This is a genomic window from Achromobacter mucicolens, from assembly GCF_902859725.1.
In the GTDB taxonomy this organism is placed as follows: Bacteria; Pseudomonadota; Gammaproteobacteria; order Burkholderiales; family Burkholderiaceae_B; genus Achromobacter; species Achromobacter mucicolens.
Genome location: NZ_CADIJP010000014.1, coordinates 1 through 54,593, shown reverse-complemented (window position 1 = coordinate 54,593; position 54,593 = coordinate 1). Strand labels below are relative to the sequence as shown.

The following is a 54,593-nucleotide window of genomic DNA, read 5'->3' as shown; positions in this document are numbered from 1 at the left end:
GTCTACGTGGGCTTTTATGACCGGCGCGGCCCTGACGGCAAGCTGTGGCCGGGCCTGAAAAGCTTTGCGGACGTGGCGGCCCGGCTGCGCGATGCCGAGCGGTCGCTCGCACAGGGCGAGACGCTGATCGGCTGGGGCTTCGACCCCATCTTCTTTGGCGGCGACCGCATGAGCATCCATGACCTGGATGCGGTGTCGGCCGAGCGCCCCGTTGTCGTGATGCACGCCAGCATGCACCTGATGAACGTCAATTCGCCCATGTTGGCGCGCGCCGGCATCGACCGCGATACCGATATCGAAGGCGTGACCCGGCTGGCGGACGGGCGGCCCAGCGGCGAACTCTGCGAGTTTGCGGCCATGTTTCCCGTCATGCGGCTGATCGGCAGCCCGTTCCGCACGGTGGGGCTGACCGAAGAAGGGCTGCGGATGTTCGGCAAGGTGGCGCAGTGGGCGGGCGTGACCACCGCGACGGACCTGGTCAACGAGCTGAACGACGAAGGATTGGCGACGTTGGCGCGGGTGACGGCGGAATCCGGCTATCCCGTGCGCATCGTGCCCGCAGCGTCGGCGCTGACCTACGCGGGCAACGCGGCCGGCTGCCTGGAAAAGCTGGCGGCGGCCCGTCGCCTGAACCACGCCAAGCTGCATCTGGGCATGGTCAAGCTTGTGGTGGACGGATCCATTCAGGGTTTTACGGCGCGGGTGCGCTGGCCCGGCTATTACAACGGCGCGCCCAACGGCATCTGGGTCATCGCGCCGTCGGAGCTGGACGCGATGGTGCAGACTTATCACGACGCCGGCGCGCAACTGCACATCCACACCAACGGCGACGAGGCCACGCAGCTGGCCATCGAGGCCGTGGACCGCGCGCTTCGTCGCACCCCGCAGCGCGACCACCGCCACACGCTGCAGCACTGCCAGATGGCCGACGCGGCCCAGTTCCGGCAGATGGCCAGCCTGGGCATGTGCGTGAATCTCTTTGCCAACCACATCTACTACTGGGGCGATGCCCACTACGCGCTGACGATGGGCCCGGACCGCGCCAACCGCATGGACGCTTGCGCGTCGGCGGCGCGGGCGGGCGTGCCCTACGCCATCCATTCCGACGCGCCCATCACGCCTCTCGGGCCGCTCTTTACGGCCTGGTGCGCCGTGAACCGGCAGACGGCCTCGGGCCGCGTGCTGGGCGAGTCCGAGCGCATCGGCGTCGACGCGGCCCTGCATGCCATCACGCTGGGCGCGGCGTACACCTTGCACATGGATCATCTGGTCGGTTCCATCGAAGTCGGCAAATACGCGGACTTCTGCGTGCTTGCCGACGACCCGTCCGCCGCCGCGCCGCAGTCGCTGAAGGACCTGAAGGTGCTGGGCACGGTCATCGGCGGGCGTCCGCTGCCGCTGGAGGCGTGACATGGCGCGCATTCCGTTGACGGTGGTCGGCGGCTTCCTGGGCGCGGGAAAGACCACCTTGCTCAATCATGTGCTGACCGCCAGTCCGCGCCGCGCGGCAGTGCTGGTCAACGACTTCGGTCCGGTGGACATCGACGCCAGCCTCGTCGCAGGGCGCGCCGACAACGTCATCCGGCTTTCCAATGGCTGCGTCTGCTGCTCGATGGCAGGCGGACTGGACGATGCGCTCGCCCGTGTGCTGGCGCTTGATCCGTTGCCCGAGTGGATCGTCATCGAGGCGAGCGGCGTGTCCGACCCGGGACGCATTGCGCAGGTCGGCATGGCCGATCCCCTGTTGCAGCTGGAAGCCGTGGTGGTGCTGGCCGATGCAGGCGCGATCCGCGACGTGGCGGCCGATCCGCTGCTGGCCGACACGGTGCTGCGGCAGTTGCGCGCGGCCGATCTGCTGGTGCTGAACAAGACGGACCTGGCGGCGCCGGCTGATCTGGCGGCGGTGCATGACTGGCTGCGCGAGGCGAGCGGCGGGGCGCCTGCGGTGCAGACGCGCGAGGGAAAGTTGGACCTGCGGCTGCTTGGGGGCGGGGATGGCGCGGCGGCGGCCAGGCACGCGGATGACGAGGCCCACGCCTGCGGACACGGCGAGGGGCAGACCGCCACCGCTGATTGCGGCCACGGCGACGCCGTCGGCACCGGACACAACAACCGGCGCGATGCGCCGCCCGATCCCGACCATCCGTTCCACAGCTGGCTGTGGCGCGCACCCGCGCTTGTCGATGCCGACATGCTGGCCGAGCGACTGAAGCAGCTGCCGCGCCACGTGCTGCGGGCCAAGGGGTGGGTGTGCACCGGCCGGCATGGCTGGGTGCTGGTGCAGTTTGCGGGACGGCGCGTGCGCTTTGACACGCAGGCGCGCCTGCCGGCTGGGCAGCGCGAGCCGTCGCTGGTGGTGATCGGCATGCGCGGCGTCACGGACATGCCGGCGATCGCGGCGCGGCTGGACGGGGCGGCGCTGCCTGGCGCCGACGGCGCGCCGGAACCGTCGTGGGCCGAGCCGCTGCGCTAGTTCTGGTGCAAGCGATTCCCCGGGTCTGGTCCTACCCCCGTGCATGGCCCGCACGTACCTTGATGGTTCAGCGTGGACGCATCTCGCGCCGCGCCAGAGAAGGAGGGTAGGCAATGCAAAAGTCCGTCACCGTGGAAATGCTGGCCGAGTTTGCGGCCGCCTGGAACCGGCACGATATCGACGCCTTGATGTCGTTCATGAGCGAAGACTGCGTGTTCGAGACCGTGGGCGGCCCGGAGCAATACGGCAGCCGTCACGCGGGTCCGGAGGCGGTGCGCGCGGCCTTTGCCGCGGCCTGGAAGAACTTTCCGGACGCGCAATGGGAGAACGGACGGCACTGGGTGGCCGGCGACCGCGGCGTGTCCGAGTCCACGTTTTGCGGCACGGCGGCGGACGGCTCGCGGGTGGAGGCCGACATGGTCGACGTGTTCACCTTCAAGGACGGCAAGATCCAGGTGAAGAACGCCTTTCGCAAGCAGCGTCCGGCCTTGCCGGCAAAGGCCTAGATTCCGTCATGGATACGCAAATGTCGGCCGGAATTTCCCGCCCGGCGCCCGCGTTCGGCGCCGCCCTCAACGCCTACAACCCGGCCTACGATCCGTTGGTGTCCCCGCCCGGCCAGGGCCAGGACTATGCGCCGACCTACTGGGTGGCCACGGCCGGCGCCCCGCCCGAGGACGATGGTCCCATCAACGGCGACGTGGACGCCGACGTGGTGATCGTCGGCTCGGGCTTCACAGGACTGTCGGCCGCGCTGGCGCTGGCGCGCGATTTCGGCGTGAAGGCGGTCGTGCTGGAAGCCAACCGCGCGGTCTGGGGCTGCACCAGCCGCAATGGCGGACAGGGCCAGAACGCGTCCGGACGCTTGTACCGCTCGCAGTGGATCGAACGCTGGGGACTGGACACCGCCAAGCGCCTGGATGCCGAGATTCGCGAAGGATTCGAGTACTGGAAGAGCCTGGTGGCGCAGGTGGATTGCGATGCGCAACCCGGCGGGCATCTGTACACGGCGCATCGCCAGAAAAAGATGGCCTTCCTGCAGAACGAAGCGCGCGTGATGCGCGACGTCTTTGGCTACGACACGAAGATGCTTAGCCGCGCCGAATTGCGCGAACGCTACGTGGACGATCGCGAGGCCGTGGGCGCCATGCACGAGCCCGATGGTGTCGGCGTGCACCCGCTCAAGCTTGCTTACGGCTATCTGCGGCAGGCGCGGGCGCTGGGCGTGCGCATCCATCCGTCCAGCCCCGTGCTGGGCTGGCGCGTGGAAAACGGCGTGTACCGGCTGCAGACCCCCGGCGGCACGGTGCGCGCCCGCCGCGTGGCGTTCGCCACCGGCGGCTACACCGCGCAGGGCGTCAACCGGCTGCTGGACAATCGCATCATGCCGGTGCTGTCCAACTCCATGGTCACGCGCGAGCTCTCGCCGGCCGAACGCGAGGCGGCGGGACTGAAGAGCACGGTGTTCATCACCGACACGCGCACGCTGCGCTTTTACTACCGCCTGCTGCCCGACGGCCGCATGCAGATCGGCAGCCGTAGCGCGCTGCGCGGCGCGGACGCCGAGAACCCCCGGCACCTGGCGCTGCTGCGCGAAGGCCTGGCGCGCAAATTCCCTGCGCTGCGCGGCGTGGACGTGGCCTACTCGTGGTGGGGCTGGGTCGACGTCAGCCACGACATGATGCCGCGCGTGACACAACCCGATCCCGCGCAGCAGGTGTATTACGCCTTCGGCTACGGCGGCAATGGCGTGGCCTTCTCGGCCCACGCCGGCAGGCGGCTGGCGCAACGCATGATGGGCAAGGACGGCATTGCCTGGAACCTGCCGATCTACGACACGCCGTTGCCAGGCCACCTGTTCGCGCCGTTCCGCCGCATCGGACAGGGGTTGTTGTACCGGTGGTACTACCTGCGCGACGAACTGCTCTAACGGTGTGAAGGCGTCACACACCGTCAAGCACCACGTCCTGCGCCGCGCGGCGCTGTGCGTCGACCACCTTGGCCAGCCGGGCGATGCCCGGCTCGATGTGTTCGGGACGGATCGACGTGAACCCCACGCGCAGGAAGTTGCGGGGCGCGTTTGCGCCGTCCATGAAGAACACGTCGCCCGGCTCGACCACCACGCCTTCGGCCAGCGCGGCTTCGGACAGCGCCACGGCATTGAGCCACGGAGGTCCCTGCAGCCAGCACGACGACGATCCGGTGATGGGGATGACCGTGAAGTCCGGCAGGTGCCGCGCCAGCGCCTGCGCCAGCTCGGCCCCACGCTTCTGGTAAGCCTGCGACTGGCGCCGCAGCAGCGAATGGTGGTGCCCCAGCGAGATGAACAGCGAGAACGCGCGCTGGATATACGCCGACGGGTGGCGCAGCATCAGGCGGCGCAGCGCGCGCAGCTCGGCCGCCAGCTCGCGCGGCGCGACGATGTAGCCGATGCGCAACCCCGGCGCGAACGATTTGGCAAGGCTTCCCACATAGATCACACGCCCGTCGCGGTCCAGGCTCTTTAACGCGGGGATCGCGCCTTCGCCCCAGCGGCTTTCGCTTTCGAAGTCGTCTTCGATGATGAGGCTGTCGGCCTGCCGCGCCAGCGCCAGGAGGGCCGCGCGACGCTCCATCGACAGCGTGACGGTGGTGGGGCACTGATGGCCGGGCGTGACGAACAGGTAGTCGCATCCCAGTAGCTGCGTGCCGGTGCGCAGACCCTGTTCGTCCACGGGCAGCGGCAGCAGGTGGCGGGTGTGGCTGGCAAAGATATTGCGCGCGTCCGGATAGCCTGGGTCTTCCATGCCGACCACCGTGTCTTCGTTCACCAGCAGGTCGGCAAGCAGATAAAGCGCGTGCTGCGCGCCAACCGTGATGACGATCTCTTCGGCGTCCGCCCACACGCCGCGGCGCGGCAGCACCTGCGTGCGGATCTGTTCGATGAGCGCAGGGTCGTCGTGCGTGATGAGGTCCGGCGCCCAACTACGGATGTCCAGCACCGACAGCGCCTTGATGCAGCACTCGCGCCATTCGGCGGTGGGGAAAAGGTCCTGGTCGAACTGCCCGTAGACAAAAGGATAGGGCTGCTTCTGCCAATCACGCGGCTTGGTGATGTTGCGCTGCCGCGTGGGGCGAAAACGCAGGCGTTCGTCCCAGCGCACGCCGCCGGCATGGGCGGGTTGCGCGGGCGTGGCGTCGGCGGCGGGGCCCGAGTGGCCCTCCATGACGGTATCGCTGACGAAATGGCCGCTGCGTTCGCGCGAGACCAGATAGCCTTCGCACACCAGCTGCTGGTACGCAAACACGACGGTGTTGCGCGCGATGCGCAACTGGTCGGCCAGGTAGCGGCTGGACGGCACGGGCATGCCGGGCGGCAGGTGGCCGCTGAGGATCGCCGACACCAGCATCTGGCGCACGCGCCCCTGCAGGCTGAGGTTGGGCGCGCTGGCTTTTTCGAACAGGCGTTCCCACAACACAGGCTTGAGCATCGAGGCCTGGCTGGACATGGCTGGCTCCTTTTGACTCTCGGCACGGCCGGGCGCGGCGCTGCGGCGCCCGGTGGGTCCGAGTCTCAGAATAAAGGAGCCGGATGGGGGAAGGAATGCGGGATTGCCCTGTCAGATGCGTCCCTTCCACGGGATGGCGAAGCGTTCAAGGTAGCGCACCAGCAGGTCGAATGCGAATGCGAAAAGGCCGATGACGATGATGCCCATGATGACCGTGTCGCTGGCCAGGAACTGCGCGGCGTTCAGCACCATGAAGCCCAGGCCCCGGTCGGCCGCCACCATCTCGGCGGCCACCAGCGTCGTCCAGCCCACCCCGATGCCGATGCGCATGCCGGTAAAGATCTCGGGCATCGCCGCCTTCAGGATCACGTGCCAGACGATCTGGCGGCTGGTCCCGCCCATGGCGTAGGCCGCGTGAATCTGTTCGATGGACACCGAGCGCACACCGGCTCGCGCGGCGATCGCCATGGGCGCGAAGATCGCAAGGTAGATCAAGAGGATCTTCGGAAACTCGCCGATGCCGAACCAGATGATGATGAGCGGCAGGTAAGCCAGCGGCGGCAGCGGTCGGTAGAACTCGATGGGCGGATCGAAGACGCCGCGCGCGTACCGGTTCACGCCCATCAGGATGCCGACCGGGATCGCGGTGACGCAGGCCAGGAAGAACGCGCCGAACACGCGGCACAGGCTGGCGAGCGCATGCTCGGTCAGCGTGGAGTTGGCCACGCCCTCGGTCATGGCAAAGACGAACTTGTCGTACACGGCGATGGGCGAGGGCAGGAACAGCGGCCGCACCCAGCCTGCGCTGGTCACCAGGAACCACAGCGCGAGCAGCGCCAGGCTGGTCAGGAGACTGATGTGCCCGCTGTAGCCTGCGCCCGGCGCCCCGTAGACCTTGCCCGGCGCGGCGGGCGTGTGGCCGGTGCGCCGCTTAGGCATGGAGGGCGTGCGGGGCGGCGGCGCGCTCGTCCCCGTAGATGATGCCGAGGACTTGTTCGCGCATGGCGATGAAGTCGGGACTGGATTTGATGCCACGGCCATCGCGGGTCTCCAGGTAGCGCCGGTTGAACGCCGGCTCGAACGTGTGCGTGATCCGGCCCGGGCGCGGCGACATGACGATCAGCCGCGATCCCAGGAAGAGCGCTTCTTCCACGCTGTGGGTGATGAAGAAAAACATCTTGTTGGTCTGCCGCCAGATGTCCAGCAGCAGTTCCTGGATGGTTTCCCGGGTCAGCGCGTCCAGCGCGGCCATGGGCTCGTCCATCAGCAGCATGGCGGGGTTGCAGGTCAGCGCGCGCGCAATCCCCACGCGCTGCTGCATGCCGCCCGACAGTTGGTAGATCATGTGGCGGTGAAAGTCCTGCAGGCCCACCAGTTCCAGGTTTCGGCGGGCGCGGGCGCGGCGGGTTTCCTTGTCCACGCCTTGCAGCTTCAGGCCAAATTCGGTGTTTTCCAGCACGTTCAGCCAGGGCAGCAGTGCGTGCTTCTGGAACACCACGCCGCGGTCTGCGCCCGGGCCGACGATGGGCTTGCCCCCCAGCGTGATCTCGCCCTCGGTCGGCGACAGGAATCCCGCCAGCAGGCTGAGCAAGGTGGTCTTGCCGCAGCCCGACGCGCCGAGTGCGACGACGAATTCGCCCGGCTGGATGGTCAGGTTGACGTCGTGCAGCGCGATCACCGGGCCGCTGTCGTGCAGGCCGGGGTAGGTGACGCTGACGCCTTCGGCGCACAGGCGCTGCGCGGCGGATGTGGACTGCTGCATGGTCATGCTGCTCCCCCTGGTCGTTGTGGCCGGGCCGGCGGCTGCCGGGTCCGCCCTGTCGCGGCAGCCGGCGCCGGGGTGGCGCCGGCCGGGCGGGGTGATTACTTGGCCGCCGCCTTCGCGTACTGGTCGGTGACGAACGGACTGTAGTCGTCCAGCGCCTTGTCGATCTGCTTCTGGTCCTTCAGGAACTTAGCGCTGGCCGCGAAGGCGCGCGCCGCGCCCGAGTCCTTGCCGCCGCCGAGCCAGGTCTTGGACGCCTGCTCTTCCACGGTCGGGAACACCAGAAGGCCCAGCGCCTCGACGATGTCTTCCGGCTTGCCGCCGATGAGCTTGACGATGCCCTTGACCTGCGGCGAGTCGGCCGTCCACTTGGCGCTGTTGGCACGGTAGTCGGCATACGACTTGGCCAGCACGCCGGTAAAGGCAGCCATGAACTTCGGATTCTTCTGCGCCCAGGCCTTGTCCACGACGATGCCGTCGAACGTCGGCACGCTGGCCGCGCCGATCTGTTCGGAGTCGGCGATGATCTTGCCGGTCTTTGCGATCTCGGTCAGGGCGGGCGGCCACACGTAGGCGGCGTCGATGTCGCCACGCTGCCAGGCGGCCACGATCTGCGGCGGCTGCATGTTCAGGATGCGCACGTCGCGGGGCGGCACCTTCCAGACCTGCTCAAGCCCGACCAGCAGGTGAAAGTGCGACGTCGACACGAACGGCGTGGCGACACGCTTGCCTTTCAGGTCGGCCGTGCTGTTGATACCGGAACCGTTGCGCGCCACCAGCGCTTCGGATTTGCCGATGTTGTCCAGGATCCAGAAGAGCTGCATGTCCACGCCGCGCGTGGCGGCCGAGGTGATGCCCGTGGAACCCAGCACGCCCACCGGCACGTTGCCCGAGGCCAGCGCGGTCGAGATGTCGCCGCCCGAGGTGAACTGGCGCCAGTCCACCTGGTAGCCGGCCTCCTTGAGGGCCTTGTCGAAACTGCCGTCCGCGATCGAGGACAGGAAAGGCCCGACGATGAGCTGATAGCCCACCACGAGTTTGGTCTGCGCGTAGGCGGGCGCAGCCAGTAGCGCGGCGGCCAGGCCGGCCAGGGTGCAGCGGCGAATCAGGCGGTATATCGCGTTCATGGAGATCTCCGGGAGAGAACGGCCGCGCCCCGGCGCGACCGGCTTGCTGGTGCCAGTTTGCCCGGATGGGACCAGAACGCTAGGGCCAGATGTCCGGATCAGTAGGAGCCAAAAGCGGCCGGGCCCGCCGGCTGCGCCGGCAATGCCCGAATGGGCATCGTCGTCGCAGCGGGCGGGCCCGCGATATGCGCCAAAAGGATGAGATCGCCGTTCAGCGAATCAGGCTGAGAAACTCCGCACGCGTGGACGGGTTTTCATGGAACTCGCCCAGCATCACCGAGGTAATCATGGACGAATTCTGCTTTTCGACGCCGCGCATCATCATGCACATGTGCTGGGCCTCGATGACGACGGCCACGCCGGCCGCGCCGGTGACGCTTTGCACGGCTTCAGCCACCTGGCGGCTGAGGTTTTCCTGGATCTGCAGGCGGCGCGCATACATTTCGACGATGCGCGCGACCTTGGACAGGCCCAGGACCTTGCCGGCCGGCAGGTAGGCGACGTGCGCCTTGCCGATGAAGGGCAGCATGTGGTGTTCGCACAGCGAGTACAGCTCGATGTTCTTGACCAGGACGATTTCGCGCGTGTCCGAGGTGAACAAGGCGCCGTTGACGATCTCTTCCAGGTTCTGGTCGTAGCCCCGGCACAGGTGACGCATGGCCTTGGCCGCGCGGGCGGGCGTGTCGGCCAGCCCCTCGCGGGACGGATCTTCCCCTAGTGCTTCGAGAATGGCGGTGTAGTGCTTTTCCAATGACATGGGGACTCCTGGCGGCGCGCCCTCTGGCGCGCGGTGATGCGTGGTTGATGCAGGGCGGCATCGGGGATGCGTTCGTGCCGCAAGTCTACCTCAGCGGCCAAGTCGGAATGCGCACTTGCCCGCGGCGCGTGGGGGTATTTGCGGCATTCAGACGCCTCGGTTTTCCACTGCGTACTTGATGAGTTCGGCCTGGCCGTCGATGCCCAGCTTGCGCTTGATATTCAGGCGGTGCGTTTCGACCGTGCGTACGGACAAGCCCAGCATCAGGGCGATCTGCTTGTTGGCATGGCCGTCCGCGATGTGCCGCAGCACGTCGCGCTCGCGTTGCGTGAGCAGCGTCGCCAGCGCGCTGGCTTGCGACAGCCGCACCGCCGCCGCGGCGCTGAAGTAGCTGCGGCCGGCCATGACGGCATCGATGGCGGCGATGATCTCCTGCGCCGGTTCGTCCTTGAGCAGGTAGCCGCGGGCGCCGGCCTTCACGGCCTGCACCATGTATTCGGGGTTGTCGTGCATGGACAGCACCAGCACCGCAATCTGCGGATAGCGCTCGTGCAGGAACGCCGTCAATTCCAGGCCGCCGACCCCGGGCATGTTCAGGTCCATCAGCGCCAGATGGGGCAGGGTGCCGCCCTGCGGGTCTTCGGCCATGCAGGCGGCCAGGAAGGCCTGGGCGGCGGCGGCGTTGCCCGCTTCGCCCACCACCCGCAGCTGCGGCACGGTTTCCAGGCGCAGGCGCAGGCCGTCTCGCACCAGGGGATGGTCGTCGATCAGCAGCAGGCGGATAGCGTCGGATTTGTCGATCATGCTTGGCGTGGGGTCGAAAGCGGGGAGCCGGCGGGCGGCAGGGGAAGCCAGGCCTGCAAGGTCGTGCCTTGCGCGGTGGAATGAAAGGTCAGGGTGCCGGACAGCGCGCTCATGCGTTCGCGCATGTTGCGCAGGCCGATGCCGCGATGGGGGTCCTGCTGGACGGCGGCATCGTCAAAGCCGCAGCCGTCGTCGCTGATGGTCAGGCGCAGGTCGCGCGCCGAGTACGCCAGCGTCAGGTCCGCGCGCGTGGCTCCCGCGTGCCGTATCACGTTGGTCAGCGCCTCTTGCGTCACGCGAAACAGCGCGGTCGCGTAGGCGTCGGGCAGCTTCACCGGCTGCCCGACGGTATGCAGGTCCACGGTCAGCGGCGGCGCGCCATCCTCGGCGCGGATGGCGAATTCCCGGCCCAGGTGCTCCAGCGCCGCGGGCAGGCCCATGTCGTCCAGCAGGGTGGGGCGCAGGTTGTGCGAGATGCGGCGGACTTCGCCGACCGCCGTGTTCAGCCGGTCCAGCGCGCCGCCCAGCGGCGTGTCGATGTGCGCAAGCACGCGGGGATCGTCCGGGTGCGACTGCCGCAGGCGTTCGCGGGCGGCCTCCAGCGACAGCTTGACCGACACCAGCACCTGGCTGATGCCGTCGTGCAGCTCGCGCGACAGGCGCGCGCGCTCGTCTTCCTGCGAACGCACGATCTGGCGGGCCATCAGGCGCAGCTTGGCGTCGGACTGGCGATGGTCGCTGATGTTGAGCGCCAGGCCGCAAGCCGCCACCCCCAGGATCGACACGGCGGCGATGCCCGCCACCCACGCAAACATGTCCCGGATATTGGCCTGCGCCGCGGCGTCGATCCGCACTAGCGCATGCTGCACGTCATCCAGATAGATGCCCGTGCCCAGCATCCAGCCCCAGCGCTCCAGCACCACGACATAGCCCAGCTTTTCGACGGTCTGGGTGGTGGACGGCTTTTCCCAGAGGTAATGCACCACCTCGCCCTGCTGTCCGCCGCGCCGCGCTGCCGTCAACAGGTTCTGGATGACCGGCTGACCCTGGGTGTCCCGCAGGTTCCAGAGGTCTTGCCCGACCAGTTCCGGCTGCCGCGGATGCATCAGATTCCTGCCGTTCAGGTCGTAGACGAAGAAGTAGCCGTCGTGCCCGAACTCCATCTGCGCCAGGAGTTCAAGCGCGCGCTGGCGCGTGGCGGCGTCGTCGCCCGCGGCCTGCAGCGGCGCGATAGCGCTGTAGGCCAGGTTCACGTAGTGGCGCAGTTCGCCTTCCTTGCTGGCAAGCCAGGCGGTTTCGACCACCTGCTTTTCGCGCTGCGCCAATTGCAGTCCCTGCACGTAGACGGCGACCGTGATGGCGGCGACGGCCACCAGCAGCGGCACTGCCGCGAGCAGCAAGATTTTGAGACGCAGCTTCATAAGGATTTGTATCAGCCCGGCACGGCTTTGTTGCGACGCATCAACCGAGGGGCGCCGAGGCAGGAACGCGGAAAGTTCGGGGGATTTTACGATTTCCACGGAAATTTGCTGCGGCGCATCGCGTAGTAACACGTAGCCCGCTTGCGTAGTTCCGCGCTTGTTGGGCCGCTGGCGGCACGGCAATACTGGCGCCCGCGTCGACCGGACGCAAGCGTGGACGCGTGCGTCCGCCACCCCACAACAATGAGTCTGCCTTCCGCGGGACGAAAAAAGCGTTTCACGCCAAGAGCATGGCGGGAGGCAAGAGGAGCACTTATGCACACCAGCAGTAAGGGACTGGGTCAGCACCTGGTCTGGCTGGCGGTTGCGGTACTGGGCGCGTTTGCGCTGGGCACCGTGGCGCTGGCCAGAGGGGAGACCATCAACGCGCTATGGGTGGTGATCGCCGCCGTCTGCGTCTATCTCATCGCCTACCGTTACTACAGCCGCTTCATCGCGCGCAAGGTCTTCCAGCTTGACCCCACGCGCATGACCCCGGCCTGGAAGTACAACGACGGCCTGGACTACGTGCCCACCAACAAGCACGTGCTGTTCGGCCACCACTTTGCCGCCATCGCCGGCGCGGGTCCCCTGGTCGGACCGGTGCTGGCCGCGCAGATGGGCTATCTGCCCGGCATGCTGTGGATCCTGGCCGGCGTCGTGTTCGCCGGCGCGGTGCAGGACTTCACGATCCTCTTCATCTCCACCCGCCGCGACGGCCGCTCGCTGGGCGACCTGGTCAAGTCCGAATTGGGCAAGATCCCTGGCGTGATCGCGCTGTTCGGCGCGTTCATGATCATGGTCATCATCCTGGCCGTGCTGGCGCTGATCGTCGTGAAGGCGCTGACGCATTCGCCGTGGGGCACCTTCACGGTGGCCGCGACGATTCCCATCGCGCTCTTCATGGGCGTCTACCTGCGCTACATCCGCCCGGGCAAGATCGGCGAGGTGTCCATCATCGGTTTCCTGGGCCTGATGGCGGCCATCACGTTCGGACAGGACGTGGCCGCGCATCCGGTCATCGGCCCGATGTTCGACTTCGACGGCAAGGGCCTGACCTGGATCCTGATCGTCTACGGCTTCATTGCCTCTGTGCTGCCCGTGTGGCTGCTGCTGGCGCCCCGTGACTACCTGTCGACCTTCCTGAAGATCGGCACCATCGTGGGTCTGGCGATCGGCATCGTGGTCGTGGCCCCCGAACTGAAGATGCCCGCGCTGACCCAGTTCGTCGATGGCACCGGTCCGGTGTGGTCGGGCAACCTGTTCCCGTTCCTTTTCATCACCATCGCCTGCGGTGCGGTGTCCGGTTTTCACGCCTTGATCTCCTCGGGCACCACGCCCAAGCTGATCGAAAATGAAACCCAGGCCCGCTACATCGGTTACGGCGGCATGCTGATGGAATCCTTCGTGGCCATCATGGCGCTGGTGGCGGCATGCGTCATCGAACCGGGCATCTACTACGCGATGAACAGTCCGGCGGCCGTGATCGGCACGACGCCGGAGCAGGTCGCGCAGGTGGTGTCGAGCTGGGGCTTCATGATCACGCCGGCCGATCTGGTGCAGACGGCCAAGGACGTGGGCGAAAGCACGATCATCTCGCGCGCCGGCGGCGCCCCGACGCTGGCTGTGGGCATGGCCCATATTCTGCATCAGGCGCTGGGCGGTCCGGGCATGATGGCGTTCTGGTATCACTTCGCCATCCTGTTCGAGGCGCTGTTCATCCTGACCGCCGTGGACGCCGGCACCCGTGCAGGCCGCTTCATGCTGCAGGATCTGCTGGGCACGTTCGCCCCGTCGCTCAAGCGCACGGATTCGCTGCCGGCCAACCTGATCGCCACGGGCCTGTGCGTGGCGGCGTGGGGCTACTTCCTGTATCAGGGCGTGGTCGATCCGCTGGGCGGCATCAACACGCTGTGGCCGCTCTTCGGCATCGCCAACCAGATGCTGGCCGCGATTGCGCTGACGCTGGGTACGGTCGTCCTGTTCAAGATGAAGCGCGACCGCTATGCGTGGGTGACGGTCCTGCCGACGCTCTGGCTGCTGGCTTGCACGCTGACCGCCGGTCTGCAAAAGCTGTTCCACTCGGACCCGCGCGTAAGCTTCCTGGCCCACGCCGACAAGTACAACGCGGCGATCGCCGAAGGCAAGGTGCTGGCACCGGCGAAGTCGCTGGGCGAGATGTCGCGCGTGGTGATGAACGACTACATCAACGCAGGCCTGTGCGCGATCTTCATCTTCGTGGTGGTGAGCATCGTGGTGTTCGGCTTGAAGTCGGTGCAGCGCGCCCGCAATGAAAACAAGCCGACGTCCCGCGAAACGCCGTACGAGGCGCTGCCCGCAGCCGTCGGCGCCGACTGACCGCAACCCAGGAGAAGCCGCATGCTGTTCAGCAACATGACTTCGGCGGCCGGCGCAGCCGGCCGTTACCTGGGGCAAACGCTCCGGCTGATGGTCGGCGTGCCGGATTACGAGACGTATGTCGAGCATATGCGGCGCACGCATCCTGAGCAGGAGCCGATGAGCTACGAGGATTTCTTCCGGGAGCGCCAGGAGGCGCGATACGGGGGGAAGAAGCGGATTGGGTGCTGCTGATTGGGTGGATGGAAGGCCTTGCTGATGCAGGGCCTTTTTTTGTGTGTCTTTGCTGTCTTTGGCTGGGGTGCGTTTTTCTTAGGTGGTCGGTACTTCATAGGCGGCAGGATCTTCGCGGGGGGCACGATCTTCGTAGGTCGCCCGACGCCGCGGTCACCGTGGGCACGATCGCCCACGATTGCGGTCCGGAGCCTTCGCTCCGGACTTGCCTAGGCGGCCCCCCCCTTCGTCATCTTCGTCCGCCTTCGGCTCCCTTCAGATTCCCTCGGGCGCATCGACGGCGCTCGCACCCACGGTGCCCGCGACGCCGTGCTGCGAGGGTCTTTGGTATGTGGCGCTGTAAGACCTGTGGTCAGGGAAGGGGATCTGCGGGGCCGCCGAATTGCTGCCGCCCGGGCGGCGGCAATCGGCATCGGAGCCGTGGGACGTCGTGGCAGTGTGCGCTTGCGCGCTGGCGGAGGGTGGTTTGCTGATGGGCGCTCCAACGCGGGGGGGGCGGTGATGGGCGGCGCGCGTCCACGGACAGTGTCAGCCTGCCGACCTGTACGCGCGCCGCCCATCGGACACTGGAGTTGACCTGACGATTAGTGGCGAGCGGATAGTATGGGCGCTTGATATCTGAACCATAAGCAGCCATGCGCGAAGCGTGATTGCTGATGGTGTCTTGCACGCCTGAATGCAATTGGTATGTCGCGATCTTGCCTGGGTGTCGGCCACCTGAATCAGGCTTACGAATGTGCCAGTAGTCGCTGCCGCCGGTGTCTGACACCCTTGGGAGGTGAACTTGGCATGAAGCGCATCTCACCAGGGTGTCAGACACCTTGAAGAAGAAGCCGCCACACGCGAAGCGTCATCACCTCGACGCAAGACGCCGCGTAAGCCCACGAAGGCCGCCCGCGCGGCCGCCCGGGGGCGGGCCCCGCAAGATCTCTCTCTCCCACCCAACTGTGTGCAAGAACCTCAAGAACCCGAATCCCCCCGCCGCCCGAGAAGATTCAACTGCAAAGCCCGGTGTGGCGTGGGCCTGGGGTGGGCGGGGCGTTTAGATGCGCCCGACGGAATCCGAAGGCAGCCGCCGGAGGCGGCAACGAGGATGAGGATGGGGCAGTCCGGAGCGAAGGCTCCGGACCGCAATCGGAGCCCCGCCCGCCCCAGGCCCACGCCGCGCCGGGCGTCTCAAGAACCCCGCCCGACCACCAGCACCAGCACCAGCACCAGCACCAGCCACCGTTAGTCACCAGCATCAGCCAACCCACAATTCAACGCCCATCTCAGGCACTTTTGCGCTCATCCTCAATCCGGCCCGCATCGCTGCCCTCAAGCGGCAACCCTTCGTCGACCCAGCCGGTGATGCCGCCAGTCATCACCTTCACGGGACGGCCCAACTGCGCCAATCGCAATGCGCCTCGCGTGGCTCCGTTGCAGTGTGGACCCGCGCAGTACGTGACAAAGAGCGTGTCGGCCGGATAGTTGACCAGCTTCGATTCGACGATCTTGCCGTGCGGCAGGTTCAGCGCGCCCGGGACATGGCTTTGGGCGAATAGCGCCGGGCTGCGCACGTCCAGCAGCACGAAGCCCGGGGTGCCCGAGGCGAGGGCGCCTGCCACGTCGGAGCAATCGGTCTCGAATTGCAGCGATGCGTGAAAGTGGGCGAGGGCGGTTGCGCTGTCGGCGGCGGGGATGGCGGTGACGGCGTTGGTCGTGGGCATGGCGGAACTCTGAAAAGGAGGATTCGAGGAAAGAGGCATCTGGAAGCATGATCCAGAAGCCCCATTCTGGCGTCGCGCCGCCTTGCCGATAAGTGGCGTAAATGACATTTACCGGTAACATTACGCCATGAGCAAACACCTCGTTGTCGCGCTGGCTTACGACCGGCTCTGTACCTTCGAATTCGGCTGCGTGACCGAGTTGTTCGCGCTCGAGCGTCCAGAGCTTGATGTCGATTGGTATCGTTTCGCCGTGTGCGCCAGCGAGCCTGGCCCGCTACGCGCCGCAGGCGGCATTACCGTTGCCGCGCCCTACACCCTCAAGTTGCTTGATCGTGCCGACACCATCGTCGTGCCCGGTTGGCGTGATGCCGACGAATTGCCGCCCGCGCCATTGCTCAAGAAGCTTCGCGCGGCGTATCAGCGTGGGGCAAGGCTCTGTTCGATCTGTTCCGGCGTTTTTGTTCTGGCCGCCGCCGGCGTGCTCGACGGGAAAACCGTGACCACGCACTGGCGATACGCTGCCAAGCTGCAGCAGCGTTACCCGCAGGTGCGTGTTCAACCCGATGCGCTGTATGTGGATGACGGACAGATCATCACGTCGGCCGGTTCCGCGGCCGGGCTGGATATGTTGCTTCACCTGGTGCGACGCGACTACGGTGGCGCGGTGGCCAATCGGGTCGCGCAGCGGCTCGTGGTGGCGCCGCACCGCGAAGGAGGGCAGGCGCAGTTCGTGCCGCGGCCCATGCCGTCCGACGAAAGCGGGCGCCTGGCCAAGTTGATGGACTGGATGCGGCAGCATTGCACGTCGCCGCATACGTTGCGCTCGCTCGCGGACCGCGCCGCGATGAGTCCGCGCACGCTGCAACGGCAATTCCAAGAGGCCACCGGCATGGCCCCCTATGAATGGCTGATCCGCGAACGGGTGGCGGCGGCCCGTGAAATGCTTGAATCGCGGGCGCGTCTGTCCGTGGGCCGCATTGCCGAGCTGGCCGGATTTGGCTCCGAGGAGTCCATGCGCCGGCACTTCCGGCGTATCGTGCTGACCAGTCCGGCCGCCTACCGGGAAAAGTTTGGCCATCACGCGGCAGCGTTCAAGCGCGGTTCAGGCGTCAGCGGCGAATCTCGCGATGCTTTGGCCGCCCCGCGCACGCGCTGAACGCCATCGCCCCGTTCAGTTCGCCTCGCGCCGCCGCAGTTTCTCCGAGACCATCACCAATGGTGCGGCCGCGGCCGCACACAGCGCCATCACCAGAAAGCCGCCCGGGGGGTAGCTGCGGTACAGCGCGCCGCCTAGCTGGATGCTGGCGAACATGAACACGCCGCCCGACAGCATGGCGTACAGCGCGATTGCCGAAGTCTTGCAGGCGGCGGGCGCGCGACGCGTGATGTACCACATGATGGCCGCATTGTTGCCGGCCAAGGTGAAGCACTGCAGCAACTGCAAGCCCGCGATCAGCGTGGGGTCGGTGGTGGCGGACAGGCCCGCCCAACGGATTGCCGTCATGACGGCCGAGGCCAGGATCAGCCACTGCGCACCCGTGCGCGCCAGGATGCGTGGCGCCAAAAAGAAGAACAGGACCTCGCTAGCGACGCCCACCACCCACAACAACGAAATCATCGCCGTCGACAGGCCGCTCGCGGTCCAGTACAGCGTCGAATAGGAATACAGGAAGCCGTTGCTCGCCTGCACCAGCGAGGCCGCGGCGATGCACAGCAGCAACGGGCGGTCGCGCAGTACTTCTCGCATCGGCAACCGGACGCGGTCGGCCTGCGCTTCCTGGGGCGCAGGCCGCGCCGCCCGCGGCAGCAGACGCACGCAGGCCAGGCACGCGACGATCAGCAGGATCGACAGCCACATCACCCAATCCGCGTCGAACGTCTTGATCAGATAGCCGCCCGCCACCGTCACCGTGGCAAAACCCAGCGAGCCGCAGGCGCGCATCACCGTATAGGAATTGCCCTGTCCGCGCCCGCTCGCGATGGCCATGCGGTCCATCAGCGGCAGCACGGCTGGGAACACCGCGTTCAGCAACAGCGTGATGGCCAGCAGCCAGGCTGAAGTGTGGCTGAACGGATAGCACACGAAAAGAACCAGGGACGCCGCGAGCGCCGACGCGATCAGTGCGTGAGCCCGGCCCGTCTGATCCGCGATGTGCGCCACGATCGGCGTCGACATGATCTTGGGCAGGAACGATGTGGCGACGATCAGCCCGATCAGGGCCGGGTCCAATCCCCGGCTGGCGAACCACAAGGGCAGGAAGGGAATGCTTACGCCCTGCAGGCCGTAATACAGGAAATAGAACCCGTGCAACGCGATGGCGCCTTGCCTGGCGTCGGGATTGCCGCGCATGGTGGGAAGGGATCAGGGGGATGCGAAGCGGCGTAGCATACTCCTTCGCAGCGCCGGGCATTGGCAAAGCGCATCCGGAGATTTACGCTGTGCCTCGCGGGCGGTTGCAACCGCGCCGCGACCGTGTTTTCCAATTCATCTCCTAAAGGTGCGATTCATGGCCAAGAAACTGAGTGAGAAGACCACCAAGGCACTGAAGGTCCGCCGCAAGGCGCCGCTGGCGACGCCCACCGACCTGGCGGCCGACGCCACCCGCGACATCTCCGCAGTGCTGAATCAGGTGCTCGCCGACGTGTTTGCCTTGTACCTGAAGACCAAGAACTTTCATTGGCACGTCAGTGGGCCCCACTTCCGGGACTACCACCTGTTGCTGGACGAGCAGGGCGACCAGCTGTTCGCCATGACGGACCCCATCGCCGAGCGCATCCGCAAGATTGGAGGCACGACGCTGCGGTCCATCGGCCACATCTCGCGCTCGCAGCGCATCTCGGACAACGACGCCGACTTCGTGCAGCCGCTGGACATGCTGGCCGAGCTGCGGGAAGACAACAAGGTGCTGGCGGCAACGCTGCGCGAAGCGCACAACGTCACCGACGAGCATCGCGACATCGCCAGTTCCAGCCTGATCGAAAACTGGATCGACGAGACCGAGCGGCGCACGTGGTTCTTGTTTGAGGCCAGCCGCCAGGGCGATTCGACCGGGCACTGACCCTGTCGCCCGGGGCGGTGGTTCAGTGGTACCGGTATCGTCGCGTCAATGCCGCCCGCCAGAAAGTGCGGGCGGGTCGGCTATGCGGGATCAGCCGCGGTCGTCCAGCAGCGCGCTGATTTCGATTTCGGCCCAGCTGCGTCCCGGCAGGCTGGTCACGCCCACTGCACTCCGTGCAGGGCGAGGCATATGCGGGAATGCGGCCTCAAGCACCTGTGATGCGCCGTCCAGCACCGCGCTGTGGTGCTCGAATTCCGCCTCGCTGCGCAGATAACCGCGCAGTTGCACGATGGCGCGTATGCGGTTCAGGTTGCCGCCGCTGGCCTCGCGCAGGGCGCTCAGCGCGCTCAGCGCCGCGTGCGCGCAGGCCGCACGGGCTGCGTCCAGATCGGCGCCCGGCCGGCATATTCCGACGATGGGTGTGCCGTCCCGCCGGCTGGCCTGACCGCTGACGCAGATCAGTGTTGCGCCTGTCAATGCCGCCAGGTGGTAGGGCGCATAGGCGCCGCGCGGAACCGGCGCGGCGGGCAGACGCCAGCCCGCTGCGGCCAGCCGCGATTCGGACGTACAGCAGCGGGTCACCGCATCCAGGGTCACCGCATCCATTGCGTTTCGCCGCTCAGCCAACACCCGGGGGCGTCGCCCCGCCGGCGCAACTGGATTGCCGAGGGCGATCCCATGGCCACGCCCTGGCGGACCGTGTACACCCCGTCCGCCGGCACGCTGCCCGTCTCGTTCAGGTAGCCCCACAGGGCGGCGGCCGCAATGCCGGTGGCCGCATCCTCGGGGTAGCCAGACGCCTTGGGAAATTGCCGCGCGCTGGCGCCGTCCGTCGTTAGCGCATAGGGGTAGAGACCGGTCGAGCCGATGGCCTCGCAGACTTCCCGCATCGCTTCGAAGTCGGGCGTCAAGGCGTTCAGTTGGGCCACGCCCGGCAGCCGTACCAACGTCTTCACGCGGCTGGTGCTGGCATTGATCATGTGCAGGCCGGGCAGGTCGGGATCGATGCGCAGCACCTCAGCGATCGCGCGGCATTGCGCCGGCGTGAGCGCTGAGGTGGCGACGGCAGGCTGCGACACCCAGGCGCGATTGCCAGCGTCGTCCCATTCGATATCCACGCTGCCGCTCAGGGTCTGAACGCGTGCGCGCGGCGTCGTCCAGCGTCCCCACTGCCGCAGGGCCCAAAGCGTGCCCACGGTTGCGTGTCCACACATCTCCATTTCGTGGCCGGGAACGAAGAATCGCAATTGGCATAGATGATCATCGCGATCGGCCGGCACAACGAAGGACGACTCGTGACCGTGGTGCGCGGCCAGGGCCTGCATGTCGCTGGCCGTCATGCCCTGCGCGTCAAGCACCAGCGGCACCGGGTTGCCGCCTTCGCGGGGCTGGGTCGTATCGACGAATACGCGCAGCAGGATCGCCTGGCCGGAGGCCGGCTCGGCGGGCGCGGTAGGGAAGGCGGGCTTAGTCAAACTGGACTCCGGTCTTGGTGATGAGGTCGCCCCAGAAGGCGAGGTCGTGTGAGACGGCTTGCGTCAGTGCTTCGGACGTGCCCGGACGCCCGTCCACGCCCTTGGCGGCCAGGTCCGATGCCACGGCCGGATCGCGCAGCGCCGCGTTGAGCGCAGCATTCATCTTTTGCACGATTGCATCGGGCGTTTGCTTGGGAAAGGCTAGGCCATACCACAGCACCTGCGTATAGGCCGGCATGCCTTGAGACGCAAAGGTCGGCACGCCCCGCAGGATCGGAGTGGGACTTGTGGTGGCCACGGCCACCAGCTTGCCGCTCTGCACGAACGGCGCCAGCCCCACCGGGTTGTCGAACATGATGTCCACCTGCCCGCCGATCAGGTCCGTATACGCGGGGGCCGCGCCGCGATACGGCACGTGCGTGAGGTCCAGCTTCTTGTCCTTCGTGAACATTTCGCCAAGCAGATGCGACACGGTGCCCGCGCCCACCGAGGCGAACGTGCCCGTGCGGCGGGCCTTCAAGACGTCGGTCAGCGTGTCGACCGTGGCCGCCTTCAAGGCCGGTTGCACCGCCAGCACATAGGGCGAGGTGCCGATGAAGCCGATGTAGTCGAAATCCTTTTCCGGGTTGTAGGGCAGCTTCTTGTACAGGCTGGCGCTGAGCGCAGTGGTGCTGGTCGTCACCGCCAGGGCCGTGTAGCCGTCCGGCCGCGCGCGGGCAGCCTGCCCGGATCCCACCGTGCCGCCGGCGCCGCCGGTGTTCTGGATGATGACTGTCTGGCCCAGCTCGCGCGACAACGCGGGCTGCAAGGTGCGCACGACCAGGTCCGTGCCCCCGCCAGGCGGGAAAGGAACGATCAGGGTGATGGGTTTGTCGGGCCATGCGGACTCGGCCAGGGCGCCGGTGGCCGGCAAGGCCAAGACGGCGGCCGATAGCAATGCGGCGGGCAGTGCGCGGATCATCTACTTCCCCTTGTGCTGGTTTGAATGACCCAGATCGTAAGCAAGACGTCCGGACGGCAGCGAACCGCGGTGCGACATGGAATGATCCCGTACGCGACAGGGGCGGGTGTTGGCGCCCCGCCGTGCTTGCGGGAAAGCCGCCACGCGCCGATACTGGCCGAACGCCCCATTCCGCCGTTGCCAGCGTGGCCTGACTCGGCACTTGCCTTGCCCGCCGTCATGATGCGTTCCGTCCCGCTATCTTCCAAACAAGGCCTGATTGCCCAGACCGGCTTCGCGCTCGCGGCCAGCCGGCAGCCGCGCTACGCGTTTCAATGGCATGAACACGATTGCGCCATGTTGCTGTGGCCGCGCGCCGGCGCCCTGGATAGCGCCTGGCGCGACGAGGAGGGCGCGCGCCGCCGCTGCCGGCTCGTGCGCGGACAGGCCTTGCTGCTGCCGTCCCACGTCCAGCACAGCACGCGCGCAGAAAGCGTGACGCAGCAGCATGGCGAGCTCTATCTGGCGCCCGAATTGCTGCGAAGCTGCGGGGCGGACGGTGTGCTGCAACTGGATGGCGCGGCGCAAGCCATGCTTGATGCGCTGTGGATGCCGGCGATGTCGGCGTCAGCGCTGCCGATGCTGGTTCAGGCGCTTATTGCGCAGCTTGACGCCGGCTCCCGTCTGCAGGCCCGCACGCGCGCACCGCAGCCGCCGCTGCCGCTCGCCCGGCAATGGCTGGCGCTGCTGCGCGATCGCCTGGATGCGGGGCTGCCGCTACCTGCGATTGCGGAGTCCGCCAGCATGCTCGGCGCGACCACGCGCAGCTTGCAGCGCGCCTGCATCGAGACCTATGGGCGCTCTCCCATCACGCTGCGCCGCTTCGTGCTGGCGCAGACGGCGCGCCGGCGGCTTGCGCTTGGCGAATCCGTCGCAAGCGTCAGCGCCGACCTGGGATTTTCCAGCAGCGGGCATCTGGGACGGCTGCTGCGCGCCGTGCAAGCCGGCGATGACGACTGGGACGGGGAAGCGGAGCAGGGCTAGCGCCGCCGCCCCGCAATGGCCGGGGCTCAGCCCTCCCGGCCAAACCCGCCCGCTGCCCAGTCCGACGCCCGCTGCACGTTCAGCTTGTACGTCGGCGGCACGCGGATCTGGGCGAGCTGCTCGCCCAGTTCGTCGTAGGCGCTGAGCGTGGCGTAGGGCTCGTCCTCGTCGGGCACGATGTCCAGCTTGACGGTCAGGCGGCCTTCGGCGGCGTCGATCTTCACGCTCTTGTGCAGCGTGGCGTGCAATTGCTGTTCGTGGCGGCGCAGGACTTCGTTGGCCGTCTTGACCAGCGTGTGGAATGCCGGCGCGTCGAGCGGCTTGGGGTTCTTCTTGTCTCGGCCCATGGTCCAGGGCCCGACCAACGCGGGCTCGGCCTGGCCGTCCAGCGTCATTTCGACGGCCCAGCCGTCGTCGTCTTCGTTCTTGATGATGCGCGCGGTCCAGCCGTCGTCGCGCCAGAGCGTGGCTTGCTGCTCTTTGGGCGCGTCGGAAAGGTCGGTGTCCGGCGTGGAGGTGTCATTCACTGCGGTACGGCTCCTGCAAGGGTTGATGCGCAGCTTGTAGGGGGCTGCGGGCCTGGTTGGCGACCCTGCAATGTAGCCTAACGCGGCAGGCGGACCGGGACATCGGGATCCGCTTTCGGCGAAAGTCCGCCAGCGCTAGATCGCGCAGGAGGCGGCCCAGGCCCGGAACTGCGTCAGTTCGGGCGATGGCCGCCGGTAGTCTTCGGGGGGCAGGACAAAATAATAGCTTTGCGCGCCCAGGTCCACGGTCAGGTCGAAGGGCGCCACCAGCCGGCCTTCGTCCAGTTCCTTTTGCACCAGAGGCTTTTGCGCGATGGCCACGCCGTAGCCCTCCAGCGCGGCCTCGTAGGCCAGCGCGGACGATTCATAGCGCAGGCCGCGCGTGACGTCGATCCCGGTCAGGCCGGCGGCCTGCAGCCATATTTCCCAATAGTCGGGGCGCGCCAGCGTGTGCAGCAGGATCTCTCCCTTCAGATCGGCGGGCGTGCGCAGCCGTGCGCATTTGCCGGGCACGCAGACCGGCAGCAATTCATTGACCATCAGCTTGTAGCTCACCAGGCCACGCCAGCGGCCATCGCCCATGCAGATGCCGGCGTCGACTTCCTCGCGTTCGAAGTCCGGCGCGTCCACGGCCGTGTGCAGCTTGACGTCGATGTCGGGATATTGCCGGTGAAACCCCGATAGCCGGGGCAGGAGCCAGCGCATGGCGACGCTATGCGGCGCCTTGATGACGAATTGACGGCGGCGTGAGCGCTCGCCCAGTTCGGACGTGGCGCGCTGCAGCCCGCCAAAGCAGCGCGCGATATCGGCGTGATACGCCGCACCCATGGAGGTGAGCACGATGCGGCGGTGCTGGCGCAGGAACAGCTTGAGCCCCAGGTGTTCCTCCAGCAGACGGATCTGGCGGCTGATGGCGGCGGGCGTCACGCTAAGTTCCTCGGCCGCGCTGGTGATGCTGCCCAGGCGGCCGGCGACCTCGAAACAGCGCAGCGCATTGAGCGGAGGCAGGGCGGTCATCGCGGGGTTCAGTTAACAAAAAGTTAAGTGTGCCATAGATAAAGTCGTTTGAACCCCGCCGTGCGAACGCCCAAGATGGCACGGCCGCCTGACTTTGCGGCCAAGAACAGACATAAGGGGAAATCCATGTTCAGAACGTTGTTTCGACGGATCGGAATGGCCGCCTTCTGCGGCGCTGCGGTGCTGGCCGGGACCGCTTCGGCGGCCGACTACCCGCAGCGCCCCGTCAGCATCGTGGTGCCGACCACGCCGGGCGGCACCGCCGATATTCTTGCCCGGTTGATCGGCCCCCGGCTCGCGCAGCGCTGGGGGCAGGCCGTCGTGGTGGAGAACAAGCCGGGCGCGGGCACGCTCATCGGCGCCGACTACGTGGCCCGGGCCAAGCCCGACGGCTACACGCTGATGCTGACCTTCAATGAGCTGGCCACGCTGCCGGCCCTGAACCCCAATGCCAGGATCGATGTCGAGAATGGCCTCGCGCGCATCGGCAAGATCGGCAGCCTGCCCGTCCTGGTCCTGACCCGTCCGGGCATCGACGATGCCGATCTGTCCGCGCTGATCAAGCGTTTTCGCGCCGAGCCGGGCAAGTACACCTACGCCTCGAACGGCTCGGGATCGTCGCTGCAGCTGTTTACCGAGATCTTCAAGCGCGAGGCCCAGGTGGACGTGATGCACGTGCCGTACCGGGGCGCGCTGGAGGCCTCGATGGCTGCCATCGGCGGCGAGGTCGACCTGCTGGTGCAGTTTGCGTCGGGCAATGTCATCAATCACGTGAAGGGCGGAAAGCTCAAGGCCTATGCCCTGGCGTCGCCGCAGCGCCTGGAGGCGTTGCCCGACGTGCCGACCGCCGCCGAGGCCGGCCTGCCCGGCCTGCGCCTGGAAGCCTGGTACGGACTTTTTGCGCCCGCCGGCCTGCCGGACGATATCAAGCAGAAGATCAACCGCGACCTGAACGAGGTCCTGGCCGAGCCCGCGATCCTGGAGCGCCTGAAGGGCATCAATCTGCAGGTGCAGCCGGGCTCGCCTGCTGAATTCGATACGTTCTTCCGCGCCGAATATGCCCGCTGGAGCGCGCTGATTCGCACCCTTGGCATCAAAAGCAGTGAATAAGATCACCGGAGCCACGCCTTGACCTACGACCCCAGCACCCACGCTGCCCTGACTTTTCATGACGCCCGCGCCGCGTTTGCCGACCGCCGCGACACGCCCCGCGACTACCTGGAACGCTGCCTGGAAGTGATTGCCGCGCGGGAGGGCCAGCTCAAGGGCTGGGTCGTCCTGAACGAGGCGGGCGCCCGGGCCGCCGCCGACGCCAGCGCCCAGCGCTATCGTGACGGCCGGCCGCTTTCCGCCATCGACGGCATGCCCGTCGGCATCAAGGACCTGATCGAAACGCGCGACATGCCCACGCAGATGGGCTGCGCGGCCTTTGACGGCAACTTTCCCAAGAACGACAGCGCCGTGGTCCGTGCGCTGCGCGATGCCGGCGCGATCATCCTGGGCAAGACGGTCACCACCGCTCTGGGGTTTCTGGACCCCGGTCCCACCACCAATCCGTTCGATCCGCGGCGCACGCCGGGCGGATCGTCCAGCGGGTCGGCCGCCGTGGTGGGCGCCAACATGGTGCCCATGGCCATTGGTTCGCAACTGGTGGGGTCGGTATTGCGGCCGGCCAGCTACAACGCCAACTGGGCCCTGAAGCCGACGTTCGGCGCGCTCAATCGCGGCGAGCGGTTGGGGCTGAGCCAGGCGCATATCGGCATCCATGCCAATTCCGTCGAAGACATGTGGACGGCGGCGGCGGAAATTGCCCTGCGGGCGGGCGGCGATCCCGGCCATCCCGGCCTCTATGGCCCGCTGCAGGCGCCGGCCGCACGCAAGCCGGCGCGGCTCGTTGCGTTGGAAACCGAGGGGTGGACGCGCGCCGAGCCGCAGGCCCGCGAGGCGTTTGAGGCCACCCTGGACGCGCTCTCGCGGCAAGGCGTGTCGATCATCCGGCGCGGCGATTCGGCGCTGGTCGATGCGCTGGAGCGCGCCATCTCGCAAGCCGCGCCCCTGTCGTTGCGGCTCATCTCCTGGGAACAGCGCTGGTCGCTGGCCAACCTGGTCGCCAATCACCCCTACACGCTCGGTCCCAGCCTGGTGCGGCAACTGGAAAGCGGGCGCGCCATGACGCTGGCGGACTACCGCGAATGCCTGCTGCTGCGCGAACACGCGCGCCAATGTCTGGCGGCCCTGGCCACGCAATGCGACGCGCTGGTCAGCCTGAATGCATGTGGCGCGGCGCCCATTGCGGCGGACATCCGCGACACCCGATATCCGACGGGCGACGTCTCGTTTGCCTGCGCATCGTCACTGCTGGGCGCGCCCGCGATCAATGTGCCGTTGATGGCCGTCGATGGCCTGCCGCTGGGGCTGCAGGTGATGGGATTGCCGCATGGCGACGCCGCGATCACCGGCATCGGCACATGGATTTGCCAGTCGTTGCGGAATCCCGGCTGACCCGGCGCGCTGGGGCGTTCAGGCGTGCCCGGCGACGGCGCGTTCAACGCGGCCCGCGTCAGGCGCTGTCGCTGCCCGGTGACGCGCCGCGTTGTCCAGGTCTGCAATCGGCGCCAGCAGTCCCCGGTCAAAAGCCTCGTGCGGCTCGCCCGCGCGCAGCCGGGCTGGCCAGTCGGCATGCGTGAGCGCCCCGCGGCCCAGCGACACGAAATCCGCGTCCTGGCCCGCCAGCAGGGCTTCGGCCTGGCGCGGATCGTGCAGGGATCCGTTTGCCAGCACGGGTACCCGGACATGGCGGCGCGCCAATGCCGCAAGGCTCGCGCCGCTGTCGCCAAAGGCGGGACGCCAGGCCTCGAACTCGGTGGTGTGCAAGTAGTCGATGGGCGCCGCGCCCAGGGCGCCGAAGATCCGCGCCGCGTCGTCCTGGCCGCCTTCCCACTTGTGCGTGAAGTCATTCACCTTGCCCTGCGAAGTGCGCACGCCGACCACGAAGCTTCCAGGTGTCGATTGGCGCGCCGCCTGGATCACGTCCACCGTCAGCCGTAGCCGGTTCTCCAGACTGCCGCCGTAGCCGTCCTCGCGCAGATTCGTGTGACGCGTGAGGAACTGGTCCAGCAGGTATCCGTTGGCGCCGTGTATCTCGACGCCGTCGAACCCCGCTTCCTGCGCGCGGCGGGCCGCCTGCGCAAAGCCCTCGACCACCTCGCCGATGTCGTGCAGGGTCATGGCGTGCGGCATCCGGTACGGACCCTGGCCGCGATAGAAGGTCATCTGCTGCCCGGCCGGCAACACGGCCGATGGGCCTTTCGTCCCGGGACGATGCGGATTGCCTTGCGACAGCGCTCCGGCGTGCATGAGCTGGGCGAAGATCCGCCCGCCTTGCGCATGCACGCGGTCCACCACGGGCCGCCACGCATCGCGCTGCGCGTCGTCGGCCAGGCCGGGCTGGAACAGGTATCCCTGCGCATGCGCCTTGTCCGTGTAGATGCCCTCGGTGATGACCAGCCCGAACCCGCCGCGCGCAAACGCTTCGTAGTAGCCCGCCATCTGCGCCGTGGCAAGGCCATCGGCGGTGGCGCTGACCCGAGTCATGGGCGCGACGGCCAGCCGGTTGGGCAGGTCCACGCGGCCCACCCGCAGCGGCGTGAACAGGCCGGCGGGCGCGTCCTGCGCGTCCTGCCGTCGATCGGTAGCGGCGGTCATGTCAGCGGCCCTCCGTGGGGCGGACCGCGGCGATGGCCTCGATCTCGATCATCGCGGCCGGATCGTACAGCGCCTTGATCTCGGCAATTGTGTCGGCCGGGTAGGGCGCCGAAAAGAACTTGCGGCGCAGGGCAACCACGTCGTCGAAATGCCCCATGTCGGTCACGAAGATGGTGACCTTGATGACGTCCTCCAGGCGCGAGCCGCCGGCTTCCAGCGCGCGGCGCAGATTACTGAACGCCTGTTCGCCCTGCGCCAGAAATCCGCCGTCCACGATCTTCCCGTCGTCGGCGGCGCCGGCCTGACCCGAGATGAAAAGCAGGTTGCCGAACTGGATGCCCTGCGACAGCAGGAAGGGCGCGTAGTTGTCGGGCTGGGTGATGACCTGTTTAAGCATGATGCGAATTCCTTCATCTATATCCGGACGGGTGTTGTCGGTTGATGCGCCGTCCGATGGATGAACTTTAGAATTCAGGCCTGGCCGTGACAAAGGTTCGTTTGTCAGCTATAAGACGAGAAAAATTCATCTATGTGAGCCCCGCCCATGCAACGCCGGTCCCTCCCGCTTTCCGCGCTGCGCGCGTTTGAGGCCGCCGCGCGCCTGGGCAGCTTCAAGGCCGCCGCCGAGGAACTTGCCGTCACCCCGACGGCCGTCAGCCATCAGATCCGCGCGCTGGAAGCGGGAACGGGCCTGGCGCTTTTCGACCGCCAGGTGCGCAAGGTGACGCTGACCGACACCGGGGCGCAGCTTTACCCGGTGCTGCGCGACGGCTTCGACAAATTCGAGGCGACACTGGCGCGCCTGACGCAGCAGCGCACGCGCGCGCAGGTCAGCATTTCCGCGACCAATGCCTTCACCGTGAAATGGCTGGTGCCGCGCATGGCCGATTTCCGGCGCCGGCATCCGGATATCGACCTGCAGCTGCAGGCCAGCGACGACCTCGTCGACCTGCGCTCATCCGCCGTCGACATCGCCATCCGCTATGGCCGGGGGCCGTACCCCGGGCTGGTGGTGCAGCCCTTGTTCACCGACCGGTTCGCGCCGGTGGCCAATCCCCGCCTGGGCGTCGTCTCGCCCGACGATCTGGCGCGGGTGCCGCTGATCCGCTTTGACTGGAAGCGCGCGCAAGCCGACAACCCGACGTGGGAGCGCTGGTTTGCGGTCGCCGGGCGTCCGCTACCGCCCGAAGCCGGGCAGTTGCGGTTCTCGGATGAAGGCCATGCGATACAGGCCGCGGTGGCCGGGCACGGGATCGCGTTGGTCAGCTTGTCGCTGGTGGATGATGAGTTGCGGGCGGGGCACCTGGCGCAGCCGTTCGGGCCCGAGATCGACGGGCACACGTATCACCTGGCGATGTTCGCCGGGCGGGAGGCGTCGGGGGCGGTTCAGGCGGTGGCGGGGTGGCTGAAGGAGCGGGCAAATCCCGTCAGCCCATGATCCGGTACCGGCCGGCCCGCTTGGCTTGATAGCGCTTGGCGTCAGCCTCTTGATACATCGCTTCCCAGGAGTCGAAACGATCCGTGTGCGCCACGCCAGCGCTGATCGTGACGGGCGCTTGGCCGCCCGGATCCCGCACGGCGTGCGCCGCCGGGGCGTGTCCGTTCGATTGGAGCGCGCGCAAGCGTGTTTCGAAGCCGCGCCGGCCGCCGCCGTGTATAAAAAACCCGAGAAACCAGCGCGTTGAGCCCCTTGTCGCGGGGCAGGTACAGAACTTGTGAAATCGCTTCGCACGCAAACGTCGCGCAGCCTGCGGCGAGGTGCAGCAGGAAACGTTTGCGATGGAAGAAGAACCAGATGGCGAGGAAGGTAACGCCGAAGATCAATAGCAGCGCGGGTGCGATCAGCGACAGCGTTACTCGGACTTGCGAACCTGCCATCGGGCCCTCGGGTGACGTGGCGGCGCGGCCAGGACGCTCAGGTGGCCAGGAAGCGCGTGACCTCGTCCCAGTCGTTGGTCGACAGGGCGAGGTCCTCGTAGTCGTCAGCTTCCTCGTCGTAGCGCGACACACAGAAGCGCTGGCTCCGGCCGGATTCGCGGTCGGCATAGTTGGCGTAGTCGACGTACACCTTCAGTCCACGCGCCTCGTTCGTGAATGAAGGCGCTGCGTCGATATAGCTCGACGTGTCGGAATACCCTTCGGGAAGGGGCGGCAGGGTGGTGATGTCGAAGTCGGGAAACTCGCGACGCAGGCGATCAAGGTTCATATGAGAAGCATATTGAGGCTGGAAGCCTGACATTTTACGTTGCTCGCTGTCAGGCGGCCTGACGTCCCCAATTTAATGCTTCGCACCCACCAGAACCGGCTTGTCCCGCCACCAATCCGGAAACGTCTTTGCCAGGTTCTCCACCTTGGGCACGTCATTGATCACGATGTACAGGCTGTTCGGATTGCGCACCAGATAATCCTGGTGATAGTCCTCGGCGGGATAGAACGCCTGCAGCGGTTCAATGGTGGTGGCCAGCGCTTTGGGATACACCCCTGTCTTGTTGAGCTGCGCGATGTACGCTTCGGCCACCTTGCGCTGGCTGTCATTGGCGGGGAATACAGCGGATCGGTACTGCGTGCCGAGGTCCGGGCCCTGACGGTTGAGCTGGGTGGGATCGTGCGCGACCGAGAAGTAGATCTGCAACAGCTGGCCGTAGCTGATCTGCCGGGGGTCGTAGGTGATTTCCACGGCTTCCGCGTGGCCGGTGCGGCCGCTGCCGACGGCGTTGTAGTTGGCCGTGCCGGCCTGCCCGCCGGCATATCCCGATACGGCGTTGCTTACGCCCTTCACGTGCTGGAACACGGCCTGCACGCCCCAGAAGCAGCCGCCTGCGATGACGGCTTTTTCCTGCGTGGCGGTTGCCGCCGCACTGGCTGCCTGGTCCGCGGCAGGCGGCGGGATGATGAAGGCCCGTTCGGCGGCTGGCGTGGCGCTTGAAATGAGGAGGCCGCCGGCGGTGGCGAGCGCGGCGCAGAGCCGGCGCAGGGTGGGATGCTTGGACATGATGTCGGGTCCTTTCAGGAATGCTGATCGCGATCAGGCTTGCGGGGCGAAGGTCATCGCCACGCCGTTCATGCAGTAGCGCAGGCCGGTGGGGCGCGGGCCGTCGTCGAACACGTGGCCCAGATGGCCACCGCAGTTGGCGCAGTGGACGGCCGTGCGGACCATGCCGAAGCTGCGGTCGCGCGTTTCGCCGACGGCGCTGGGCAGGGGCTGCCAGAAGCTGGGCCAGCCCGTGCCGCTGTCGAACTTGGTCGAGGAGGAGAACAAGGGGTGTTCGCAGCCGGCGCAGGCGAAGGTGCCCTTGCGATGTTCGTCGTTGAGCGGGCTGGAGTAGGGGCGCTCGGTGCCGTCGCGGCGCAGCACCTGATACTGCTCGCGCGTCAGGCGTTCGCGCCATTGCGCGTCCGTCAGCGTGTAGGGAAACGATGCCGTGGCCGGGGCCGCCTGCGCGCTGCCGCCGCGCGCGGCCAGCAAGGGGGCGAGGCCCGCGGCGGCGGCTGCCGCGCCGCCCAGCCCCAGGAAGTGTCTGCGTTTGAGGTTCATGGCGAATTCCGTGCGGGTTCGTTCAGGCGGGGACCGGTTCACGCGGTCCCCGCGCGGGTTTACTTCTGCATGCCGTCCTTGGACATGCCATCCTTGCCCATCGCGTCCTTGGACATTGAATTCTTGGACATTGAATTCTTGGACATGGAATCCTTCGACATGGAGTCCTTGGACATCGAATCCTTGGACATCGAGCCCTTCGACATGCCGTCGCGGGACATCGAGTCCTTCTTCATGCCGTCCTGAGACGGCGCCTCCTTGGACATGCCGCTCTTGCTCATGCCGTCCTTGCCCATGGTGTCGGCGGCGTGGGCGGCCGTGGCGCCAAAGGCCAGGCACAGGGACAGGGCGGCGGTGGTCAGTTTGCTCATGATGCGTTCCTTTGTTCAGGGGAAAAAAGAAGGGAATTCACCTAGCTTCCGCCGAACCAGTTGTAGCCCTGGTCCTCCCAGTAACCGCCCGGGTAGGTGTTGGTGACGAAAATTGCCTGGATATGCTTGGGGTTCTTGTAGCCAAGCTTGGTAGGCATGCGCAGCTTCATGGGGAAGCCGTACTCGGGGGGCAGCGTCCGGCCGTCGTAGGTCAGGGCCAGGATCGTCTGCGGATGCAGCGCGGTGGGCATGTCGATGCTGGTGTAGTAGTCGTCGGCGCACTTGAAGCCGACATACTTGGCCGACAGGTCGGCGCCGACGCGCTTCAAGAAATCCGCGAACGGCACGCCGCCCCATTTGCCGATGGCGCTCCAGCCTTCGACGCAGATGTGCCGCGTGACCTGGTCCACCTGCGCCATAGCGCGCAACTCGTCCAGCCGCCAGCGGCGCTTGTCGGCCACCAGGCCGGTGACTTCCAGCCGGAACGACGCCTCGTCCACCTGCGGCACCTCGTCGATGCCGTAAAAGGCATTGAAGGGAAACGGCCGGGTGATCATGGATTCCGGATAGGTGGGCGCAAGTTTGGCGGGATCGAAGATCCAGCCTTGCACGCGGTCGTTGAACCGGGAGACGGCCGACAGCGCCTTCTCGACGCTCTCGTCGTCGGACAGCGAGCACCCCGACAGCATGGCCAGGCCGCCCAGTGTCAGGCTGCGGCGCAGGAAGGCGCGGCGGGACGGCTGCTCGACGCGCCTGTCCAGCAGTTTTCCGGCTTCGCGCAGGATGGCCGGGGCGTCCAGGCCCGGCAGAAGGCGTCGTTTATCGGTCATGGCAGGCTCTCCCTATTTGCCGCGGATCATGGTGAGCAGGCTGCGGGGCACCAGCGCCACCATTGCCAGGTGCACGGCGACAAACCCGGCCAAAAGCGCCATTGCAAAAAAGTGCACGCGCCGCGCGGCCTCGTAGCCACCCATCAGTTCGCGCAACAGGTCGAACTGCACGGACTTCCACAGCACCAGGCCGGACAACACCAGCACGACGATGTCCACCATGACAAAGAGGTACGCCAGGCGCTGCACCTGGTTGTAGCGGCGCGGGTCGGCGTGCGACAGCCGGCCCCGCAGCGCGGCCAGCAGGTCGCGGACGACGCCGCCCGGGCTGACGGGCAGGAATTTGCGCCACAGACGGCCGCTGGCGGCGTTCAACGCCAGATAGATGAGGCCATTGGCAACCAGCAGCCACATGCCGGCAAAGTGCCACTGCAAGGCCCCGCCCAGCCAGCCGCCCAACGTGATGCCGTTGGGAAAGGTGAAATCGAAAAAGGGCGCGGCGTTGTAGATGCGCCAGCCGCTCATGGCCATGATGACCACGGCAAGGGCGTTCAGCCAATGCGTCACCCGCAACCAGCGGGGGTGTATGGCCGGCTGAGGTGCGGCCGGCCCCTGATCTATCGCGGGTGGAGCCATCATGGCGGTCTCCGGTGAATGTCGTTGGACGCATTCTTCCCCGGCGCCAATACCGAAGTCCTCACGCAAAGTTAAATTAAATGTGAACTTTGGCCCCCGCCGATTGGCGACAATAGGCGCATCGCTCACGCCCCAGGTTGCCCCATGGATACGCCCCGCCGCGTACTGATAGTTGAAGACGACGCCCACATTGCCGAACTGCTGCGCCTGCACCTGCGCGACGAGGGCTATGCGGTCGAGCATGCGGCCGACGGCAACGAGGGCATGCGCCTGCTTGAAGAAGGCGGCTGGGATGCGCTGGTGCTGGATCTGATGCTGCCGGGCATCGACGGCCTGGAAATCTGCAAGCGGGCACGCGCGATGGCGCGCTACACCCCCATCATCATCACCAGCGCGCGCTCCAGCGAGGTGCACCGCATCCTGGGGCTGGAACTGGGCGCGGACGACTACCTCGCCAAGCCGTTCTCGATGCTGGAACTGGTGGCGCGCGTGCGTGCGCTGTTGCGCCGCAGCGATGCCATCGAACGCAATGCGCGCCAGGAGGCCGGCAGCCTGTCCGTTCATGGCGTGTCGATCGATCCCATCGCCAGGACGGTGGACGTGGACGCGCGCCGGCTGGATCTCACGCCGCGCGAGTTCGACCTGCTGCACTTTTTTGCGCGGCATCCGGACAAGGTGTTCTCGCGCATGGACCTGCTGAACCAGGTGTGGGGCTATCAGCACGAAGGTTACGAGCACACGGTCAACACCCATATCAACCGACTGCGCACCAAGATCGAGGCCGACCCGTCCAACCCGCAGCGCATCCTGACGGTCTGGGGCCGTGGCTACAAGTTCGCGGCCGCGCCGGGGGGACAGCCATGAAACGCTTCACCTTGACCCAGCGCCTGTCGGGCGTGTTTGCGCTGCTCTTGCTTGCCTGCTGCGGCGCGTCCGCCTGGCTGCAGATCGCGGCCAATTCGCGCTATGAACAGGAGGTCGTGCAGCGGCTGTCCAGCGGACTGGCGCAGCATATCGCCGGTTCCACCGAACTGATGGACGCCGGCGGCTGGAAGCCGGGCGCGGTCCGGTCGATGTTCGACATGCTGATGACGGTAAATCCCGCGGTGGAGGTCTACCTGCTGTCCGGCGATGGCCGTATCGTGGGCGACGCCGCGCCGCCCGGGCAGATCAAGCGCGAACGCGTGGACCTCGGCCCGGTCAAGCGTCTGCTGGCAGGGGGGATGCTGCCCATCACGGGAGACGATCCGCGCAGCGCCGATGCCCAAAAGGTGTTCAGCGCCGCGCCCGTGCGCGTGGATGGGCGCGAAGAGGGCTATGTGTACGTGGTGCTGCAGGGCCAGGCGCATGATGCGCTGGCGATGGATGTGTCGCGCAGTTCGGTGCTGCGCACCACGCTCTGGTCGATCGCGCTGGTTGCCCTGCTGGGATTGGTGGCGGGGCTGGCCGCGTTTGCGCTCATCACGCGGCCGCTTCGCGGGCTGACACGCGCGGTGCGCGCGTTCGAGGGCGACGACGGCCAGGCGCTGGCCGCGCTGGAGCAACCGGGCGACGCGTCCGCGCGCAATGGCGACGAGATCGCAGTGCTGCGGCGCACGTTTGCGCAGATGGGACGGCGCATCTCGGAGCAATGGCGGGAACTGACGCGCCAGGACCAGCAGCGCCGGGATCTGGTCGCCAATATTTCGCACGATCTGCGCACGCCGCTGACGTCGCTGCACGGGTATCTGGAAACGCTGCGATTCAAGGACGAGACGCTTGCGCCGGCCGAGCGCCGCCGCTATCTGGACATCGCGCTGGCGCAAAGCCGCAAGGTGGGGCGGCTGGCGCAGGAACTGTTTGAACTGGCGCGGCTGGAGTCCGGACTGGTGCGCCTTGAGCCCGAGACGTTTTCGCTGCCTGAACTGGTGCAGGACGTGATGCAGAAGTTCGAACTGGCCGCCGAGGCGCGCCAGCAGCGGCTGTCCACGGACATTGCGCAAGCGCTGCCGCCGGTGCGTGCGGACCTGGGCCTGATCGAGCGCGTGCTGACGAACCTGTTGGACAACGCGATCCGCCATAGCCCGCCGGGCGGCCGGATCGAGTTGCAGCTGGGGCTGGCGCGCAACCGCGTGCGCGTGCAGGTCAGCGATTCCGGCGCGGGCATTCCGGACGAACTGCGCGCCGGGCTGTTCACGCGCGCCTCGGCGCTGAACCGGGGGCCAGGCGAGGGCGGCGGGTTGGGGCTGGTGATCGTGCAGCGCATCCTGCAACTGCACCAGAGCGAGATCCGGCTGGTCGACGACGCCGAAGGCGGTGCGGTGTTTCAGTTCGAATTGGCGGCGGCAACGCCCGCCTGAATGCCATATCAGCCGGGATCTTCGCCCGTCACGCGGTGGATGATGCCGCGCACCGCGTCCACCTCCAGTACATCGCCGGTGGCGACGTCTTGCAGAATGCCGTGGACGCTGACCACGGCCGGGATGCCAAATTCGCGCGCCACGATGGCGGCGTGCGACAGATAACCGCCGACTTCCATCACCACCGCGCCCGCGCGCAAAAAGAGGGGCGTCCACGCCGGGTCGGAGGACGCCGCGACCAGGATGCCGCCGGCCGGCATCGCCAGGCCCTCGTCGGGCGTGCGCGCCACGAACGCGCGCCCACGCGCGCGGCCCCCGGCCACCGGCGTGCCGCGCCAGGCGTTCGTTGCGCCGGCCGCAGGCGTGCGCGCTTCCTGTTCGAGGGCTGGCGGGCTGGAGCTGGCGTGTTCGGTGATGACATCCAGATCGGGCAGAGCCGACCAGACCTGCAATTGCGCCCGCCGGGCCGTGGCGCGCCGGCCCAACGCCGCCGCGCCGATCCGGCCGTCCGCCAGCGCGAAGATCTCGGCCGCATTCAGGTGGAAGACGTCTTCGGGCGCGGCCAGCCCGTGCGGACCGGCGGTGCGGCGACCCAGTTCCAGCGCGCTTCGGCGGGCCACGGCCAGGTAGGCCACGAGCACGCTGCGCGCCGCCTCGCGCTGGTTGCCTTCCAGGCGGGAGGCGGCCACCAGCTTGGCCGCGAGCGGCCGCTGCCAGAAGGGCAAGGCACGGCGCACGCGGCGCAATGCCACTTGCGCGGCCTCGCGTTGCCGCGCGCGCAGGGCGGCCGGATCGGCGCCGATCAGGTTCAGCGCGCTGTTCAGCAAATAGCCCGGCGCCTCGCGCCAACGCGGGTTGCGCAGGTAGGTTTCGTACACGGCGCGGTGGCCGTAACGGTCCAGAAATTCGGCAAAGGCCGTCTTGAAGGGGTTGCGGTCGGGTAGCGCCTCGGCCCACGCGGCGTCGTCGCGGTCCGGCGCGCGAAGCCAGGCAAGCGCCTGCGCGTCCTCGGCCGCCAGTTGGGCCAGCGTCATCAGGGCGTAGCCTTGCTGCGCGGTGACGCTGGGGTCGCCGCCTGCCATCAGGGCGGCGGTCAGCGCATGGCCTTCGCCCGGCACGGCTTTCTCGACCAGTTCCAGCAGCTTGGAAAGCGCGCCGCCCCCCGAGCCCTGCAAAAAGAACAGTTCATCCGCGGCCAGCACGGTTTCGAACTGCTGGCGCAAGCTGGCGCCCAGCGCGGCGTTGGAAGGCGGCAAGGGCGCCCTGAGCCATTGCTGCGCGCGGGCCAGCAGCCGGGGCAGGTTGGCGGCGGCGTGACGGCGCAGGGGCGCGGCACGGCGCAGATAGCGCACGATGCGCAGGCCGTGCCGCACGCGCTGACCCAGGGACAGCGGCGTCACGTGGATCTCGGGCTGTGCGCCGCCCAGCAGCGCGTTCATGTCGCGGGGCTTGACCCCCAGCGCGTCGTAGCCGACCCACTGGATGACCGAGGCATTGAGATAGGCGCGGCCATGCAGCAACGCGGCCAGCCGCACGCCGGGCAGGGTTTCGTAGCCGCTCAGTTCGAATCCGCAGGTCAGCATGCGCTGGGCCATGACGCGCCCTGCATCCCATTCCATTGCCGACATCACTTGCGGCAACACTTCGCGCGTGTTGCCGCGCGACCAATAATCGGGCTGACCTTGAAGCGCGGGATAGGTGTGGCGCGCCGACGCCGTGACGGGCCGGGCCTGCACAATCCAGAATCTCTCGCCGTCCCAGGCCCACTCGATGTCGTAGCCGGCGCCGCTGTAGTCCAGCGCGCGGGCAGCGTCGCGAGCCATGTCGCCCAACGTTTCGGCCTGGGCATCCGTCAGCACGGCCTGCGCGGCGCGCGCGGCGGACGTGTCGCTGAGCTGCGTCCCTCCGTTCGCGGCCGGCGTCGTGGCGAGGCGCTTGGCGCCGATGCGCCGCCGCGCGACGGGCCACGCCTGGCGCAGGTAATCCTCGCGCAGGTGATAGGCGTCGCCGTCCGCCTCGCCGTTCACCAGCGACTCTCCCAACCCCCAGTTCGCGTGGATGACCATCTCGTCGTGGCGGCCCGTCGCGGGATCGATGGTGAAGGCGATGCCCGAGGCCACCGCGTCGATCATCGGCATCACCACCACCGCCATGCCGTCCGCGCCGTCCGCCGGCAGGTCAAGACGCTGACGGTAAGCCTGCGCCTGGGGCGTAAACAGCGAATCCCAGATGCGCCGCAGCGCCTGTCGAACCGCGTCGGGCCCCCGCACGTTCAGGCAGGACAAGTGGATGCCGGCAAACGAGGCGCGCGCGGAGTCTTCCTGCGGCGCGGACGAGCGCAGCGCCAGGGGACGATCCAGCCACCCGCGTTCGCGCAAGGCCTCATGCAGCACATTCACGATAGCGTCGGGTACGTCCCGGCCCGGCTGATGCGCGCGGCTGGCCTGGGCGGCCAGCACGAAGCCGTCCGGTACCGGCACGCCGAACCGCGCCATGCGGCCCAGCTGCCAACCCTTGCCGCCCGCGGCTTGCGGACCGGATTCGGCCGCCGCCGCCCAGTCCAGCACCAGGGCGCTCATGCCGCGCTCCCGCCGACGCCGTCCACGAAAAGGGCGATGGCGGCGTCAAATTCCTGCTTGAGCGATGCGCCGGGCTGGTCCAGCCACCGCAGCAGCGCGCCCAGGTAAAGAAACTGAAGGTGGTGCGCCAAGAGGTCCGCGTCCAGGTCTGACCGGGCCTGGTTTGCCGCTTGCGCGTCCTGGATCAACGTCGCGAACACACGCTGCAGGCCGCTGCGCGGATGGCGTTCGTCGTCGCGTCCGGTGGTCTGCATGCTGGCGAAGCGGTAGCGCAGGTAAGGGCCGAGATAGGCGCGGTGCGATTCGGACCAGTGTGCCGAGGCATGCAACAGGCGCGTCAGCCGCGCGGCAAGCGTGGGCAGCGCCTTCAGTGCCGGCCACAATTCGGCCAGGGACGCCGCCAGCTCGGCGTGAAAGCGGTGCGCCAAAAGCGCTTCCTTGACGGGAAAGTGGTTGTAGAGCGTGCCTTTGGACACGTCCGCCTGCGCGGCGATCTGCTCCATCGTGATCGCGTCGTACCCTAGTGCCTCGAAGAGCTGCCACGCCGTCTGCGCCAGATGATCCTGCGTCTGCTGGCGCTTGCGTTCGCGGCGGCCGGCGTCGGCAGCGTCGGCGCCGGGCGAAAGATGAGAAGAGAAGGGCATGGCGGATTCAATAATTAGACGACGTTGAAAATTATACGTCGTCTAATTATTTGTGCTGGCGATCGGCAAGAGACGTCAGGCCGCCGCCGCTGCGGGCTCGGGCTTCACGCGTACCGCCCGCAGCACGCCGACCATCAGGCAGCCGATGCCGACAAGCGTCAATGGCGCCGGCATGGCGCCGCGCAAGATGAAGGCGTACGCCAGCGCGGCCAGTGTTTCAAACACGATGAGCTGACCGGCCAGCGCCGTGGGCAGACGTTGGCTGGCTTCGTTCCAGCACAGCGTGCCCAGCCAGGACGCGAACAGCCCGATTGCGATCATGAGCCCCAGAAACACGTCGGGCCGCGGACCCAGGGGCATGTCGAAACGGCTGCCGGCGGCCGACATGCCGATCCACAGCAGCGCGTAGCCCGTCAGCGCCAGCGGCAGCGTGGCAACGCCCTGCGCGGTGGCCCATGTGCGCGGACTGCGGCCAGGGTGGTCGCGTAGCCAGTCGGCGTTGCGCAGCGGATACCACGTCCAGCAGGCGACCGCGCCCAGCGCCAGCACGGCGCCGATCGCGTAGCGCGACAGGTCGGCGTCCGGGGCCTGGCGCAGCGCCTGCAACTCCACCTGATTGACGCAGCCGATGCCGATTGCGATCAGGGCCAGCGACGGCGCCAGCCGCTTCCACGGCAGCCGGCCGTCGCGCCGGGCATTGCGCAGGTTGGCGCTGATGGCGATGACCACGGGCAGCGTGCCGATGATCATGGTCGGGACCGGGCCGCCGGCGCGCTGGATGGCGCTGGCCAGGCACAGGTAATACAGCAGGTTGCCGATGGCGGCGAGCTTGACTGCCTCGATCCAGTCACTGCGGGTCAGGCGGCGCAGGTTGCGCCGGTCCAGCCAGGCGAGCGGAAGGGCGATCAGGCCGAAGGCGAGATAGCGGGCCACGGATTGCAGGGCGGCGGGGTATTCCGGCAGCAGCAGCGGCCCGATGAAGACCAGCCCCCACATCAGGCCCGCGGCCAGGGCGTAAAGGGTTCCAGCCCACATACATTGCTCCAGGTCGTGAATGCGGGCAGTCTAGCCAGCGGCGCCGGGCAGATCTTGTATGAGATTGCGGTGGGGGGCGCCACTAGCCGTGCGTCACTAGCCGTGCGCCACTAACCGTGCGTCACTAGCCGTGCGCCTGCCTCTGATAGCGCGCGGGGGTGACGCCGTAGCGGCGCGAGAACGCGCGGGTCAGATGGGCCTGATCGGTCAGCCCGGCCGCGAGGGCGACCTGGGCTGGCGGCATTCCCGCGGCGAGCAGGCGCTTGGCTTCGTACAGCCGCAGCGCCATCAGCATCTGCTGCGGGGTGGCGTGATGGTGCGCCTGGAAGCTGCGCAGGAAATGGAAGGGGCTCAATCCGGCTTGCGCCGCCAGTTCGTCCAGCGTCAGACGCCGCGACAGGTTCGCGCGCAGGTACTCGATGACGTGGGCGAATCTTGGCGCGCCTTCGGCGGCGGCCGGGCGCGGCACGCGGGCATGGGGCCGGAACTGGGCAAGCAGCGCGTGCAGCGCACTGTCGAACGCCAGCGGCTCGGACGCGTGCCACAGCGTATCCAGCAAAGCCGTCACGCGATGCGCGCCGGCGGCATCGTGTCCGACGGCCGCGTCGAACCACCAGTCCGATTCCCCCGTGACCCGCGCGGCAACGTCCGGGTCGATGTAGACCATGCGGTAGCGCCAGCCGCCTTCCGTTTCGGCGCGGCCGGTGTGCAGTTCGTCCGGGTTCATCAGCACCAGCGAGCCCGACGGCGCCAGATGCTCGGCGCCGCGATAACGGAATCGTTCGACGCCGGATTCGATGGCGCCCAAACCGAAGGCCTCGTGCGTATGCGGTTCGAACGCGTGACGGATGATGTGCGCACGGTAGAGTTCGACGCCGGGCTGGTGGGCCGGCCGGCGGAACTGCGCGCGGTCATTGGGATGGTCGAACGCCGCCGGCACGCCCGTGATGGGGGGCGCGGCCGAACCGGGCGGGGCGGCGTCGAGGGGTTGCATGCCTGGGATTTAAGCACGCCGTCACCGCGGCTTTCCACCCCGTGCCCTAGACCCCGCGCCTCAGTTCGCAGGGCCGCCGTCCGTCTCCTGCGGCATCTCCTGCGCTCGGGCCCTCAGCAACTCGCGTTCGCGCGCGTTGCGCGTCATCCCGGCCGCGCGTTCAAATTCGGCCCGGGCTTCGGCGCCGCGCCCCAGTTTGGCCAGCAGATCGGCGCGTACGCTGGGCAGCCAGTGGTAGTTCGCCAGCGACGGCTCCGAAGCCAGCTGGTCGACGAGATCCAGCGCGGCCTGCGGGCCGAACGCCATGCCGATGGCGACCGCGCGGTTCAGTTCCACCACCGGCGACGGCGCAGCCTGGGCGAGCGCGTCGTACAAGGCCACGATGCGCGGCCAGTCGGTTTCCGCGGGCGTGCGAGCCTGGGCGTGGCAGGCGGCCAGCGCGGCCTGCAGCGCATAGGGACCGCGCGCGCCGCCCAGCGCATCGGCGCGCGCCAGCGCCCCCAGTCCGCGGCGGATCAGCAGCGGATCCCAACGCCGCCGGTCCTGGTCCATCAACAGCACGGGCCGGCCCTGGCCATCGGTGCGCGCGTGCAGGCGAGATGCCTGCAATTCCATCAGCGCGACCAGGCCGTGGACTTCGCCTTCGGCCGGCGTCAGTTCGGCCAGGATGCGCGCCAGGCGCAGCGCTTCGTCGCACAGACCCGGCCGCATCCAGTCGTCGCCCGAGGTCGCGGAATACCCTTCGTTGAAGATCAGGTAGATGACCTCCAGCACGGACGCCAAGCGCGGCGCCCGGTCTGCCGCCGACGGCACCTCGAACGGCACGTTGGCGGCCGACAGGGTGCGTTTGGCGCGCACGATACGCTGCGCAATCGCCGATTCCGATGCCAGGAAGGCTCGCGCAATTTCCGCCGTGGTCAGCCCGCCCAGCAGGCGCAGCGTCAGCGCCACGCGCGCCTCGGTGGACAGCAGAGGATGGCAGGCCGTGAAGACCAGGCGCAGCAGGTCGTCGCCGATGTCGTCCTGGCGCGCCGCGTCCAGCGCGTCGACGAAGTCGGGCTCCACGTCGGCCTGCAACGCCTCGAGTTCATGGCCGATCTGCTCGTGCTTGCGGGTATGCAGCGCATCGAGCCGCAGCCGGTCGCGCGCACGGTTCTTCGCGGTGGTCATCAGCCATGCTCCTGGATTGTCCGGCACGCCCGTCTGGGGCCAGCGTTCCAGCGCGGCCACCAGCGCATCCTGCGCCAGTTCTTCGGCCAGGCCCACGTCGCGCACCAGGCGCGCCACGCCCGCGATGACGCTGGCGGATTCGATCCGCCAGACCGCTTCGATGGCGCGATGCGTGGCCGCGTTCGTCATGCGCCGGCCGCGTCGCCAGGAACCATGTAGACGAGTTCCCAGATATGCCCGTCCAGGTCCTCGAACCCGTGCGCGTACATGAAGCCATGATCCTGCGGCGACCGCGGCGCCGAGCCGCCCGCCGCCACGGCGCGCGCCACCAGGTCGTCGACCTCGGCCCGGCTCTCGCACGACAGGCAGACCAGTACTTCCGTCGTCTGGGTGGCGTCGGCCACCGGCTTGCCGGTAAAGCCCTTGAAGAAGTCCTTCACCAGCAGCATGACGTACAGGTTGTCGCCCACCACCATGCAGGCGCCCTGGTCGTTGGTGAAATCGGGATTGAAGCTGTAGCCCAGTTTCTTGAAGAATTCCTGGGACTTCTGCATGTCGTTGATGGGAAGGTTGACGAAGATCTGCTTGTGCATGGCGTGTCTCGCTGGAATTGTCAGGGGTCGGCTCGTTGGACTCAGAGGCTGGGGGCGGGCATCTGGCGGAAGCGCTCGACTTCCTTGCTGGGTTCGAAGTCATCCAGTTCGAACACCTGGCGCACCTCGATTTCGCAGGGCTGGCCGGGGAAGGGCGACGGAAAGCGCATCGCCCACTGCATCGCCTCTTCGCGCGAGCGCACCTGGATCATCGTGTAGCCGGCGATCAGTTCCTTGGTTTCGGCGAACGGTCCGTCGATCAGCTTGCGTTCGCCGCTGCCGTCATAGCGCACGCGCCAGCCCTTGGAGGTCGGCTGCAATCCGTTGGCATCCAGCAACACGCCCGCCTTGACCAAGGCTTCGTGATAGGTCGCCATCGAGGCGAGCAGGCTGTCGTCCGGCATCATGCCGGCTTCGCTATCGGGCGTGGCCCGGACGATGATCATGAATCGCATCTGAATCTCCTGGAAGGCAAGGCCCGAGGGGGCGCTTGTACAGGTACGACGAACGCGGATGCCCTGGATCGACATCAACTTTGCATAATCAGGGATAACCCCTAGTCGATGGGTCTTCGCTGCCGTCCTAGCACCTGGTTACGAAGGTCCAGCCCTTGTTGCAGGCGCCTCTCATACACTCGCTTCCGTCCCCAACCCTTTGAAGCACAACCATGAAAGTCCTGTTCAGTCTTGCCCTTGTCGCCACCCTGCTGACCGGCTGTGCCGTGTACACGCCGCAAGGTTCGGTGGTCGTCGATCCGCACGATGGCGGCGGCCGTGGCGGCTTCTGTCCGCCCGGACAGGCCAAGAAGGGCAATTGCTGATGCATGCGCCGGCCCGCGCCAGACTGCCGGGCCGGCCCTGCGTTACATGAAGCAGGGCCCCAGTTCCCTGACCTCGACCGTCGCCCACTGGGCGGCCGGGCACTCGGCCGCCAGCGCCAGCGCTTCTTCGCGGGTCTCGCAGGTCAGAAGGAAGAATCCGCCGATCATTTCCTTGGCTTCGGCGTAGGGACCGTCCATCAGCTGGCGGTCGCCGTCGCGGATGCTCAGTCGCACGCCTTCGGCATCGGACTTTAAGGATTCGGCGCGCGTCAGCAGGCCGCGCGACTGCAGGGATTCGGCGTATCGCACCATTTGCGCGTAGGCCTCTCGGCCTTCGTCGGGCGTGCGCTGGGCGCGTTGGCCCACCGGTTCTACGATCAGCAGCAGGTAAGGCATGGGGACTCCCAGAGCAAACTGCAGACGCCGCGAACGGCGGGCCTGCTAGGTTAACGCCGACCCCGCGCGCGCGCCAAGGCGGCGGGGCTCAGTCTTCCTGGAAGATCGATTCGATCGAGGCCTGAAAAACCCGGGCGATGGCGAAGGCGAGCGGCAGGCTCGGATCGTATCGCCCCGTCTCGATGGCGTTGACGGTCTGGCGCGAGACGTCCAGGCGTTCGGCCAGCGCCGCCTGGCTCCAGCCGCGTTCGGCGCGCAATTCGCGGATGCGGTTTTTCATCGATGGCGCAGCGTGTCGACGATGGTGGTGAACGCCCAGACCCCGCCCATCAGCGGCCAGACCACAAACATGCTCAGTTTGGGAAAGCCCGCAATCTCCAGAAAGCCATACGTGAACGTGACCCCCGCCGTGACGGCAGCGGCGATTGCCAGGTGTTCCAGCGTGGTCTTGCGGATGAACTCGTCGGACCGGCGAACGGCGCGCACCACGGCGCGCAGCGCCAGCAGGAACGCCAGCATGGGGGTCAGCAGCACGACGGTGCGCAGCATGCCGGACGGCATGTCCAGACTGAGCCGCAGTGCGCCCGCCAGCAGCACGACGTACAGCGCCAGCGCGATGCCCAGTTCCTTGAAATAGCGGCGCTTGGCCTGGTTTTGATTCATGAAAAGCCCTTGTTGATGTAAAGCGTGCTTGACATTCTGGCTAGGCGCGGACGGGGTGTCAAGCGTCCTTTACATCGCTCGTCCTTTACCTCGTTCGCGCACGGCGACGGGCCAATAAAAAACCGGCTTGCGCCGGTTTCTAAAAAAGGGATCGTAGACGCGATCAAGACTGGGCCGGCGCGGCGGACGCCGGGGCCTTCGCGGCATTCCCGGCGGGCTTTGCGTTCGTGGCCGACGTCTTGCCGCCCGCCGTCTTGGCGACCGGCGTTGCCGCGTTAACCGCGGGCGCGGCGGCCTGGGACGTTTCGGCCGCCTTGCCTGCGGCTGGCGCCTGAGGGGCGGCGGCGGTCTTGGCCTGGGGCGGCGCGATGTCCATGATCAGCTCGACGCGGCGGTTGGCGGCGCGGCCGGCGGCCGTGTCGTTGGACTCGATCGGGCGCGTCTCCGCGTAGCCCACCGCGCGCAGCCGTTGCGGCGCCACGCCGTCGCGCACCAGTTCGCGCAACACGCTGGTCGCGCGGCTGCTGGACAGCTCCCAGTTCGAGGCGAACTGCTTGGTCAGGATGGGCACCGGGTCGCTGTGGCCTTCGACCGACACCTGGTAGTCGTTCTTGTTGAGAATGCCGGCCAGGCGCTTGATCACGTTCAGGCCCTCGTTGCTGAGGGTGGCCTGGCCCGAGGCGAACAGCAGCTCGTTGCTGATGCGAAAGCTGACCGACTGTTCATTGACGATCACATCCACCGAATTGCCCAGATCCGCCAGGCCCAGCGATTCCTTGGACGGGGCGGTCAGCGGCTTGGCGGCCTCGGCCACCACGACCTCGTCATCGGCCGGGGCGGGCGCGGCTGCCGCGGTGGCGGCAGCGGCTGCGGGTGCTTCGGTCCAGCTGGCCGGGATCTGCACGGTTTCAAATTCGGCGTACTCGCCGTCATATTTGGGCAGGCCGCTTGCGGCCAGCGTGCCCACCAGCTCCACGGGCGCTTCGGACTTGGCGTAGCCGCCGCCGTTCAGTGCAACCGCCAGCATCACAACCAGCATCGCCAGCAGCAGCGTGATGAGGTCAAGGTAGCTCAGCAGCCAGTTCTCGGAATCCTGCTCGACGGCATCCTCGACGTGCCAGCGCGCATAGCGGTCCTGGCGATCGCTGTCGCTGGGCCGCCAGCCGCTGGCGGCGGCCGCCTTTTGCGCGCGCAGCTGCGCCTGGCGGGCCTGCTCGATCCGCTGCGCAAGGGAAGGGGAAATCAGGCTCATTGACGCGCGGCAGCGGGACGGGCGATGGACACGGGGGCGGCGGCCGAGGCGCCGGGAGCGGTTGCAGCCGGCTTGACCTGGCCTTCGGTCTTGGCTTTGGCCTTGGGCTTGGCGTCGGCGCCGCCGTCATAGATTTCGTCTTCGACGTGCATGACGAAGGAATTCAGGGTCTCGCGCACCATGGCCGGACCGCGCTTCTCGCACATCATCGAGATGCCTTGCAGCACCATGTTCATGGACTCGACGCGGCGCGCCGTGCGGCGTTCCAGCTTCAGCGCGATCGGCTTGCAGACCAGGTTGGCCAGCAGGATGCCGTAGAACGTGGTCATCAGGCCGATCGCCAGTTGCTGGCCGATGGTCTGCATGCTGCCGTCGCCCAGGACGCCCATCAGGTTGATCAGGCCGACCAGCGTGCCCAGCATGCCGAAGGCCGGGGCAAAGGTGGCCATCACGCGGAACATTTGGGCTTCGGCCTGTTCGCGGGCGCGCAGGCGGGCCACGCGCCACTTCAGGAGTTCGATGATCTGGTCTTCGGGCGTGTTGTCGATGATCAGCTGCACGCCCGTGCGCAGGAAGGGGTTCGACACCTTCTTGAGCTCGTGCTCGACCTTATGCACGTCGGCGTTCATCCAGAGCTGCGCCATCGACACCAGTTCCTCGATGTCGCGCTGCTGGTCGTGCTGGTCGTTGCGGAACACCGTGCGCACCAGCTTGAAGACGCGCACGACTTCCTGCAGCGGGTAGGCGATGAACAGCGCCGCGCAGGTGCCGCCCAGCACGATCGCCAGGCCGGGCAGGTTGAAATACATGCTGGCGTCGTTGGCGGACAGCGCCACGACGATGATGAGCGTGAGCAGGCCGACAACGGCGCCGATGACGGTAGACGGATTCATGGATCTTGCCCGAGAACATGGCATTCCACGCGCGGAAAGCCGGATTGTCGGGAATTCTAGCCAGCGAACGCGCCGATCAATTGGCCGGAAAGCGGGGCGAAATAGGCGGTAAGCGCCGGCTTAATCCGCCAGTCAGGCGGGCGATTTGCTTGCGGCTGCCCGGCGGCCGCCGGACAAACCGAACGCAGCCGCCGGGCGCAAAACGGGGACGGTCTAAGGCTTGGCCACGGCATCCTGCTGCGCCAGCCATTCATCGCGGGTGATCTCCCAGATCTCGGCCAGATGGCGGCCGCTGACGAAGCCGCGCTCTTCCGTGCCCACCAGCCGCATGCCGCTGCGCGACGAGATCCGCCGCGAGGCGGTGTTGGCGATGGCCTTGGGCGCGCGCAGAACGGGTTTGCCCAGCACGCCGAACCAGTAAGCGGTGACCGCGGCGCTGGCTTCGGTCATGTAACCGCGCCCCTGGTGGGCAGGATCCAGCCAGAAGCCGCGGTTGTTGTCAGGGTCATCGTCCATCAGGCTGACGACGCCGATCAGCTCGTCCGGCTGCGCGCGCGTGCGGATCGACCAATGCCACTGCGATCCGCGGCGCATGGCCGGCAGCGCGGCGTTCACCAGAAACTGGCGCGCCCCGTCGGCCGGGTACGGCCAGGGCACCTTGTCGGCCAGAAAGCGCACGACCTCCCACTGGGCAAACGTGCGCTGGATGGCGTCCGCGTCGTCCAGGGACAGGGGGCGCAGCATCAGGCGGTCAGTCAGGAGTTCAGCGGGCGGCAGGGCGTCTGGCATGGCGGGCAGAGGGGGGCGGACGAGAAGATCAAGCGGATATGTATATCATGGGCGGATTCTGGCGGTCGCCGAGGCCTGGCTTGGCCTGCCGACCGTGGCATTGGAGAGAACATGAACAACCCCAACGAAAACGTCAGCATGGCGCTTTTCTGCGACTTCGAGAACGTGGCGCTGGGTGTGCGCGACACCAAATTCCAGAAGTTCGACATCCGGCCGGTGCTGGAGCGTCTGCTGCTCAAGGGCAGCATCGTCGTCAAGAAGGCCTATTGCGACTGGGAGCGCTACAAGGAATTCAAGGCGCCCATGCACGAAGCCAATTTCGAACTGATCGAAATCCCGCACGTGCGGCAGTCCGGCAAGAACTCGGCTGACATCCGCCTGGTCGTGGACGCGCTGGACTTCTGCTACACCAAGTCCCACGTCAACACCTTCGTCATCATCAGCGGCGACTCCGATTTTTCGCCGCTGGTGTCCAAGCTGCGCGAGAACAACAAGAAGGTCATCGGCGTGGGCGTCAAGCAATCCACCTCGGACCTGCTCATCGCCAACTGCGACGAGTTCATCTTCTACGACGATCTGGCCCGTGAAGGCCAGCGTACCGCCGAGGCACGGCGCGACACCCGGGGCGCCAGCGCCCCGCGCCGCTCGCCCGACGAGGAGCGCCGCCGCAAGGAAGAGCAGGACGCGCGCAAGACGCGCGCCGTCGAGATGGTGGTCGAGACCTTCGAGGCGCTGATGGCCGAACGCGGCGACAGCGGCAAGATCTGGGCCTCGGCCCTGAAAGACGCCTTGAAGCGCCGCAAGCCGGATTTCAATGAGTCCTACTATGGCTTTCGCGCGTTCGGCAACCTGCTGGAAGAAGCGCAGTCACGCGGCTTTCTGGAAGTCGGCCGCGAAGAGAAGTCGGGCACGTACGTGTACCGCGACAGCACGGGCGATGCGCCTTCGATCCGGGGCGGCCAGGCGCACGGCGCCGGGGCGCCCGACGTTGTGACCGATAACGGGGAAGCGCCGGCCGCTGGCGGACGCAATGCCCGCAAGTCGCGCGGCAGCCGCAAGGCCGAGGGTGGGCGCGCGGCCGGTTCGCAGGGCGAGGGCGCCGATCGGGACGAGACCGGGGCAGCGCCCGAGGCGCTTGCCGATGGCACGGATGCCTGGAAGCAGCCCGACGCGCCGCAGCAGACCGAAGGCGGCACGGTGGTGGACGTGTCCGAGGCGCCGGGTCAGGGGGCGGGCGCAGCGCCTCTGGAAGAATCCCCGCGGGCGCGCCATGCCGCACAGAAGGACAGCGCGCGGCAAGGACGTTCGGGCCGCCGGGGGCGCGGCGCAAGAGGCAGCGACGACGCGCGGCAATCGGTTCAGCCCGGGCAGGCCGAAGCCGGGTCGGGGCTGCAGGGTTCGTCCGAAGTGCGTGGGGCATCCGAGGTGACGGAATCATCCGGCGGGCAGGCTGCGCCTGAAAACCAAGCGGCCTCGGAAGGGCAGGCTGCGGGCCAAGGGCAGACTGTGGCGCAAGGGCAGGCTCCCAATCGGAGGCCAGACGCCGATACGGCGCCCCCCTTGATGCGGCCGATGCCCCCGCTGCCGCAATCGGCGCTTGTCTCTGGCCCGCCGCCCGTCGTGAACGTTTCCGAATGGATGTTCGTTGCGCCGCCCGCCAAAACGGAACGCGAACGCCGGGGCGAGGCGCCGGATCCCTTCGCCGGGGCGCGCCGAGGAACCGCCGGGTCCGCGTCCGAAGCCGCTTCGGACGCCGCTTCGGACGCTGCTTCGGACGCGGCGCCCGCCAAGCCCGCAGCGAAATCCGCCCGGGGCGCCCGCAAGACGGCGGCCAAGACGGAGGCGGCCGAGACGCAGGGAACGCCCGAGCGCCCGAACGACTCGGCCCCGGCGCAGTCCGCCCAGCCGGCGCCGTCGTCGACGTCCGCCGCCGACACTGCTGCCCCCGCCAAGCCTGCGCGTAAAACAACTCGCAAGACCGCGCCGCGCAAGGCCGCGAAAAAGGCCGACTCGGCCTGACCGCGAGGACATTCCCAGACCGCCGCCCGCCACGCTTGGCTCCTGTCCCAAATGCAACACGTTCTGGTCAGCTCCTGCCTTCTGGGCAATCCCGTGCGCTACGACGGTCGCGGGGTGCCGCATGGCGGTGCGGTCCTGACCCGCTGGCTGGCAGAAGGGCGTGTCGTGGCGGTCTGTCCCGAAGTAGCCGGCGGCATGCCGATCCCCCGGCCCCCGGCGGAAATCGAGCCGGGCAGGGACGCGGCCTCGGTGCTGGCGGGCCACGCGCAGGTTGTCGCCGTGACGGGCGACGACGTGACGGCGCCTTTCGTGCACGGGGCGCGCGAAGCTTTGGCAGCCGCGCAGGCCCACGGCATCCACATCGCCGTGCTGAAAGAGGGCAGTCCGTCCTGTGGAAGCGGCTACGTCTACGACGGCCACTTTGCAGGCCGCCGGCAGCCCGGCGTGGGCGTGACGGCGCAATTGCTGCGCGGTGCAGGCTTGTACGTCTTCAGTGAACATCAATGGGCTGAGGCGGCGACGTTCCTGGCCGAACTGGAGGCAGGCGATGCTCGCTGAGGCGGGTGACTGGCTGGTGCTGGCCGGGGTAGCCGGATGCGGCTACCTGGCCTGGAAGGGCATCGTTCGCACCCATCGCGGCGTCGCGTTTGCCCGCGTGGCCGCGATGGCAAGCCTGGTCCTGTCCGCCGTCTTCTTTTACGCCTGGTACGCGCAGTATTTGCGGTGGGAGTTCAATGAGTTGGGCCGCTACTACGATCCGATTGAACAGATCGTCTATACGGACTCGGGATTCGTCTGGGTGCTGCCGGCTTGCGTGCTCTTGGCCGTCGGCTTGTTATTTGCCTGGCGCGGTTGGCGCCGCTGAAGCGTGCCGATCGAGCGCGCCGGCCGGTATACCCGACACCGCGCCTGTCAGTTTGCGCGATATCCGCGGCTGGTCATGCAAGAATCCAGCGCGCGGTTGTAGGTGTCCACCATGATCTGGGTGGTCCACTGGGTGATGGTGGCGGGATCGAAACCGCTCTGGTTCATGGCCCAACGCTGGCATTCCGTGGTGGCGTTCGCCTGGGCGGCATTGACCGGGGGCGCGGACTCGTATTGCACCGGCGCGTACTGCGGGACCGGCGTGGAATAGGCAACTGGCGGCGCCTCGTAAACCGGGGTGGTGTAGACCGGCGCGGCTTCATAGACCGACGTGCCATACACGGGTGCGGCATACAGCGGCGGGCTCGTATAGCCGACCCCAGAGGAATAAACCCCGGTCTGCACGTAGGAAGGCCCTGAATTGGCTGCCAGCAGCAGCCCGATCGACGCCAGCGCAAAGGCGCCGCCAATCCACCAGCCGCTGGAACTGCTGCCACCGCCGCCGTGGTGATGGTGGTAGCCGCCACCATGACCGCCGCCGTAGCCACCACCATAACCGCCCCAATTCCCGCCACGCCCGCCAGCCATCGCTGGGGCGCTGGCAACCGCCAGCGCCAATCCCACAACAACCGCCCGGCCCACAAACCGCTTCATGATCTTGCTCCAAGGCCGTCCGGCATGGGCAGATTGCCATCACGCCAGACGATAGGCGTACTGTACTGCGCCGGCGCCCCTGCGGTATGTCCCGAATCGCTACGGGAATTTCAACTGATTTCAGGCGTGTGACGGCGGCAAGACTGCAAGCCGAAACGGCCAGCGCGCGGCCAGTCTGCGTCGCCCTCAGTAGCGGAAAGCAGGGATCGGTAGTACTTTTCCGCGATGATCACGGCACTACCCGATTCGGCACCGCAGGACAAGCGTCTCACCAAGGGTGAACGCACGCGGCGACAACTGTTGACCGTCGCCGCGGCGGAATTCGCCGAGCGGGGATTCCAGCACACCCGCGTCAGCGATATCGTCGCCCGCGCCGGGGTGACCCAGCCCGTGTTCTATCAATACTTCACCAGCAAGCAGGCCGCCTATGACGAGCTGGTGGGCCTGTTTGCCCAACGGCTCCGCCAGGCCATCAGCCAGGCCCGCCTGCCCGGCGACCTCCAAGGCGCGGCACTCGTCGCGCGCATCCGGCAAGGCATCGGCACACTGCTTGCCATCCTGCAGGAAGACCCCAACCTCACTCGAATCGGCTTTTTCCAGGCCGACGCCGCCGAAGCGCTCAAGGACGAACTGGTGGCCCTGATCGCCGACAACGTCCGCTCAGAGCAGCAGGCAGGCCTGTTCCGCCCGGAAATCTCGCCCGAGTGGTTCGGGCAGTTCCTCATGGGCATCATCGAACGCTTCACCCGCCAACTCCCCGACGCCACCACGCAGAAAGCGCTGGCCGAGTTCATGACGGATCTGCTGCTGGACGGGATGCGCAGGCGGTGAGCTTTACAGGCCATTGATAGGTCATGGGCCAGGCGTTTCCGGGGGACTCGCGTCACGGTTCGATTTGTCCGCTGTGAATGCAGATGTCCTTGGTGCGCGCATCTTCGAAGCCGCACAACCGGTCGATCTCCCCAGGGAACTGCGCGTAAGGGACGTTGTATTGAACTAAAGCCTCCACGCTGTCCGGGATAGCGTGGATCAATAGCCCGCAAAGCGAAAGTGGGATAGTAATCGGCGCTTTCAATAGGCCGTAGGGCTTTGCGATTCTGCGGCGCAATCCTGCATACCACTCGCGGTACGGTTGGAGGGCCTCTTGTTTGCGGGTTAGTCGAGGAGGCAGCGGCGCGGGTGCAGGCAAGCCTTCGGGGCCGTGGGCCATAAAGGCTTGAAGATAAGCCCACAGCGCCTTGGCCGACCGGTCACCGACCGCTACCCCAAGGTTTCCACATGCCACACAGATCTCGGTGGGCGGGGTCATGGCCAAATCCACGCCTAACAGGTACAGCGGATGCCTTGACGTATTGATGGTGCCTGAAAATATCGGAATGTAGCCAGCCAGAGCCTCAACGTGAGCCCAGTCGATAACGTGAAGTCGTTTGTTTCTGGGGAAAACGTAGTACAGCTTTTGTGTACACCTATTAATTCGAACATATGCGCCACGAGTTCGATGTCCTCCGCTGGCAAAGTAAATCAGTGTTGTAACTGCAGGCAAAATCGGTGCTACCCAAATAATCGAGAGGTAATCTTCCAAACTCGAATACTCATCGTTCAAAATGGCCGCCTTCAGGAAGATCGCCGCGATAGCTACCACCACACCGAGCCCGATATGTCTGGCGGCCCCACTTTGCGTAAAGTTTGCGTATGTTTCGAGTTCGACACATCGTTCATTGACGCGCCTCACCCCGTCCGGTTGAGGATGCTCTCCCGTGGGTCGGTGGTGGTACAGAGGCGTACCGCCGAACCGGAGGCTTTTTGGCAGGCGTTTGGTGTCAGACATTACTTGGGCTCCGGATTGGCTCGAGTAGCGCTGAACTGATCGGGTCAGACAGCCATCCGCCCGATGAGAACTGCAACGGCGTTGGCGCGTGCGGTTGTCGCAACGCTATGTCAGGGCGCGAATCAGGGTCCGGGAAATACAGATACTCGAGTTCCACCTTGGCATCTTCATGCATCTGGATTGACCAGCCGCATTCGCTTCCTCTAGCTCCCAAGCGTGTAACCAGGCATTCATGGCGATAATCGACGGGGATTGTGCCGGGAGCGTACGCGATCGGCCCTTCTATCGGAGCAAGCCGGCTTCCGTTTAAGTTGAAAGCCAATTTCGTCTGGAATTTCTCTCCCGGGATGTCGTTGGTGTCAGGCAATTGGCAGCTAATGCGAAGCTGGCCCACGGAATAGCCAGATGACTTATCCCATTCCACCGATAATCGCGGTCGGTAGAGCAAACTATGGACTGCGTCCAATTCCTCTTGATTGGAGTAACTTCGGCTGCTGACGCCCCAAGCGCTATGCTTGAGCCATATTTCGACGGGCCCGTGCGTTGTCATATTCACCCCGACCGACAACGCCAAGCCACCAATAAACGCTCCAGCGGCGACAAGTGCCCAACCCCACGGCGTAAGCCCGAGCACCAGAATAGGTGCACCAGCTGCAATGGACGCGACTGTGGCCACCCCCCCTGCCCCCATGGCTAGTGCCAGCGTTCCCCCTGCGAGCGCTGACCAAAGTAAGACCTTTCCTTGTTCCGAATTACTCTCGTCAAACGCCTTAATCGCCCTGACCACGTCTGCAATGGCTGCAAGACCTGCTCCACCAGCGCCAAAAATTGCGACGCCGAATTTGGCCGCGAATATCTTCGCGCCGTTGGCCAAAAGGATATTTCCGCGTCTTTCAAAGAGTATTACCGAAATGGAGGAATGAATCTCGATTCCAGCCCCAACCAGAGTGTAAAACGCGGCGAGCAGCGATATATCACTCGAGATTTCAGAATTTGGCGAGCTTGCCGACTTCAAGGAATCTTTTATGCCCTTGATAGCGAGAAGCCCACCAAGCCCTGTAAATAGATGTCCTGCGGGACCATGAACACGATTCAGCATGTTGATAAATGGATTCCCTACCATCTGAACAGCCCTGGGCAGCGGCAGCGGTGACCCGTTCGCCATTGCTGCATCAATCTCGCGGTACGTGGTTTCATCTACCTTCACCCAGTCATAGACTGATGTCCTCTTGCCCGAATCTGCCTGACTGATCTTCGGGGACGGCATCTTCCACCCACGCAACCCGTCTTCGCCAAGCGTTTGATACCCTTGGAATTCATAAGCGGCTCGCTGCAGGTCGACGATCCCAACGTCGTAACGAACGATGGTGAAACCGGCTCTGACCTCCATCACATGCCGCAGACGTGGAACCAGTACATCCGCCACCTTGGTTTCCGGCAGCGCCTGCAACAACCCGATTAGCGCGTTGGACGCTGTGGTCAGCTGGTGCTGTTCCAACACCTTGTCCATGACGTTGAAAAGATTCTTGGCAATCTCGCCGGAGCTCGTCTTCAGACGAGCAAGAAGCAGTTCACTGCCATTGGCCAGTGCGAGCCAGTAAGGGCTTATGTCAACGGGCAGATTGATCAGGTCGTGCAGTACCTGTATTCCATCTTTCGCGTGCACCAGACCGCCAATGCACTGCAGGACGGCGTCCTCATAGTCATGGGCGTTGTGGATCACGCCGCGATCAAAGCAACGCAGCGT

General features: G+C 66.8%; 58 protein-coding genes (1 of these 58 running past the window's edge). 19 read left to right on the top strand and 39 right to left on the bottom strand.

All coding sequences use genetic code 11. The features are described 5' to 3' along the window. From HV786_RS18370 to HV786_RS18355, 4 genes are all read left to right on the top strand, one after another. Positions 1-1,410 carry the 3' portion of an amidohydrolase gene (locus tag HV786_RS18370; protein ID WP_128828190.1) on the top strand. Its footprint begins 243 nt before the window's first position, so the window shows 1,410 of its 1,653 coding nt (coding positions 244-1,653); the start codon falls outside the window, past its left edge; it ends in the stop codon at positions 1,408-1,410. A gap of 1 nt (position 1,411) precedes the next feature. Continuing rightward, positions 1,412-2,473 carry a CobW family GTP-binding protein gene (locus HV786_RS18365; RefSeq protein WP_175211484.1) on the top strand — a complete coding sequence of 354 codons (1,062 nt, stop codon included), beginning with the start codon at positions 1,412-1,414 and terminating at the stop codon, positions 2,471-2,473. 113 nt (positions 2,474-2,586) lie between these two features. Continuing rightward, positions 2,587-2,979 carry a nuclear transport factor 2 family protein gene (locus HV786_RS18360; RefSeq protein ID WP_128828192.1) on the top strand — a complete coding sequence of 131 codons (393 nt, stop codon included), beginning with the start codon at positions 2,587-2,589 and terminating at the stop codon, positions 2,977-2,979. An 8-nt stretch (positions 2,980-2,987) separates the two neighbouring features. After that, complete coding sequence (locus HV786_RS18355) at positions 2,988-4,403, top strand: NAD(P)/FAD-dependent oxidoreductase (protein WP_128828193.1); 1,416 nt, start codon at positions 2,988-2,990, stop codon at positions 4,401-4,403. A gap of 13 nt (positions 4,404-4,416) precedes the next feature. Here HV786_RS18355 and pdxR read toward each other — a convergent pair whose 3' ends face one another. The 7 genes from pdxR to HV786_RS18320 form a co-directional block, all read right to left on the bottom strand. Further along, positions 4,417-5,961: a MocR-like pyridoxine biosynthesis transcription factor PdxR gene (gene pdxR, locus HV786_RS18350; protein WP_128828194.1), complete on the bottom strand. Its 1,545-nt coding sequence runs from the start codon at positions 5,959-5,961 to the stop codon at positions 4,417-4,419. Between the two features lie 111 nt (positions 5,962-6,072). Beyond that, positions 6,073-6,900: an ABC transporter permease subunit gene (locus HV786_RS18345; RefSeq protein WP_128828195.1), complete on the bottom strand. Its 828-nt coding sequence runs from the start codon at positions 6,898-6,900 to the stop codon at positions 6,073-6,075. Next, positions 6,893-7,729: a taurine ABC transporter ATP-binding protein gene (locus HV786_RS18340; protein ID WP_128828196.1), complete on the bottom strand. Its 837-nt coding sequence runs from the start codon at positions 7,727-7,729 to the stop codon at positions 6,893-6,895. The genes HV786_RS18345 and HV786_RS18340 overlap by 8 nt, the downstream gene beginning before the upstream one ends. A 95-nt stretch (positions 7,730-7,824) precedes the next feature. Next, a complete protein-coding gene (tauA, locus tag HV786_RS18335; protein WP_128828207.1) occupies positions 7,825-8,853 on the bottom strand; it encodes a taurine ABC transporter substrate-binding protein in 1,029 nt (342 codons plus the stop codon). Positions 8,854-9,064: 211 nt separating this feature from the next. Next, positions 9,065-9,610, bottom strand: coding sequence for a GTP cyclohydrolase I FolE (folE, locus tag HV786_RS18330; RefSeq protein ID WP_128828208.1), 546 nt, complete (start codon positions 9,608-9,610; stop codon positions 9,065-9,067). 147 nt (positions 9,611-9,757) lie between these two features. After that, positions 9,758-10,414 (bottom strand): response regulator, encoded by a 657-nt coding sequence (locus tag HV786_RS18325; RefSeq protein ID WP_128828209.1) that lies wholly within the window; start codon positions 10,412-10,414, stop codon positions 9,758-9,760. Next, positions 10,411-11,835, bottom strand: a complete 1,425-nt coding sequence (locus HV786_RS18320; RefSeq protein ID WP_128828210.1) for a cache domain-containing protein — start codon at positions 11,833-11,835, stop codon at positions 10,411-10,413. The genes HV786_RS18325 and HV786_RS18320 overlap by 4 nt, the downstream gene beginning before the upstream one ends. A gap of 315 nt (positions 11,836-12,150) precedes the next feature. On the opposite strand from HV786_RS18320, the gene HV786_RS18315 reads away from it, so the two are divergent. After that, positions 12,151-14,232, top strand: coding sequence for a carbon starvation CstA family protein (locus tag HV786_RS18315; protein WP_128828211.1), 2,082 nt, complete (start codon positions 12,151-12,153; stop codon positions 14,230-14,232). A 21-nt stretch (positions 14,233-14,253) separates the two neighbouring features. Further along, positions 14,254-14,466, top strand: coding sequence for a YbdD/YjiX family protein (locus HV786_RS18310; protein WP_105238611.1), 213 nt, complete (start codon positions 14,254-14,256; stop codon positions 14,464-14,466). Between the two features lie 1,271 nt (positions 14,467-15,737). Here HV786_RS18310 and HV786_RS18305 read toward each other — a convergent pair. Beyond that, a complete protein-coding gene (locus HV786_RS18305) occupies positions 15,738-16,175 on the bottom strand; it encodes a rhodanese-like domain-containing protein (protein ID WP_128828212.1) in 438 nt (145 codons plus the stop codon). Between the two features lie 127 nt (positions 16,176-16,302). Here HV786_RS18305 and ftrA point away from each other — a divergent pair, with 127 nt between their 5' ends. After that, complete coding sequence (ftrA, locus tag HV786_RS18300) at positions 16,303-17,331, top strand: transcriptional regulator FtrA (RefSeq protein ID WP_128828213.1); 1,029 nt, start codon at positions 16,303-16,305, stop codon at positions 17,329-17,331. 15 nt (positions 17,332-17,346) lie between these two features. On the opposite strand, the gene HV786_RS18295 is transcribed toward ftrA, so the two are convergent. Further along, on the bottom strand, positions 17,347-18,525 hold the full coding sequence (locus tag HV786_RS18295; protein WP_128828214.1) for an MFS transporter: 1,179 nt from the start codon (positions 18,523-18,525) through the stop codon (positions 17,347-17,349). Between the two features lie 157 nt (positions 18,526-18,682). On the opposite strand from HV786_RS18295, the gene HV786_RS18290 reads away from it, so the two are divergent. Further along, the gene (locus HV786_RS18290) at positions 18,683-19,234 is read left to right on the top strand and encodes a Dps family protein (protein WP_128828215.1); all 552 of its coding nucleotides are present in this window, start codon (positions 18,683-18,685) and stop codon (positions 19,232-19,234) included. Positions 19,235-19,324: 90 nt separating this feature from the next. On the opposite strand, the gene HV786_RS18285 is transcribed toward HV786_RS18290, so the two are convergent. The 3 genes from HV786_RS18285 to HV786_RS18275 are packed head-to-tail and all read right to left on the bottom strand — an operon-like array spanning position 19,325 to position 21,670. Beyond that, entirely contained in the window at positions 19,325-19,840 is a 516-nt protein-coding gene (locus HV786_RS18285; RefSeq protein ID WP_175211482.1) for a RidA family protein, read from the bottom strand. Next, the gene (locus HV786_RS18280) at positions 19,828-20,709 is read right to left on the bottom strand and encodes a PhzF family phenazine biosynthesis protein (protein WP_128829121.1); all 882 of its coding nucleotides are present in this window, start codon (positions 20,707-20,709) and stop codon (positions 19,828-19,830) included. Before HV786_RS18280 ends, HV786_RS18285 begins: the two co-directional genes overlap by 13 nt. Next, a complete protein-coding gene (locus HV786_RS18275; RefSeq protein ID WP_128829122.1) occupies positions 20,702-21,670 on the bottom strand; it encodes a Bug family tripartite tricarboxylate transporter substrate binding protein in 969 nt (322 codons plus the stop codon). The genes HV786_RS18280 and HV786_RS18275 overlap by 8 nt, the downstream gene beginning before the upstream one ends. A 219-nt stretch (positions 21,671-21,889) precedes the next feature. On the opposite strand from HV786_RS18275, the gene HV786_RS18270 reads away from it, so the two are divergent. Continuing rightward, positions 21,890-22,693, top strand: coding sequence for an AraC family transcriptional regulator (locus tag HV786_RS18270; RefSeq protein WP_175211480.1), 804 nt, complete (start codon positions 21,890-21,892; stop codon positions 22,691-22,693). A 26-nt stretch (positions 22,694-22,719) separates the two neighbouring features. Here the strand turns inward: HV786_RS18270 and HV786_RS18265 are convergent, their stop codons facing one another. Next, on the bottom strand, positions 22,720-23,220 hold the full coding sequence (locus HV786_RS18265; RefSeq protein WP_056316987.1) for a hypothetical protein: 501 nt from the start codon (positions 23,218-23,220) through the stop codon (positions 22,720-22,722). A gap of 135 nt (positions 23,221-23,355) precedes the next feature. Next, the gene (gene gcvA / locus HV786_RS18260) at positions 23,356-24,237 is read right to left on the bottom strand and encodes a transcriptional regulator GcvA (protein WP_056316990.1); all 882 of its coding nucleotides are present in this window, start codon (positions 24,235-24,237) and stop codon (positions 23,356-23,358) included. A gap of 126 nt (positions 24,238-24,363) precedes the next feature. On the opposite strand from gcvA, the gene HV786_RS18255 reads away from it, so the two are divergent. Next, positions 24,364-25,347 carry a tripartite tricarboxylate transporter substrate binding protein gene (locus tag HV786_RS18255; RefSeq protein WP_128828216.1) on the top strand — a complete coding sequence of 328 codons (984 nt, stop codon included), beginning with the start codon at positions 24,364-24,366 and terminating at the stop codon, positions 25,345-25,347. 18 nt (positions 25,348-25,365) lie between these two features. After that, complete coding sequence (locus tag HV786_RS18250) at positions 25,366-26,739, top strand: amidase (RefSeq protein WP_175211478.1); 1,374 nt, start codon at positions 25,366-25,368, stop codon at positions 26,737-26,739. Positions 26,740-26,757: 18 nt separating this feature from the next. Here HV786_RS18250 and HV786_RS18245 read toward each other — a convergent pair whose 3' ends face one another. Next, positions 26,758-27,942 carry an oxidoreductase gene (locus HV786_RS18245; RefSeq protein ID WP_175211476.1) on the bottom strand — a complete coding sequence of 395 codons (1,185 nt, stop codon included), beginning with the start codon at positions 27,940-27,942 and terminating at the stop codon, positions 26,758-26,760. Position 27,943: 1 nt separating this feature from the next. Further along, on the bottom strand, positions 27,944-28,339 hold the full coding sequence (locus HV786_RS18240) for a RidA family protein (protein WP_056317001.1): 396 nt from the start codon (positions 28,337-28,339) through the stop codon (positions 27,944-27,946). 147 nt (positions 28,340-28,486) lie between these two features. On the opposite strand from HV786_RS18240, the gene HV786_RS18235 reads away from it, so the two are divergent. Next, positions 28,487-29,380, top strand: coding sequence for a LysR substrate-binding domain-containing protein (locus HV786_RS18235; RefSeq protein WP_128827430.1), 894 nt, complete (start codon positions 28,487-28,489; stop codon positions 29,378-29,380). On the opposite strand, the gene HV786_RS18230 is transcribed toward HV786_RS18235, so the two are convergent. From HV786_RS18230 to HV786_RS18200, 7 genes are all read right to left on the bottom strand, one after another. Beyond that, positions 29,370-29,564 carry a hypothetical protein gene (locus HV786_RS18230; protein WP_128827431.1) on the bottom strand — a complete coding sequence of 65 codons (195 nt, stop codon included), beginning with the start codon at positions 29,562-29,564 and terminating at the stop codon, positions 29,370-29,372. The two genes, HV786_RS18235 and HV786_RS18230, sit on opposite strands and share 11 nt — an antisense overlap. Positions 29,565-29,857: 293 nt before the next feature. Further along, entirely contained in the window at positions 29,858-30,148 is a 291-nt protein-coding gene (locus tag HV786_RS18225) for a hypothetical protein (RefSeq protein ID WP_128827432.1), read from the bottom strand. 72 nt (positions 30,149-30,220) lie between these two features. Further along, positions 30,221-30,934: a peptide-methionine (S)-S-oxide reductase MsrA gene (gene msrA / locus HV786_RS18220; RefSeq protein ID WP_175211475.1), complete on the bottom strand. Its 714-nt coding sequence runs from the start codon at positions 30,932-30,934 to the stop codon at positions 30,221-30,223. Between the two features lie 33 nt (positions 30,935-30,967). Further along, the gene (gene msrB, locus HV786_RS18215) at positions 30,968-31,477 is read right to left on the bottom strand and encodes a peptide-methionine (R)-S-oxide reductase MsrB (RefSeq protein WP_175211473.1); all 510 of its coding nucleotides are present in this window, start codon (positions 31,475-31,477) and stop codon (positions 30,968-30,970) included. A gap of 59 nt (positions 31,478-31,536) precedes the next feature. Further along, positions 31,537-31,848 (bottom strand): pentapeptide MXKDX repeat protein, encoded by a 312-nt coding sequence (locus HV786_RS18210; RefSeq protein ID WP_128828217.1) that lies wholly within the window; start codon positions 31,846-31,848, stop codon positions 31,537-31,539. Between the two features lie 41 nt (positions 31,849-31,889). Further along, entirely contained in the window at positions 31,890-32,678 is a 789-nt protein-coding gene (locus HV786_RS18205) for a molybdopterin-binding protein (RefSeq protein WP_128828218.1), read from the bottom strand. Between the two features lie 12 nt (positions 32,679-32,690). Beyond that, a complete protein-coding gene (locus tag HV786_RS18200; RefSeq protein ID WP_128828219.1) occupies positions 32,691-33,317 on the bottom strand; it encodes a cytochrome b/b6 domain-containing protein in 627 nt (208 codons plus the stop codon). A 141-nt stretch (positions 33,318-33,458) separates the two neighbouring features. Here HV786_RS18200 and HV786_RS18195 point away from each other — a divergent pair, with 141 nt between their 5' ends. Both HV786_RS18195 and HV786_RS18190 read left to right on the top strand, forming a co-directional pair. After that, on the top strand, positions 33,459-34,178 hold the full coding sequence (locus tag HV786_RS18195; protein WP_128828220.1) for a response regulator transcription factor: 720 nt from the start codon (positions 33,459-33,461) through the stop codon (positions 34,176-34,178). Further along, complete coding sequence (locus HV786_RS18190; protein ID WP_175211471.1) at positions 34,175-35,653, top strand: sensor histidine kinase; 1,479 nt, start codon at positions 34,175-34,177, stop codon at positions 35,651-35,653. The genes HV786_RS18195 and HV786_RS18190 overlap by 4 nt, the downstream gene beginning before the upstream one ends. Positions 35,654-35,661: 8 nt before the next feature. Here the strand turns inward: HV786_RS18190 and HV786_RS18185 are convergent, their stop codons facing one another. From HV786_RS18185 to HV786_RS18155, 7 genes are all read right to left on the bottom strand, one after another. Continuing rightward, positions 35,662-38,232, bottom strand: coding sequence for a PEP/pyruvate-binding domain-containing protein (locus HV786_RS18185; RefSeq protein ID WP_175211469.1), 2,571 nt, complete (start codon positions 38,230-38,232; stop codon positions 35,662-35,664). Continuing rightward, entirely contained in the window at positions 38,229-38,876 is a 648-nt protein-coding gene (locus HV786_RS18180) for a TetR/AcrR family transcriptional regulator (protein WP_128829504.1), read from the bottom strand. The genes HV786_RS18185 and HV786_RS18180 overlap by 4 nt, the downstream gene beginning before the upstream one ends. 75 nt (positions 38,877-38,951) lie before the next feature. Beyond that, positions 38,952-39,911, bottom strand: a complete 960-nt coding sequence (locus tag HV786_RS18175) for a DMT family transporter (protein ID WP_175211467.1) — start codon at positions 39,909-39,911, stop codon at positions 38,952-38,954. 124 nt (positions 39,912-40,035) lie between these two features. Further along, positions 40,036-40,905, bottom strand: coding sequence for an AraC family transcriptional regulator (locus HV786_RS18170; protein WP_128829487.1), 870 nt, complete (start codon positions 40,903-40,905; stop codon positions 40,036-40,038). Positions 40,906-40,965: 60 nt separating this feature from the next. Then, positions 40,966-42,264: an RNA polymerase sigma factor gene (locus HV786_RS18165; RefSeq protein WP_175211465.1), complete on the bottom strand. Its 1,299-nt coding sequence runs from the start codon at positions 42,262-42,264 to the stop codon at positions 40,966-40,968. Continuing rightward, positions 42,261-42,668, bottom strand: coding sequence for a VOC family protein (locus HV786_RS18160; RefSeq protein WP_128829486.1), 408 nt, complete (start codon positions 42,666-42,668; stop codon positions 42,261-42,263). Before HV786_RS18160 ends, HV786_RS18165 begins: the two co-directional genes overlap by 4 nt. 41 nt (positions 42,669-42,709) lie before the next feature. Further along, positions 42,710-43,123: a YciI family protein gene (locus tag HV786_RS18155; RefSeq protein WP_128829485.1), complete on the bottom strand. Its 414-nt coding sequence runs from the start codon at positions 43,121-43,123 to the stop codon at positions 42,710-42,712. A 212-nt stretch (positions 43,124-43,335) separates the two neighbouring features. On the opposite strand from HV786_RS18155, the gene HV786_RS18150 reads away from it, so the two are divergent. Continuing rightward, complete coding sequence (locus HV786_RS18150) at positions 43,336-43,488, top strand: hypothetical protein (RefSeq protein ID WP_172802141.1); 153 nt, start codon at positions 43,336-43,338, stop codon at positions 43,486-43,488. 42 nt (positions 43,489-43,530) lie between these two features. Here the strand turns inward: HV786_RS18150 and HV786_RS18145 are convergent, their stop codons facing one another. The 6 genes from HV786_RS18145 to HV786_RS18120 form a co-directional block, all read right to left on the bottom strand. After that, entirely contained in the window at positions 43,531-43,884 is a 354-nt protein-coding gene (locus tag HV786_RS18145) for a YciI family protein (protein ID WP_128829484.1), read from the bottom strand. Positions 43,885-43,972: 88 nt separating this feature from the next. Further along, a complete protein-coding gene (locus tag HV786_RS18140) occupies positions 43,973-44,164 on the bottom strand; it encodes a helix-turn-helix transcriptional regulator (protein WP_056317041.1) in 192 nt (63 codons plus the stop codon). After that, positions 44,161-44,547, bottom strand: coding sequence for a hypothetical protein (locus HV786_RS18135; protein WP_128829483.1), 387 nt, complete (start codon positions 44,545-44,547; stop codon positions 44,161-44,163). Before HV786_RS18135 ends, HV786_RS18140 begins: the two co-directional genes overlap by 4 nt. Before the next feature lie 163 nt (positions 44,548-44,710). Beyond that, complete coding sequence (locus tag HV786_RS18130; RefSeq protein WP_175211463.1) at positions 44,711-45,799, bottom strand: OmpA/MotB family protein; 1,089 nt, start codon at positions 45,797-45,799, stop codon at positions 44,711-44,713. Further along, positions 45,796-46,692 carry a motility protein A gene (locus HV786_RS18125; protein WP_175211457.1) on the bottom strand — a complete coding sequence of 299 codons (897 nt, stop codon included), beginning with the start codon at positions 46,690-46,692 and terminating at the stop codon, positions 45,796-45,798. The genes HV786_RS18130 and HV786_RS18125 overlap by 4 nt, the downstream gene beginning before the upstream one ends. Positions 46,693-46,905: 213 nt before the next feature. Next, on the bottom strand, positions 46,906-47,481 hold the full coding sequence (locus HV786_RS18120; protein ID WP_128829481.1) for a GNAT family N-acetyltransferase: 576 nt from the start codon (positions 47,479-47,481) through the stop codon (positions 46,906-46,908). Between the two features lie 111 nt (positions 47,482-47,592). On the opposite strand from HV786_RS18120, the gene HV786_RS18115 reads away from it, so the two are divergent. The 3 genes from HV786_RS18115 to HV786_RS18105 are packed head-to-tail and all read left to right on the top strand — an operon-like array spanning position 47,593 to position 50,365. Next, on the top strand, positions 47,593-49,500 hold the full coding sequence (locus HV786_RS18115; RefSeq protein WP_175211455.1) for an NYN domain-containing protein: 1,908 nt from the start codon (positions 47,593-47,595) through the stop codon (positions 49,498-49,500). Positions 49,501-49,551: 51 nt separating this feature from the next. Continuing rightward, a complete protein-coding gene (locus tag HV786_RS18110; protein ID WP_175211453.1) occupies positions 49,552-50,058 on the top strand; it encodes a 2-thiouracil desulfurase family protein in 507 nt (168 codons plus the stop codon). Then, complete coding sequence (locus HV786_RS18105; protein ID WP_128828459.1) at positions 50,048-50,365, top strand: hypothetical protein; 318 nt, start codon at positions 50,048-50,050, stop codon at positions 50,363-50,365. Before HV786_RS18110 ends, HV786_RS18105 begins: the two co-directional genes overlap by 11 nt. 47 nt (positions 50,366-50,412) lie before the next feature. Here the strand turns inward: HV786_RS18105 and HV786_RS18100 are convergent, their stop codons facing one another. After that, a complete protein-coding gene (locus HV786_RS18100) occupies positions 50,413-51,018 on the bottom strand; it encodes a hypothetical protein (protein ID WP_128828460.1) in 606 nt (201 codons plus the stop codon). Positions 51,019-51,243: 225 nt separating this feature from the next. Between HV786_RS18100 and HV786_RS18095 the strand changes: the two genes are divergently transcribed. After that, positions 51,244-51,849: a TetR/AcrR family transcriptional regulator gene (locus tag HV786_RS18095; RefSeq protein WP_128828461.1), complete on the top strand. Its 606-nt coding sequence runs from the start codon at positions 51,244-51,246 to the stop codon at positions 51,847-51,849. 52 nt (positions 51,850-51,901) lie between these two features. Here the strand turns inward: HV786_RS18095 and HV786_RS18090 are convergent, their stop codons facing one another. Together HV786_RS18090 and HV786_RS18085 are read right to left on the bottom strand one after the other, a co-directional pair. Continuing rightward, on the bottom strand, positions 51,902-52,846 hold the full coding sequence (locus tag HV786_RS18090) for a DUF6708 domain-containing protein (RefSeq protein WP_128828462.1): 945 nt from the start codon (positions 52,844-52,846) through the stop codon (positions 51,902-51,904). Further along, positions 52,839-54,593 (bottom strand): hypothetical protein (locus HV786_RS18085; RefSeq protein WP_175211451.1); only part of this gene is annotated, 1,755 nt, incomplete at its 5' end. The genes HV786_RS18085 and HV786_RS18090, both read right to left, overlap by 8 nt.

Bases quoted from the DNA above. Each gene is read 5' to 3' on its own strand.
- HV786_RS18100 (WP_128828460.1), bottom strand. From the start codon at position 51,018: ATGAAGCGGTTTGTGGGCCGGGCGGTTGTTGTGGGATTGGCGCTGGCG.
- HV786_RS18195 (WP_128828220.1), top strand. From the start codon at position 33,459: ATGGATACGCCCCGCCGCGTACTGATAGTTGAAGACGACGCCCACATT.
- HV786_RS18130 (WP_175211463.1), bottom strand. From the start codon at position 45,799: ATGAGCCTGATTTCCCCTTCCCTTGCGCAGCGGATCGAGCAGGCCCGC.
- HV786_RS18150 (WP_172802141.1), top strand. From the start codon at position 43,336: ATGAAAGTCCTGTTCAGTCTTGCCCTTGTCGCCACCCTGCTGACCGGC.
- HV786_RS18180 (WP_128829504.1), bottom strand. From the start codon at position 38,876: ATGCCCTTCTCTTCTCATCTTTCGCCCGGCGCCGACGCTGCCGACGCC.
- HV786_RS18145 (WP_128829484.1), bottom strand. From the start codon at position 43,884: ATGCCTTACCTGCTGCTGATCGTAGAACCGGTGGGCCAACGCGCCCAG.
- HV786_RS18295 (WP_128828214.1), bottom strand. From the start codon at position 18,525: ATGCGCGGCAATCCCGACGCCAGGCAAGGCGCCATCGCGTTGCACGGG.
- HV786_RS18185 (WP_175211469.1), bottom strand. From the start codon at position 38,232: ATGAGCGCCCTGGTGCTGGACTGGGCGGCGGCGGCCGAATCCGGTCCG.
- HV786_RS18320 (WP_128828210.1), bottom strand. From the start codon at position 11,835: ATGAAGCTGCGTCTCAAAATCTTGCTGCTCGCGGCAGTGCCGCTGCTG.
- HV786_RS18360 (WP_128828192.1), top strand. From the start codon at position 2,587: ATGCAAAAGTCCGTCACCGTGGAAATGCTGGCCGAGTTTGCGGCCGCC.
- HV786_RS18105 (WP_128828459.1), top strand. From the start codon at position 50,048: ATGCTCGCTGAGGCGGGTGACTGGCTGGTGCTGGCCGGGGTAGCCGGA.
- msrA (WP_175211475.1), bottom strand. From the start codon at position 30,934: ATGTCCAAGCATCCCACCCTGCGCCGGCTCTGCGCCGCGCTCGCCACC.
- HV786_RS18135 (WP_128829483.1), bottom strand. From the start codon at position 44,547: ATGAATCAAAACCAGGCCAAGCGCCGCTATTTCAAGGAACTGGGCATC.
- HV786_RS18305 (WP_128828212.1), bottom strand. From the start codon at position 16,175: ATGCCCACGACCAACGCCGTCACCGCCATCCCCGCCGCCGACAGCGCA.
- HV786_RS18225 (WP_128827432.1), bottom strand. From the start codon at position 30,148: ATGAACCTTGATCGCCTGCGTCGCGAGTTTCCCGACTTCGACATCACC.
- gcvA (WP_056316990.1), bottom strand. From the start codon at position 24,237: ATGACCGCCCTGCCTCCGCTCAATGCGCTGCGCTGTTTCGAGGTCGCC.
- HV786_RS18290 (WP_128828215.1), top strand. From the start codon at position 18,683: ATGGCCAAGAAACTGAGTGAGAAGACCACCAAGGCACTGAAGGTCCGC.
- msrB (WP_175211473.1), bottom strand. From the start codon at position 31,477: ATGAACCTCAAACGCAGACACTTCCTGGGGCTGGGCGGCGCGGCAGCC.
- HV786_RS18205 (WP_128828218.1), bottom strand. From the start codon at position 32,678: ATGACCGATAAACGACGCCTTCTGCCGGGCCTGGACGCCCCGGCCATC.
- HV786_RS18210 (WP_128828217.1), bottom strand. From the start codon at position 31,848: ATGAGCAAACTGACCACCGCCGCCCTGTCCCTGTGCCTGGCCTTTGGC.
- HV786_RS18115 (WP_175211455.1), top strand. From the start codon at position 47,593: ATGAACAACCCCAACGAAAACGTCAGCATGGCGCTTTTCTGCGACTTC.
- HV786_RS18325 (WP_128828209.1), bottom strand. From the start codon at position 10,414: ATGATCGACAAATCCGACGCTATCCGCCTGCTGCTGATCGACGACCAT.
- HV786_RS18155 (WP_128829485.1), bottom strand. From the start codon at position 43,123: ATGCGATTCATGATCATCGTCCGGGCCACGCCCGATAGCGAAGCCGGC.
- HV786_RS18140 (WP_056317041.1), bottom strand. From the start codon at position 44,164: ATGAAAAACCGCATCCGCGAATTGCGCGCCGAACGCGGCTGGAGCCAG.
- HV786_RS18270 (WP_175211480.1), top strand. From the start codon at position 21,890: ATGATGCGTTCCGTCCCGCTATCTTCCAAACAAGGCCTGATTGCCCAG.
- HV786_RS18340 (WP_128828196.1), bottom strand. From the start codon at position 7,729: ATGACCATGCAGCAGTCCACATCCGCCGCGCAGCGCCTGTGCGCCGAA.
- HV786_RS18165 (WP_175211465.1), bottom strand. From the start codon at position 42,264: ATGACGAACGCGGCCACGCATCGCGCCATCGAAGCGGTCTGGCGGATC.
- HV786_RS18090 (WP_128828462.1), bottom strand. From the start codon at position 52,846: ATGTCTGACACCAAACGCCTGCCAAAAAGCCTCCGGTTCGGCGGTACG.
- HV786_RS18285 (WP_175211482.1), bottom strand. From the start codon at position 19,840: ATGGATGCGGTGACCCTGGATGCGGTGACCCGCTGCTGTACGTCCGAA.
- HV786_RS18365 (WP_175211484.1), top strand. From the start codon at position 1,412: ATGGCGCGCATTCCGTTGACGGTGGTCGGCGGCTTCCTGGGCGCGGGA.
- pdxR (WP_128828194.1), bottom strand. From the start codon at position 5,961: ATGTCCAGCCAGGCCTCGATGCTCAAGCCTGTGTTGTGGGAACGCCTG.
- HV786_RS18110 (WP_175211453.1), top strand. From the start codon at position 49,552: ATGCAACACGTTCTGGTCAGCTCCTGCCTTCTGGGCAATCCCGTGCGC.
- HV786_RS18235 (WP_128827430.1), top strand. From the start codon at position 28,487: ATGCAACGCCGGTCCCTCCCGCTTTCCGCGCTGCGCGCGTTTGAGGCC.
- HV786_RS18310 (WP_105238611.1), top strand. From the start codon at position 14,254: ATGCTGTTCAGCAACATGACTTCGGCGGCCGGCGCAGCCGGCCGTTAC.
- HV786_RS18315 (WP_128828211.1), top strand. From the start codon at position 12,151: ATGCACACCAGCAGTAAGGGACTGGGTCAGCACCTGGTCTGGCTGGCG.
- HV786_RS18345 (WP_128828195.1), bottom strand. From the start codon at position 6,900: ATGCCTAAGCGGCGCACCGGCCACACGCCCGCCGCGCCGGGCAAGGTC.
- HV786_RS18275 (WP_128829122.1), bottom strand. From the start codon at position 21,670: ATGATCCGCGCACTGCCCGCCGCATTGCTATCGGCCGCCGTCTTGGCC.
- folE (WP_128828208.1), bottom strand. From the start codon at position 9,610: ATGTCATTGGAAAAGCACTACACCGCCATTCTCGAAGCACTAGGGGAA.
- HV786_RS18355 (WP_128828193.1), top strand. From the start codon at position 2,988: ATGGATACGCAAATGTCGGCCGGAATTTCCCGCCCGGCGCCCGCGTTC.
- HV786_RS18240 (WP_056317001.1), bottom strand. From the start codon at position 28,339: ATGCTTAAACAGGTCATCACCCAGCCCGACAACTACGCGCCCTTCCTG.
- HV786_RS18120 (WP_128829481.1), bottom strand. From the start codon at position 47,481: ATGCCAGACGCCCTGCCGCCCGCTGAACTCCTGACTGACCGCCTGATG.
- HV786_RS18190 (WP_175211471.1), top strand. From the start codon at position 34,175: ATGAAACGCTTCACCTTGACCCAGCGCCTGTCGGGCGTGTTTGCGCTG.
- HV786_RS18125 (WP_175211457.1), bottom strand. From the start codon at position 46,692: ATGAATCCGTCTACCGTCATCGGCGCCGTTGTCGGCCTGCTCACGCTC.
- HV786_RS18200 (WP_128828219.1), bottom strand. From the start codon at position 33,317: ATGATGGCTCCACCCGCGATAGATCAGGGGCCGGCCGCACCTCAGCCG.
- HV786_RS18170 (WP_128829487.1), bottom strand. From the start codon at position 40,905: ATGCAACCCCTCGACGCCGCCCCGCCCGGTTCGGCCGCGCCCCCCATC.
- ftrA (WP_128828213.1), top strand. From the start codon at position 16,303: ATGAGCAAACACCTCGTTGTCGCGCTGGCTTACGACCGGCTCTGTACC.
- HV786_RS18175 (WP_175211467.1), bottom strand. From the start codon at position 39,911: ATGTGGGCTGGAACCCTTTACGCCCTGGCCGCGGGCCTGATGTGGGGG.
- HV786_RS18255 (WP_128828216.1), top strand. From the start codon at position 24,364: ATGTTCAGAACGTTGTTTCGACGGATCGGAATGGCCGCCTTCTGCGGC.
- tauA (WP_128828207.1), bottom strand. From the start codon at position 8,853: ATGAACGCGATATACCGCCTGATTCGCCGCTGCACCCTGGCCGGCCTG.
- HV786_RS18245 (WP_175211476.1), bottom strand. From the start codon at position 27,942: ATGACCGCCGCTACCGATCGACGGCAGGACGCGCAGGACGCGCCCGCC.
- HV786_RS18160 (WP_128829486.1), bottom strand. From the start codon at position 42,668: ATGCACAAGCAGATCTTCGTCAACCTTCCCATCAACGACATGCAGAAG.
- HV786_RS18095 (WP_128828461.1), top strand. From the start codon at position 51,244: ATGATCACGGCACTACCCGATTCGGCACCGCAGGACAAGCGTCTCACC.